Origin of the sequence: Sphingomonas sp. IC081 (assembly GCF_006874585.1) — a bacterium.
GTDB lineage: Bacteria > Pseudomonadota > Alphaproteobacteria > Sphingomonadales > Sphingomonadaceae > Novosphingobium.
The window spans coordinates 2394581-2452251 of the sequence record NZ_CP029761.1; the positions used below are offsets into that span (position 1 = coordinate 2394581).

The window sequence follows — 57671 nt, forward strand, 5'->3', positions numbered from 1 at the left end:
TCATCATCGGCCCGGTGATCGCGGCCCTGTTCATCTCGGTGTGGAACCTGATGCGCGAGATGCGCAGCAGCGACGGCCTGATCGAACCCGACGCCATCGATCTGGCCGACGAGGCGACCGAGCAGGACGACGCCCGGACAGAAGCCGTAGCCCACCCCTCCTGATCACAAGCCACGACAAAAAAGGCCCGCTTCCGCGATCTTTGCGGAAGCGGGCCTTTTTTTCATGCCGGAAGCCCGGTCAGGGACGTCGCGGCAGGACGCGCTACTTCTTGTCGAAGGGGTTCTTCGGCATGCGCAAGTTGAGGCGGATCGGCACGGCTTCGAAACCGAGTTCGCGGCGCATTCCGTTGATCAGATAGCGGCGATAGCTCTCGGGCAGCAAGTCGAGACGGGTGCCGAACAGCACGAAGCCCGGCGGACGGGTCTTGGCCTGGGTGATGTAGCGCAGCTTGATGCGCTTGCCGCCCGGTGCCGGCGGCGGATTGGCCGAAAGCGCATCGTCGAACCAGCGGTTGAGCGCGGCGGTCGGCACGCGCTTGCTCCAGGCTTCGCGGATCGAGAAGCCAGTGGCGATCAACTCGTCGATACCCTTGCCGGTACGGGCCGACACGGCGAGCAGCGGCACCCCGCGCACTTGCGCCAGACCATCGTCAAGCGCCCCGCGAATGCCGTTGAACAGGGCCGAGGCCCCTTCGGCCACGTCCCACTTGTTGATCGCGATGATCAGCGCACGGCCTTCTTCCAGCACCTTGGAGGCGATCGTGAGATCCTGATGCTCCAGCCCGCGCGTGGCGTCGAGCAGCAGCACGACCACTTCGGCAAAGTCGATGGCATGGCGCGCATCGGCCACGGCCAGGCGCTCCAGCTTCTCGGTCACGTTGGCGCGCTTGCGCATGCCGGCAGTGTCGATCAAGCTGACCTGCCGCACTTCCTGCGTCTTGGGATCGGTCCATTCCCAGTCGACCGTGATGGAATCGCGCGTAATGCCCGCTTCCGGCCCCGTCAGCAGGCGGTCTTCACCAAGGATGCGGTTGATGAGCGTAGACTTGCCCGCGTTCGGACGGCCGACGATGGCCAGCTTGAGCGGACGGCGCAGCAGGGCTTCGTCGTCCTCTTCCTCGGGGAACTCCGGCTCTTCGGGCTGGAGGGGCTCGAGATGCGGCAGCAGCGATTCGAACAGGTCGGCAATGCCCACGCCGTGCTCGGCCGAGAAGGTGATCGGCTCGCCAAGACCCAGCGAGTAGGCTTCCAGCACGCCGCTTTCGCCCGCACGGCCCTCGGCCTTGTTGGCAAGCACCACGACCGGCACCTGCGAGGCGCGCAGCCACTGGCCGATCTCTTCGTCGAGCGGGGTCAATCCCGCGCGCGCATCGACCACGAAGAGCGCGACGTCGGCTGTTTCCAGCGCCGCTTCGGTCTGCTTGCGCATGCGGCCGGGCAGCGTTTCGTCTTCGTCATCCTCCCAGCCGGCAGTGTCGACGATCTGGAACTTGAGCCCCAGCAGTTCGGCATCGCCGAAGCGACGGTCGCGCGTGACGCCCGGCTGATCGTCGACAAGCGCAAGCTTTTTGCCGACGAGCCGGTTGAACAACGTGGACTTGCCGACGTTGGGTCGGCCGATGATGATCACCTGGGGAAGCATAATAGAACTCGATAAAGGATTCGCGCCGATAGGGGAATTTGCCGCAAATGGAAATGACCCTGCAAAAAAGCACGGATTTCTGGGATTTCGGCCCGCAAATAGTTACCGCGCCGTTAACCACATAACTCAGGAAGCTCCTAACCCTGCTCCCCGAACATGGCAAACATGAAGGGTTACCGCAGATTCATCATGCTGGGCCTCGCTCTCGCAGCGGCCGCGCCAGCCATCGATCCGGCCGCGGCGAGCGGCGTCATCGACGATTCCATGGCCGGCGTCGATGGCGGCACCGATGCCGCCAAGGGCCCCGGCTATCTCGAATGCGTGCCTTATGCGCGCCAGACTTCGGGCATCCGCATCTTCGGCGATGCCCATACCTGGTGGCAGCAGGCGCGCGGACGCTACGCGACCGGCCGCACGCCGCGCGTCGGTGCGGTCATGGCCATGCAGCCTTACGCCAATTCCGAACTCGGCCATGTCGCGACGGTCAGCCGGGTGGTCGATTCGCGCACCATCCTCGTCAGCCACGCCAACTGGTCACCGATCAACGGGCGGCGCGGACAAGTCGAACGCAACGTCACCGTGCTCGACGTCTCGCCGGAAAACGACTGGAGCGAAGTGCGCGTCTGGTATGCGCCGATCCACAACCTGGGCACCACCCACTGGCCGGTTTCGGGCTTCATCTACAATGCCAAGCCGGGCACCGTGAAGGATCTCGGCGCGGCCCGGCTCGCGGCGACCTCGGCCTCGGCCTCGGCCTCGGCCTACCCCGAATCGCAGACCCCGCCGCTGCCCGCAAAGAAAAAGGGCCGCCATGGCGACCCCATCGGCGCCATCATCGCCGGTACGTATTGATCGGAAAGACGGGCCGCCTCGCAGCGGCCCGTCTTGCATTAAAGCTTCAGAGCTTGGCGACCGGCGCGTCTTCGCCAAGGTCCTCATACCAGGCCTCGACCGGCCCCATGAGCTTCACCGTCAGCGGATTGCCCTTGCGGTCCAGCGTCTTGCCGGCCTGCACGCGGACCCAGCCTTCGGAAATGCAATATTCCTCGACATTGGTACGCACGGTGCCCTTGAAGCGGATGCCAACGCCGCGCTTCAGCTTGTCCTCGTCGAAGAACGGGCTCTTCGGGTTGATGGCGAGGTGATCGGGGGGCACGTCAGCGCCGGTTTTGGTCTCTTCGGTCATGCCACGCGATTTAATTGCAGATGACCGCTTGTCAATTCGATCCGACTCATCTAGAGGCGCGCTTCCCCGACGGACACGGTCCTTTCGGCGGGCGCGTAGCTCAGTGGTAGAGCACACCCTTCACACGGGTGGGGTCGCAGGTTCAATCCCTGCCGCGCCCACCATTCCTCCTCAGGAATGGCCGAAGCAGGCGGACATTTTCCCCAAGAACACTGATCGACAACGGCTGAAACCGGCTGCCGCAATCTTGCGCGCCTTGGCCTGAGGCGGCATAGCCCGCGCCATGCATGACATCCGCCTGATCCGCGAGAATCCCGAAGGGTTCGACGCCGGCCTCGCCCGCCGTGGGGTTGCCCCCGTGGCCGCTGACATCCTCGCCCTCGACGAGCAGCGCCGCTCGGTCGCGACGCGCATGCAGGAAGGGCAAAATCGCCGCAACGAAGCCTCCAAGGCGATCGGCAAGGCCATGGGCCAGGGCGACACCGCCACGGCCGACGCGCTCAAGGCCGAAGTAGCACAGCTCAAGGACGTCCTCCCCACCCTCGAAGCCGAGGAAAAGGACCTCACCGCCCAGCTTCAGAGCGTGCTGGCCAGCCTGCCCAACATCCCCGTCGCCGAAGTGCCGGAAGGCGCGGACGAGACCGAGAACCTCGAAGTCGCCAAGTGGGGCACGCCCGGCACCTTCGCGTTCCAGCCCAGGGAACATGCCGACCTCGGCCCCGCGCTCGGCCTCGATTTCGAGACCGGCGCCAAGCTTTCCGGCGCGCGCTTCACGTTCCTCAAGGGCCAGATGGCCCGCCTGCACCGCGCCCTCGCGCAGTTCATGCTGGACACCCAGACCGCCACCAACGGCTACATGGAATGCAACGTCCCGCTGCTGGTGAAGGACGAGGCCGTGTTCGGCACCGGCCAGCTTCCCAAGTTCGCGGAAGACCTTTTCAAAACCACGGACGGCCGCTGGCTGATCCCGACCGCCGAAGTCTCGCTGACCAACGCCGTGCAGGACGAGATCGTCGACGCTCAAACCCTGCCGCTGCGCATGACCGCCCTCACCCCCTGCTTCCGCTCCGAAGCCGGCTCGGCAGGCCGTGACACGCGCGGGTTCATCCGCCAGCACCAGTTCGAGAAAGTCGAACTGGTCACCGTCTGCCAGCCCGACCAGTCGCAGGCCGAGCACGAGAAGATGGTCGCTGCCGCCGAGGGCATCCTGCAGGCGCTCGAACTGCCCTACCGCAAGGTGCTGCTGTGCTCGGGCGACATGGGCTTCACCGCCAACAAGACCTTCGACCTCGAAGTCTGGCTGCCGGGTCAGGGCGCCTACCGCGAGATCAGCTCGGTTTCCAACTGCGGCGACTTCCAGGCCCGCCGCATGAACGCGCGCTTCAAGCCGGAAGGCTCGAAGAAGACCGAGTTCCTGCACACCCTCAACGGCTCGGGCCTCGCGGTCGGCCGCACCCTCGTCGCCGTGCTGGAAAACTACCAGCAGGAGGACGGCTCGGTGCTGGTGCCCGAGGCGCTGAAGCCCTGGATGGGCGGGATCGAGAAGCTGGAACCCCGGTTCTGATCGCCTGCCGATTGCGTTCCGAGGGGGCTTCGACCGGCTCAGCCTGAGCTTGTCGACGGATAAGCGGGTCAACGCCCGGCCAAGTTAGAGAGACATCATGCGCATCCTGCTTACCAACGACGACGGCATCAACGCCCCCGGCCTCTACGTCCTCGAAAAGATCGCCGCGCAGCTTTCGGACGATATCTGGATCTGCGCGCCGAGCGAGGAACAGTCGGGCGCCGGCCACTCGCTGACGCTGACCCGCCCGGTGCGGATGCGCGAACATGCGCCCAAGCGCTTCTCGGTGACCGGCACGCCCACCGATTCGGTGACCATGGGCCTCAGGAAGGCCCTGCCCGGACCGCCGGACCTGATCCTCTCGGGCGTCAATCGCGGCGCCAATCTTGGCGATGACGTGACCTATTCGGGCACCGTGTCCGCCGCGATGGAGGGCGCACTGGCGGGCATCCGCTCGATCGCGCTGAGCCAGGTCTATGCCGGGGAAGGCCTTGGCAACAACGTCAGCTTCTCGGCCGCCGAGGAATGGGGCGCCAAAGTGCTCAGGCCCCTGCTCGACGCGCCCTTCGCGCCGCGCACGCTGATCAACGTGAACTTCCCGCCGCTCGCGGCTGCCGACGTGAAGGGCATTCGCGTGGTCCGCCAAGGCTTCCACGACTATGCGCGCGGCTCGGTGGTAGAAGGCATGGACCCGCGCGGTTTCCCCTACTTCTGGTTCGGCCTTCACGGCATCGAGCATACCCTCGGCCACAACACCGACCTCGAAGCGATTGCCGAGGGTTACATCGCGGTGACCCCGCTCCAGCTCGACCTCACCCACGACGCCTCGCTGGCGCAGATCGCGAGCCGTTACCAGGCATGATGCGCCGCGCGCTCCCCTCCTCGTTCCTGGTCCTTGCGGCACTGGTCCTGCCCGGCGCGCCCGTGCTGGCGTCGACGAAGGACGAAAGCGTCCATGTCGTCGAACAGGGGGAGACGCTGAACGGTATCGCCAACCGCGCGGGCGTGGCCGCCTCGGCCATCGTCAAGGCCAACGGACTCAAGGAACCCTACGTGGTGAAAGTCGGGCAGAAGCTGGCCATTCCCCGCGCAGCTGCCCCTGCCCCTGCGCCCACGGCAAAGCCGCGCCCGGCGCCAACAGCGACGAGCCGGACTGCCGCCAGCGCGCAGGCGGTTGCCAGCAAGGCCGCCGCCGTCAGCGCCGAAACCGAGGAAGTCCACGCGGTCGCCCCCGGCGAAACCCTCGGCGGCATCGCCCAGCGCGCCGGTGTCGCCCGCGTGCTCATCATCGAGGCGAACGGCCTGCAACCACCCTACGCCGTACGCACCGGCCAGAAGCTCAAGATCCCGCGCACGCGCCGCCACACCGTGAAGGCCGGTGACACCGGCTTTTCGATCTCGCTGAAATATGCCGTGCCGTGGGAACAGATCGCGCTTGCCAACGGGCTCGACGCCGCAGCGCCGGTCAAGGCGGGACAGTCGCTGCTGATCCCGACGCTGGTCGATGCCAGGGCTGGCCCCGCTCCCATCCCTGCGGCAGCGGCCCAGCCCGTGAAAACGGCCCAACCCGCCGCCGTGCGTTTCCTCTGGCCGGTGACCGGCGAAGTGCGCCGCAAGTTCGCCGCGAGCGGCAATCCCCATGACGGCATCGACATCAAGGCCCCGCAGGGCACCATGGTGCGCGCCGCCGCCGCCGGCATCGTGAAGTTTGCGGGCGCCGAGAAGGAGCAGTTCGGCAACCTCGTCGTACTGGATCACGGCAACGGCTGGTTCACCGCCTATGGTTTCCTCAGCCGCGTCACCGTAAAGGAAGGCGCCAAGGTCGCCGCCGGCGAGCGAGTCGGCCTCGTCGGCAGCACCGGTCTTGCCAAGGGTGACGAACTGCACTTCGAAGTGCGCCAGGACGGCAAACCCGTCGATCCGCTGGACGCCTTGCCCAAGGCCCCGTAAGTTCCTCGCCGCATGTCGAAACGGCGCCCTGCCTCCCCTTCGTTCAAGCCGCTGCGCCGGGCGCTCGCGGTGCCGGTCTGGGCCGACCTCGCGCTGCGGCTGGGCGGCGCGTTTTTCCTGATCTTCATCGTCATCATGGTCCACTGGACCGACCGCGCGGGCCTGAAGGACACGCATGACGGGGTGATCAGCTTCCTCGACGTCGTCTATTTCACGATGATCTCGATCACCACGACCGGCTTTGGCGACATCGCCCCGGTGAGCGACCGCGCCCGCCTGATCGAGGCGGTGCTGGTCACGCCGATCCGCCTTGCGGTGATCACCATTTTCGTGGGCACCGCCTACAATTTCATCATCAAGCGAAGCTGGGAGACCTGGCGGATGAAGCGCATCCAGGAACGGCTCGAAGGCCATATCGTCGTCCTCGGCTTCGGGGTCAGCGGCTCGGAAGCGGTCAAGGAGCTCATCGAGCGGGGCACCGAGGCATCGCGAATCGTTGTCGTCGACCCCGATCAGGCACGGCTTGCACGGGCCGAAGAACTCGGTTGCAACGTCCTGCAAGGCGACGCCTCGCGCGACGAGATCCAGAACGCGGTGCGTGTCGGCACGGCCCAGTCGGTGCTGGTTTCGGCCGGGCGCGACGATACGTCCGTGCTGATCGTGCTGACCGCGCGCCATCTGGCGCCGCGCGTGCCGATCACCGTCGTCATCCGCGCAGACGACAACGAACTGCTGGCCCGCCAGGCAGGCGCCAACAACGTCATCAACCCGGTGCGCTTCACCGGACTGCTGCTCGCGGGCTCAGCGGAAGGGCAGCACGTGGCCGAATACATGTCCGACCTCGCCTCGGTGGCCGGGCGCGTGCAACTGGTGGAGCGTGCGGTCGAACCGTCCGAAGTCGGCGGCACGCTGGACCAGCTCGTCACCGGCGGGCGCGGCCTGCGCATCTATCGCGGCGCGCGCACGATCGGCTTCTGGGAGGACGAGGCAAAGGTCCTACAGACCGGCGACGTGGTGGTGGAAATCGCCCCCACCCGGCCGTCGCAGGCAGACTCGTCCGGAACGGATCGTCAGGACAGCGCCCAGAACACCAGTCCCATGGCAAGGTAGGCCGTCAGCCAGAACAGGCAATCCATCACCCGCCGCAGCGGCTCCATGCGATTACGCACATGGGTCAGCCAGACCGCAGGGATGACAAAGGCGATGGCGACGCCGCCGGTCTGCATGAAATAGAGCCAGGGCTTCACTGCCAGCGTCTCCGCGCCGATCCGCGCGAAGTTGTGGCCGAGCATGATCGAGCTGATCAGGAACACGAAGCACACAAGCCCATAATTGCCCGCCAGTGTCGACTTGCCGGGCGAGAGGCGGCGTCCATCCTGGAACGGCGGGCCGTTCCAGACAAATCCCACCACGACAGCCAGCGCCGCCGCGAGGACCACAGCCAGCCAATTTACCGGACCCATTGCAATTCCCTTTCGTCCATCAGGCCGCTTCCGGCCAATCGAGCCGCGCGACAAAACCTTCGCCGCCATCGATCCAGTCGCAGGCGAACGCGGCAATGGCATCGCGCACCCGGCCCAGCGCATCCCGTTGCGCCGTGGTCTGCAATGACGGCGGTAACGGCACGAAGGAACTCTCGCAAGCGGTCCGCGCCATGGCCATCAGCGCCTCGTCATCGCAGCCGCCCGACCACAGGTCCGCCTCGAAACATTCGACCAGACGTTCGGCCTGAAGCAGCTCGACGATCTCCGCATCAGGCTCGCGCGCCCGCGCGGCGCTGGCGTGGCCGCCTGCCTTGGCGAGTTCGGCCAGTTCTTCGGGATGGCGCCCCTCGGCCACCAGTCCCCAGAAGCCGCGTGCGAATCCCAGTCCCTGCTCGACGAAGAAATGAACGGCGTCATGCGGCACCGGCCCCTTCTTCGGGAACGTGGTTTCGATGACCTCGCCCGAGACACGGCGGATCGCGATATGGTCGCCCGCAAGGCCCTTGGTGATCGTGATTTCCATGACTTGCGGGATAGGCGCATGGTCCGCGCGGAACAATCGCGGCGAGACCTGCAGGAACCGACTCGCCCGGATTCCATTCAATTCGTGACTCCGGCGCGCAATCGGAGTATCGGGCGCGCCATTCCTATGGCTATTGAAATCCCCTCCCCGCCCAAGGTCGGCATGGTCAGCCTCGGCTGCCCCAAGGCGCTTGTCGACTCCGAACGCATCCTCACCCGCCTGCGCGCCGATGGCTACACGATGAGCCCGGACTATGCCGGGGCCGACGTCGTGCTCGTCAACACCTGTGGTTTCCTCGATTCCGCGAAGGAAGAGAGCCTGGCCGCAATCGGTGAAGCCATTGCCGAAAACGGCCGCGTGATCGTCACCGGCTGCATGGGCAACGAGGCCGACGTGATCCGCGCCCGCTTCCCGGACGTGCTCGCCGTCACCGGCGCGCATCAGTACGAAGCGGTGGTCGAGGCCGTGCACGACGCCGCCCCGCCCGAGCTTTCGCCCTATGTCGACCTGATCCCGCAGGCCTATGACGAAGCCGGTGTGAAGCTGACCCCGCGCCACTACAGCTATCTGAAGATCTCGGAAGGCTGCAACCACGCGTGCTCGTTCTGCATCATCCCGTCGCTGCGCGGGAAGCTGGCGAGCCGCCGTATCGACGCGGTGCTGCGCGAGGCGGAAAAGCTGGTCCAGGCCGGAACCCGCGAACTGCTGGTGATCAGCCAGGACACCTCGGCCTATGGCGTCGATGTCCGCCATGAGCCCCGCACGTGGAAGGACCGCGAAGTCCGCACCCACATGACCGATCTCGCCCGTGAGCTCGGCCAGCTGAAGGATGCGCAGGGCCGCGCGCCTTGGGTGCGCCTGCACTACGTCTACCCCTATCCGCATGTCGACGCGGTGATCCCGCTGATGGCCGAAGGGCTGATCACGCCCTACCTCGACATTCCGTTCCAGCACGCCGCGCCTTCGGTGCTCAAGTCGATGAAGCGCCCGGCCAACGAGGCCAAGGTGCTCGACCGCCTGCACAAGTGGCGCGAGATCTGCCCGGATATCGCCATCCGCTCCAGCTTCGTGGTCGGCTTCCCCGGCGAGACCGAGGAAGACTTCCAGTATCTGCTGGACTGGCTGGACGAAGCCCAGCTCGACCGCGTCGGCGCCTTCCGTTTCGAACCCGTCGAGGGTGCGTCCGCCAACACCCTGCCCAATCCGGTCCCGGAAGAGGTGAAGGAAGAGCGTTACGCGCGGATCATGGAAAAGACCGCCGCGATCAGCGCCGCAAAGCTTCAGGCCAAGGTCGGCCGCGTGATCCCGGTGATCATCGACGAAGTGGGCGAACCGGACGAAGACGGCGAAATCGGTGCAACCGCCCGCTCGCAGGCCGATGCACCCGAGATCGACGGCAACGTCTTCCTGCGCAACGTGGGTGATGTGCAAGTCGGTGATATCATTGACGTTCTTGTCGAGGATGCTGACGAACACGACCTTTATGGAGCATTGACCCAGGGCTGACCCCTATCGGCTCCGCGGCTCATAATTGCGCATTTTGCAATTAATAGCGATTTTTTCGCGTTTGCGAAGAATCGCTCCGACACGCATATGGAGCGGGCCTTTCAGGCATCCTCTCCCAAAAACTTTCCAAAGGGGCTGGTCTTCGGACCGGCCCTTCTTTTTTTGCCTGTGGCGCGCGGCAACGAGCCTTTGCGCTACCCCTGTTGACGCGTCCGGTACTTTTCCGACCGGTTCGCCACCCCTGCCCTTACCCTCGAGACAGCGTCGCGCCGGTGACTGGCCAAGCCACTCCGGCGCCCGGATGAGCAAAAACCGCGATGGCAAAACCACGGTTCGACAAGGCATTACTCCGTCAAAAGACTTCGGAAATGCATTTCGGTCAAACACGCTTCACGCATTTCCGCGACTTCCCTCCGATCTTAATTGCATGAAACGCAATAACGCTCCCATTTTTCGCGTTTGCGGAGAATCGGCTGCACGAGCATATGGAGCGGGCCTTTCAGGCATCCTCTCCCAAAAACTTTCCAAGGGGCTGGTCTTCGGACCGGCCCTTCTTTTTTGTCCGCTGTCAACCGGCGCGCAAAACTGACCCCCTATCGGCGCCCAATATTGACCCCACCTTTCGGTAGTCTGGCGGTTATCCCGGTAGTCGATAGGAGGGGCCCACGGACGACGACGCGCACCGTCAGGTGTGCTGGCGGCGGCGTCCGTGGGAGGTCCCTGTTGACCCACCGGGTTAACCGCCGGGGATGGGGGTCCGGGGGAAGGGGTTTTCGGCTCAGTTCCGGTTTTTGAACCGCCAGCTGTCATTGCCCGTCTCGATGATGTCGCAGTGGTGCGTGATGCGATCGAGAAGAGCGGTGGTCATCTTGGGGTCGTGGAAGACGCTCGGCCATTCGCCGAAGGCGAGATTGGTCGTGATAATGACCGAGGTCTTTTCGTAGAGCTTGCTGATCAGGTGGAAGAGCATCTGGCCACCGGACCGGGCGAACGGCAGGTAGCCGAGCTCGTCAAGCACCACGAGATCAAGCCGCGAGAGTTGGGTGGCAAGGCTGCCGGCCTTGCCCAGGCGAGCCTCTTCCTCAAGCCGGTTCACCAGATCGACCGTATTGAAGTATCGGCCTCTGGCACCGGCGCGCACCACTGCGGCGGTGATGGCGAGAGCCAGATGAGTCTTGCCCGTGCCTGTTCCGCCGATCAGCACGATATTGCGCCGTTCCGGCAGGAACGAGCCCGTATGAAGCGAGCGGATCAGTCCTTCGTTGATCGGCGTGCCATCGAACATGAACCCATCCAGGTCCTTGATCGCCGGAAGCTTGGCTGCGGTCATGCGATAACGGATCGATGCCGCATCCCGGTGCGCCGTCTCCGCACGCAACAGGTCGCCCAACATCTCCATGACCGTTCTGTCTCGGCGGATGCCGTTGGTGACGGCATCATCGAAGGCCGCCACCATGCCCTTGAGCCCCAGCCCCTTGAGGGCGGCCATGATCTCATGCCGCTGCATCGAGGTCTCGCACGGTATCGTAGCGGCCGCAGTTCGCCTCTGGCGGATGCTTGAGCTTCAGGTTGACGACGACGTCCATAGCCTGGGCATCATGAGGCTCGCGGCGACGGGACAGGATGTTGAGGATGATCTCGTCGCTGATAGTACCGGCGCTGAGTGCCTCGCGCACTGCGGCCTCGACAGCCTCCAGGCCATCTTCGGGGACAGCGGCGAGGACGCGTACAAAGCGCCGGTCGGCATCGTCGCCCTTGCCCAACTTACGCCGCAATTGGGCCAGTGCAGGTGGGAGAGCCCAGTCCTGGAAGGGAGCACCATTGCGCAACGCACCGGGCTTGCGGGCGAGGATGGGCAGGTAGTGCCATGGATCGAAGATTGTCTGGTTCCGGCCGAAGACCCGTTCGTGTTCGGCCACGACAGCGCCGTCGCAGCGGATCACGATGCGCGTTGCATAGGCCCGCACCTGCACAGCCTGATGGGCCGCCTTTGCCATCACCGAGTACCGATTGCGATCGAAGCTCACGAGGCACGTCGAACTGGCTACGTGTTCGCTCTCGAAGAACCCGTCGAAGGGAACCGGTAGCGGTTGCAGCATCGGCCGCTCCACCTCCAGCGCCTGCGCGATCGTCATGCCTTCCTGGTCAGGATGCTGGTTGCGTTCCGCCCAGCGCCGGCACTCGGCTTCCAGCCAGATGTTCAGTTCCTCGAGGCTGGCAAAGCGCAGGCGCGGCTTGAACAGGCGCTCCCTACTGGTCTGAACCTGGTTCTCGACCTGACCCTTCTCCCACCCTGCGGCAGGACTACAGGCCACCGGCTCAACGCGATAGTGGTCCGTCATGATCAGAAACCGCCGGTTGAACAGGCGTTCCTTGCCGGTGAACACCGTCGTCACCGCCGTCTTCATATTGTCGTAGATGCCGCGCGTCGGAATCCCACCGAAGAAGGCAAAGGCGCGGGCATGTGCGTCGAACACCATCTCTTGCGTCTCGCGAGGATAGGCACGGACAAATGGTGCCCGTGACCAGCAAAACCGCATATGCGCGACCTTCACGCGCATTGGCTTGCCGGCGATCTCGACGTCCTCATGGCTCCAGTCGAACTGGTAAGCCTCGCCGGGCCGGTACATCAACGGGATGAACGCCTTGGTCATATCGCCGGCGTCAACGCGACGCTCACGCTTCCAGCGTGCAGCATAGCGCCGCACAGCGTCATAAGAGCCGCCAAACCCTTCGCGCTGAAGCAGATCATGGATCCGCGTCATGCGAAGCCGGTCACGCCGGGGCAGCCCTTCGTTCTCTTCAAGCAGTTCTTCCAGGCGAGTGCTGAAAGGGCCGGTCTGCGGCCGATGCTGTTCCTTGCGCTCGTAACTGGCATCCGCGTTCGGCGCCCGGATCGCCTTGCGCACCGTGTTGCGCGACAGCCGCAAATCCCGCGCTATCGCCTTGATCGGCTTACCGTCCCGGTGCTCCCGACGGATCCTCGTAATCGTCTCCACAACCAACATCCCTGTACCCGCCGTCCGGAACCGAAACGGCGGCGCTTCTCACAATGAGATGAAGGGGGTCAATTTTAGACGCCGATCACCCCGCTAAGGGGGTCAATTTTGCACGCCGCTCCACATTGTCCGCTGCGCATCGCGCCGGTAACTGGACAGGATTTGGCTCTCCCGCCCCTTCTGAAAGACCTCGGCGCGAACCGCGCCTGCCTACCCGACAGCAAGACGCCCTGCCTCTGCATGGCAGCGAAGCGACAAGCCAGTTCCGCGCGCCCGAAACCGCAGAAATCCGCCGGGAATGCAATTCCATCAAACCACAAGCACGCAATTTGGCCATTTCGCCCACGCGATCAGTTGCGCCATGCGCAATCATGCTCCATTTTTTCGCATTTGCAGCAAAGCCTGTCTGACCGCATAAGGATCAGGCCTTTCAGGCATCCTCTCCCAAACTTCTACGGGCTGGTCTTCGGATCGGCCCTTTCTTTTTGCCCGGCGTCCGCGCGGTAATCGCCGTGGAAATCGCAATTGAGTTTGGCCGCGCGGGCTGTAGCGTCACGCCATGAACCGCACCGCCCTTGCCCGCCTGCTCACTGCCGGCGCACTCATCCTCGCCCCGACCACTCTTGCCGCCGCTCCCCCGCCGCAACCCGTTGCCGCCGTGCCCTCGACCAGTGCCGCGCTCACGCCCGTGCAGGAAACGGCCATCGACGCAGCCGTGACCAAGGCTCTCGCCCACAGCGGCGTGCCCTCCGCGCAGGTCGCCATCGCGCGCGGCGGTCAGATCGTATTTGCCAGGGCCTGGGGCAAGGCGGGCGACAACATGCCCGCGCGGATCGACCAGCCCTACCAGATCGCCTCCAACTCCAAGCAGTTCCTCGGCGCGCTGATCCTCAAGCTGCGCGATCAGGGCAAGCTCTCGCTGGACGACACGGTTTCCAAGTACCTTGCCGGCGTATCCGGCGGGGAAGAGATCACCATCCGCCAGTTGCTCTCGCACACCTCGGGCCTGCGCGATTTCTGGCCGCAGGACTACGATTTTGTCGACATGCGCACCCCGGTGAAGCCGGAGGAGATCGTCAAGCGCTGGGGCACCGCGCCGCTGGACTACAAGCCCGGCACGCGCTGGCAATATTCGAACACCGGCTATGTCGTCGCCGGCCTGATCGCGGAGAAGGCAGGCGGCGCCCCGCTGTGGGAGCAGTTCGAGCGTGAGCTGTTCCAGCCCCTCGGCCTGCATCCGCTGAAGCTGGACGATACCAACAAGCCCGGTTTCCCGCAGGGCTATCACCGCTATGCGCTCGGCCCGGTGGTTGCGGCCACGCCGCCCGCCTCGGGCTGGCTCTGGGCTGCCGGCGAGATCTCGATGACCGCCTCCGATCTGGCGCGCTGGGACATCGCCCGCCTCCACCGCACCCTGCTTCCCGCCGCCGATTGGGAAGAGCAGGAGGCCCCGGTGATCCTCGCCGACGGCACCAACAGTTCCTACGGCCTCGGCGTCTTCACCCGCACGGCCGATGGCCGCCGGATCATCAACCACGGCGGCGAATCGACCGGCTTCCTCTCGCAGGCGACGATGTATCCCGACAGCGATGTCGCCATCGTCGTGCTCACCAATGCCGATTTCGGCGCGGTGACGGGCACCGTCACGTCCGCGATCGCCGACATCGTGATGCCGCGCGACTTGCCGCTCGACAGCGGCGAAACCGCCCGCACCGCCGACGCCCGCGCCGAACTGGAAGCGCTGGTGGCCGGCAAGTTCGAAGCCGCGCACTTCACCGCCCACGCGCAAGACTATTTCTCCGGCGCGGTGCGCAAGGACTATCGCGAAAGCCTGGCGCCGCTCGGCCCGCTCACCGCGTTCGAACCGGCGGGCAAGCCGAAGCTGCGCGGCGGTTTCGTCAACCGTACGTTCGTCGCCACCTTCGGCAAGCGCAAGCTGGCCGTCTCGACGTATGCCGATCCCGGCGCGCATGGTGCCTGGGAGCAGTTTATCGTCATGCCGTCCGACGATTGACGACGCCGACGGGTGGCGGTGTTCGTTCGGGTCGGCTAGCCAATGCGGCATGGTCGATTCGCCGCGTATCTACACCGCCGCCCTCGTCGTCATCGGCGACGAGATTCTCTCGGGCCGAACCCACGACAAGAACATCGCCCAGGTCGCCGCCTGGTTGCAGGTGCAAGGCATCCGCCTCAAGGAAGTGCGCGTGGTGGCGGACGATACCCCCGCCATCGTCGAAGCGGTGAACCTGCTGCGCGCGCGCAACGACTATCTCTTCACCACCGGCGGCATCGGCCCGACACACGACGACATCACCGTGGACGCCATTGCCGAAGCACTGGGCGTCCCCGTGATCGTCCACCCCGAAGCGCGGGCGATCCTGGAAACCTATTACGAGACGCGCGGCGGGCTGACCGAAGCGCGTCTGCGCATGGCGCGCACGCCCGAAGGCGCCAGCCTGATCCCCAACCGCTACACCGGCGCGCCAGGCATCCGCTACGACAACGTGTTCATCATGGCCGGCGTGCCCAGCATTACCGCGGGTATGCTCGACGCGCTGACCGGCACGCTGGACGGCGGCGCCCCGCTGCTTTCCGAAACGGTCGGCTGCTGGGTGGGCGAAAGCGAAGTGGCGGACCTGCTGCGCGACACGGAGAAAGCCTTCGAAGGCTGCCAGATCGGCTCCTACCCGTTCTGGGGCGAAGGCCGCACCGGCGCCAACTTCGTGATCCGCTCGGTCGATGCCGAAGAACTTGCCGCCTGCACCCGCACGCTGGTCGAAGGGCTGGCCGCGCTGGGCAAGGCGGCCGTGCCCGGTGGGATCTAGCCTCATCGCCCTCGCCCCGATCTTCCTTGCCGGTGCCGCGCCGCAAGAGGCCGAATTCGAACGTCTGCTCGCCCGCAATGACAGCGCTACGGCGGCGCTGGGCGAGTGGTGCATCGCGCATCGCAGCGCCGACGCACCGGTTGTCACCGCCATGCCGGTGAAAGGCGAGGACGCCGCCCTGCCCTCCGACGCCCGCGCACTGCTGGAAGTTCCCGGCGATCAGCCGCTGGGTTATCGCCATGTCCGGCTGACCTGCGACGGCGTGACATTGTCCGAAGCGCACAACTGGTTCGTGCCCGCCCGGCTGACCGATGCGATGAACAAGGCGCTGGCCGATACGGACACCCCGTTCGGCAAAGTCGTCGCCCCGCTGCACTTCACGCGAGAGCGGTTAGAATCGCGGCATGGCCGCCTTGAAGGCTGCCCGCCCGGTACGTTCCTCACGCACCGGGCGCTGCTGCGCCTGCCGGATGGCACGCCGATCAGCCTCGTCGTCGAATGCTACCAGCGCGAGGCGCTGGAGAAGTAAGTCAGGCGGCGACTGCCTCGGTCCCGGCGATTGAGGTGCGGTGCATCATGCGTCCGGTCGACTTGTCGTAAGGGATCGCGCGGTGCATCGCGCCGGTGTTGTCCCAGATCACGAAGTCGCCCTTGGTCCACTTGTGCCGTAGCGAGAACGCCGGCTGGGCCGCCCATTCCTGCAAGCGGATCAGCATCGCGCGGCCCGCCGGCACATCCATCCCGACAATGTGATCGGCGGTCGTACCGATCACCAGCGACTTGCGCCCGGACTCGTGCGTCCAGACCAGCGGATGCTCCTTGACCAGACCGATCCCCAGAATCCGCTCCCGGTGCTTTTCGGGAATGGCGTCGGCAATCGGCGAGAGGCTGGCGCGTACCGAGTGAACGGCCTTCATCCCATCAAGCTCGCCCTTTTCCTCATCCGACAGCCCTTCGTAGGCCGCGTAAGTGCTGGCGAACTCGGTCTCGCCCCCCTTGTCCGGGGCGATGCGGCAGGACAGCAGCGTCGCGAAGGGCGGCGGCATGTCCACGGTGATGCCGTCCATGTGCCAGAAGAACGTGCCCAGCACATATTCAGGCTGCGGATTGATCTTCTCGTCCAGCGTGACCTGATAGACGTCCTCATCGTTCGACTGGACATTGTTGCCGCGGTCAGGCGCACCTTCTCACCCATCAGGTTGGTGATTTCGAGTTGCTCGGCATCGGTCAGGTTCAGTTCGGGGAACACCACCACGGTGCGTTCCTCAACCTTGGCGCGGATCGCCCTGGCCGCCTCGGGGGTGAATACGTCGGCGCGGTCGTCCCAGACCACGCGTGAGCCGATGTGGTCCTTGATGTCTTCAAAGCGGATAGCCATCTGGCCGCCTCTCCCGTTTCTTTATGCTGAACACATGTACAGCGCAAAAACGGCCTTGGCAATCGCCGCCCGGACAAACCGCCGCTGCGCCATGCCCTTCGTCGAAACCGGTATGTCGCTCGTCGGGTGAATGTGCCGCCGGGTCGCATGCTTCCTAAGAGTGGCGCCCATAACAGGGAGCCTCTCACATCATGCCCAGAACTGCGCTTATTCGCGTGGCGCCTGCCCTTGCGGCCATGGCTATCGCGCTGACCAGCCCCGTCCACGCATCGGCCCAGTCGGCAACCGCCGCCACGACCCGCGCGCCTTCCAAGCCCACCTGGGTGGTGAAGAGCGACGCCGAGACGCAGAAGCTGCTTCAACTTGAAGCGGCGTTCATGCCCGAGAACGCATCCTCGATGGGCCTGACCGAGTTCGACGGCAAAATCGCCGATCTCTCGCTCGATGCCGACAGCCGCCTGCTGGCCGCCTATCAGGGCCGCCTGACCGACATCAGGAGCCGCATCTCTGCCGAGCAGCAGGGCGAGGTGCGACAGGACCTCGAAATCCTCGCCGCTTATCTCCAGCGCCAGATCGATTCGATCCAGACCCGCAAGCGCCTGCTGATGGACTGGATCGACCTGCCGCAGATGATCGCTTCCGGCTTCAACGACCTGCTGTCCGAGCAGACCCCACCCGAACGCCGCGCCAAGGCAGTAGAACGCCTGCGCCGCTATGTCGGCAGCGAGCCCGGAACAAAGCCAGCGGCCGAACTGGCCAAGGCCCAGTTCCTCGCCAGTCGCGAAGGCCACCTCGGCCCTTATCGCCGGGACGTCGAGCAAGCGATCGGCAATACCGCCACTTACATCCAGGGCGTCCGCGCGCTCTTCACCAAGTTCGGCATCAAGGGCGCCGATGGCGACCTAGCCAAGCTTGACAAGCAGCTGACCGAGTACGCCAGGTGGGAACAGAGCACCGTCCTGCCGGCCGCCCGCGCCGACTACCGCCTGCCCGAGCAGGTCTACGCGCTCAATCTCCAGCAGGTCGGTATCGATATCGACCCGCGCCAGCTGATCGACCGCGCCGCGCGTGGCTACTACGTCACCCGCGCACAGATGCAGGCGCTGGCCCCGGTGGTCGCGGCCAAGTTCGGCTTCAAGGCCACCGACTATCCCTCGGTGATCCGCGAGCTGAAGAAGAACGTTATTCCCGCCGATCAGGTCGAGGCGCGCTACCGCAAGGTCAACAGCCAGCTGGAGGACATCGTCCGCCGCGAAGGCATCCTCACGCTGCCGGCGACGCAGCTGCGCATGCGGATTGCCACCCCGGCCGAAGCCGCCGCCGTCCCTGCCCCGCACATGAGCCCGCCGCGCCTCATCGGCAATACGGGCGAGCAGGGCGAATTCATCCTCACCACCGGCAATTCGCAGAAGGCCGAGGATGCTTATGACGACTTCGGCTACGACGCCGCCACCTGGACGCTGAGCGCGCACGAGGCGCGACCCGGCCACGAACTCCAGTTTGCCGCCATGGTCGATCGCGGCGTCTCGCTGGCCCGCGCGCTCTATGCCTTCAACAGCGTGAATGCCGAAGGCTGGGCACTCTATGCCGAAGGCGAGATGCTGCCCTACGAGCCGGTCGAAGGCCAACTCATCGCCTTGCAGGGCCGCCTCCAGCGACAGGCGCGCGCGATGCTCGACCCGATGCTGAACCTGGGCCTGATCGACGTCGACAGCGCCCGCCGCGTGCTGCGCGATGAGGTGGTGCTGTCCAAGGGCATGGCCGATCAGGAAATCGACCGTTACACCTTCCGCATGCCGGGTCAGGCCGGTTCCTATTACTACGGCTTTGAACAGCTCGCGCAGCTGCGCGTAAAGACCGAGAAGGCACTGGGCCCGGCGTTCGACCGCAAGGCCTATCACGACTTCCTGCTGTCGCAGGGCCTGCTGCCGCTCTCGATCCTGGCCACTACGGTCGAGCGCGATTTCATCCCTGCTCAGAAAGCCGCCGCGGCCACCAGATAAGGCTGCGCGGCTTCCCTCGTCCTTGCGCGGGCCTGACGGCCTGCGGCCTCTCCGGGGCAAATGCGAACCGCCCCGGAAAAGCCGCCCCTTCGGGGGCGCAAGGACGCTGGTTTCAACGTCCTTCGCGGGCGCGCCAGTCCACCGCAGGCTCCTCGATCGCCAGCCTGCGCGCGGTCCGCGCGGTCTGCAGCACAAAGAAGACGATCAGCAGCAAGCCGATCGTGCCGACGAACAGATCGAAATAGGTCAGCACACCGAAGAGCACCGGCTGCGCCCCCGCCCAGATCATCGCCAGCGTCAGGCCGATCAGCAGGAACCGCAGTTCCGTCGGCCCTGCATAGACATAAGACAGCTTCAGCTCCCCCAGCACGCGCACCGAAAGGAAGGCGTGGATGGACAGCAGCAGATAGCCCGCCAGCGCGATCAGCGCGACTTCCAGCAGGACATAGCCGCTCAGTCCGATGCCGACGACCACCAGCGTGGTTGCCAGACCGTCGCAGCTGTGATCGAGGAAATAGCCGTAGCGCGGGCGTTCGATCTTGCGGAAACGGGCAAGGCTGCCGTCGAGCGAGTCCCCGAACCACTGAACGACATATCCGGTGATGGAGACCCACAGCCAGCCATCCCCCAGATTGCTGGCGACGTAGCCGCCGAAAACCATGAGCGCGCCCAGCATGCCGATGGTCGTCAGGATATCGGGAGTGACCCATGCCGGCATCCGCGCACAAAGCCAGTTGAGGACTTTCCTCTCCGAACTGGCCAGCAGGTTCTGCTGAATCCGGTCAATGCGCTTCGGCTGCGCGCCGTCGCTTGTTGTCACGTCTATCCTTCCTTGATGTCCGCATCGCTGCTGCAGGCCGATGCCCGTCCGCGACCGGAGCGGCGCTTATCCGGGCTCTATGCGCGAATGTCCACGCCGCTGCGTGACGCCCTGCGCCTGCGCCGCCCACATTGCAAAGAAAAAGGGCCGGAGGTCTCCCCCCGGCCCTTCTATCCGTTTCGCGCGGTCTGAAAGATCAGACGCCGGCGATCTCGGTGGTGTCGATCTTGAGGCCCGGGCCCATCGACGACGACAGCGAGATCTTGCGAACGTACTTGCCCTTCGAGCCCGAGGGCTTGGCCTTGACGATCGCATCGACGAACGCGCTGAAGTTGGTCAGCAGGTCGGCGTCCGAGAACGACATCTTGCCGATGCCGGCGTGGATAATGCCCTGCTTTTCGACGCGGAACTCGATCTGGCCGCCCTTGGCGTCCTTCACGGCCTGCGTGACGTTCGGGGTCACGGTGCCGAGCTTCGGGTTCGGCATCAGGCCCTTGGGACCCAGCAGCTTACCGAGACGGCCAACGACGCCCATCATGTCCGGGGTGGCGATGACGCGGTCGTAGTTGAGGTTGCCGGCCTGCATGTCTTCCATGAGGTCTTCCGCACCAACCTTGTCGGCGCCAGCGGCGAGAGCTTCGGCAGCCTTGTCGCCCTTGGCGAACACGGCGACGCGAACGGTCTTGCCGGTGCCGGCCGGAAGCGAAACCATGCCGCGAACCATCTGGTCGGCGTGACGCGGGTCAACGCCCAGGTTCATCGCGACTTCGACGGTTTCGTCGAACTTGGTGGTCTTCAGGTCGCGCAGGGTCTGCAGCGCGTCAGCGACGGGGTAGAGCTTCATGTTGTCGCCGAGCTTTTCGGTCAGCGACTTCTGCTTCTTGGTCACCTTGGCCATGAAATCAGCCCTCCACCACTTCGAGGCCCATCGCGCGGGCCGAACCTTCGATGATCTTGGTGGCGGCTTCAATGTCGTTGGCATTGAGGTCGGCCATCTTGACCTGGGCGATCTCGGCAAGCTGCGAACGCTTGACGGTACCGGCGCTGATCTTGCCCGGCTCCTTCGAGCCCGACTTCAGGTTCACGGCCTTCTTGATGAGGAAGGTTGCCGGGGGAGTCTTGGTGACGAACGTGAAGCTGCGATCCGCGTAGACCGTGATGATGGTCGGGATCGGCATGCCCTTTTCGAGCTCCTGCGTGGCGGCATTGAACGCCTTGCAGAATTCCATGATGTTCACGCCGCGCTGACCCAGCGCAGGGCCGATCGGCGGGGACGGCGTGGCGCTGCCGGCCTTGACCTGCAGCTTGATGTAACCTTCGATCTTCTTGGCCATGTGGCCACTCCTTTCACACTTTCGCACCTGCCGGGCAGATGCTCATGTTTAGCGGTCTTACGGACGCCGGGGCATCCTCCCGCAGGGAATCGGGGGGCACGAGGCCGCTCCGAAGGGCGCGCCCCTAAACGATATCGGGATAAAAGGAAAGAGCCCAAACGCGGACGATCGCCGGCCCTGCCATGATAACGCAATCAGACGGCGATTCGCGCGCCCTGCCCTGCTTTCGCCCGCCGCTGCCAGGCCGCGCGAATGGCCTTGCGCGCAGGGGTTTCGAGCCAGCGATAGGACAAGTCGGCGATGACCAGCACCGCCAGCGCATAGACCGCCGTGACCACCAGCCAGGTCGTGAAGTCGCCTGATACATGCCCGAGCCGCTGCTCGCCCAGCTTCAGCACCGGCCAGTGGACAAGGTAGATCGCATAAGAACGATCGCCCAGCCAGCGCATCGGTGCCGAGCCCATGAACTTCAGCCGCAGCGCCAGCAGCAGCGCCGAAGGCCAGGCCAGCAGGCTCATCGGCGGCACCGAACTCGCGTGCCCCATGTCAAGCGAAAGGCCGATCGCCATCAGGCAGACCAGCAACATGCTGGGCGCATGACGCAGCCTTGCGCGTGCCTGCCACAGCATCTGGCCGAGGAAGAAGCCAAGGAGCCCGCGCGGCAGACCGTCGCCCACCCATGGCCCGCCCGCCCTGCCCTGCAGCGCGAAATGCAGCAGCGCGCCCAGGATCGCCAGCACGCTCACCCGCTGGAGCGTACGCCGCCCGCCCACCGCGCCGAGCGCAAAGAGAATGTAGCAGGCGCATTCCACCGAGATCGACCAGCTCGGCCCGTCGAAGCTCAGCCCCACCATGCCGACAAAACCCTGCAACATGAGCAGGTGCGCGATAAACGCGATCGGGGTATTGCCCTGCGCCCCCAGGAACAGCACCGCGCAGACCAGCAGCATGACCAGGTGCAGCGGATAGAGCCGCGCCACCCGTGCCACAGCGAAACCGCCCAGCGTCTCGCGCCGCAAGGCGAATCCCTGCCCCGGCGTGCGCTCGACCAGGTAGACGTGCGCAAAGATGTAGCCGGAAATCAGGAAAAACAGGTCCACGAGCGTCCAGCCGCTGTGCTGGAACCAGTGCAGCACACCGGGCAGCGTCGCATTGGTCTGCGGCGCGAACAGCGACTGCGGATGATAGAGCAGCGCCACGCCGCAGGCCGCCAGACCGCGCAGGCCGTCAAGCCGCGTCAGCCGCCCGCCGGGCCCGGTTGCCTCCCCCTGGAGGCCGCGCTTCATGCTTGCGAATATCCCCATGGCCAAGGGCGTTACCATGAACAGGGTTAAGAGGCGGATAATTACGCCTTCACGCCGCGACGAGGGCTCGCCATAGAACCGGGCCATGGACAATGCAGAACTCGACCGCCTTCTCTGGACCGCGCTGACCGGCGAGCAAGCCCGCTTCGCGCTCGGCGCCGACATCGGCACCGGCAGTGCCCGCCGCTTCCATCCCGGGATCGGCCCGCTCGCCGCCGTTCGCGACCTTTCGCCTGCAAGCCTCGCCGATTTCGCCGCCCTCACCCGCGCCCACGGCCCACTGGCCCTGATGCAACCGGGTGAGCCGGTCGAGATCCCGGGGATCGAAGGCGTGAAGTCTGCGCTGGGCGTGCAAATGATCTTATCGGGCGACGCCCCCGCGCTGGACGCCATGGCCCAGGCCGCACAAGACCCACGCGTCATCCCGCTGGGCCCACAGGACCACCCCGAGATGCTCGACCTGGCAACGCTGACGCAGCCGGGTCCGTTCGGCACGCGAACCGGCGAACTCGGCGATTTCTGGGGCGTGAAGGAGGATGGACGCCTCCTTGCGATGGCCGGCCAGCGCACCCGCACCGGCAATTTCATCGAGATCAGTGCCGTCTGCGCACATCCCGACGCGAGGGGACGCGGACTTGCAGCACTGCTTTCACGCCGCGTCGCAGCCGCCGTTCTGGGCCAAGGCCGCACGCCGATCCTGCATTCCTACGCCGACAATGCAGCGGCACTCTCGCTCTACCACAAGCTGGGTTTTGTCGAGCGGGCCAAGGTCAGCCTGACCATCTACGCACCCGGCACCTGACCCACGAGCGCACCCGGAATGCAAAAAGGGCGCCTTCCGCACGGGAAGACGCCCTTTTTCGTAGCCACCGGCCGAAACGGCCGGGCGGTTACTTGCTGAGTTCGACGTGCTCGAAATCGAGTTCGACCGGCGTGGCGCGGCCGAAGATCGAGACCGCGACCTTGACGCGGTTCTTGTCGAAATCGAGTTCCTCGACGAGGCCGTTGAAGCTCGCGAACGGACCGTCGAGCACCTTGACCGAATCGCCGATCTCGTAATCGATGCTGACGTGCTTGCGCGGAGCGGCAGCGGCAGCTTCGGCAGCGCCGAAGTAACGTGCGGCCTCGCTCTCGCTGATCGCCTGCGGCTTGCCGTTGTTGCCCAGGAAGCCGGTGACCTTCGGGGTGTTCTTGACGAGGTGGTAGACGTCGTCGTTCAGGGTCAGCTTGGCCAGCACGTAACCGGGCATGGTCTTGCGCTCGACCTGGACCTTCTTGCCGCGCTTGACCTCGGTGATGGTCTCATGCGGGACCTGCACGTCCTCGACAAGCTGCGAGAGGCCGATACGCTCGGCTTCGGCGAGGATCGATTCCTTCACCTTGTTCTCGAAGCCGGAATAGGCGTGGATGATATACCAGCGGGCCATGGTTCTCTCTTCGTTGTCTGGTTTTAGCCGATCAGCGACAGGAGCGAGCTGACGATCCAGCCGAACAGTGCGTCGATGCCGAGGAAGAACACTGCGAGAAGCAGCGTCATCAGGCCGACGAAGATCGCGGTCGTCACCGTTTCCTGGCGCGAGGGCCAGTAAATCTTGGAGGCTTCGCTGCGCACCTGGCGGAAGAATTCGCCCGGAGTGGTCTTGGCCATGTCAGTCTTACTCGCGTCTCTGCCTGGTGCCCGAAAGGCGCTCCGGGCGGGAAAAAGTCTCTTGTCTTCCGGCTAGGGCTCATCGCCGCCCCGGCCTAGGCCGGGAGGGGCAGATAAGATCCGTATGTCGGAAGGAAAGCGCGACTTAGCCCTCGTCGCTCTAATTTGCAAGGTCTGCCGGATCGGCAAGGCGCGCAAGGAACGAGTTCGAGCTGGAATAGAGAATGCGTGCACCGTCCGGCAGCGCGACCGGCTTTACCGTGCCGATGTACCACAGGTAATCGGCGTGGCGCGCGGGCGGGAACGTACGCAGGTCGATATGCTGCTGCGGTGAATAGAGAATGCGCTGGGTGGGATCGGCGAAACGATACGAAAGGTCACGCATCGACAGCATATGCACGTCGGGCAGCGCGAAGTTGGAGTTTTCCATCGCACTGCGGCGCACCACGGCATAGGAGCCGAAATGCTCGAACGGGCCGAAGCGCCACTGGCTGCGCGGAATCGCCACGGCGGTGGCCACGCGCGCGCCCTCGGGCACCTGGTCGAGCGCGACGATCAGTTCGCGCGCCACTTGCGCATCCTGGTACCAGACCACCGTCGTCACCAGCGTGCGCAATGCGAAGAGACCCGCCGCCACCATGGTTGCCCAACGCGGCAGGGTCCAGTCGATCGCGAGACAGGCGATCATCAGCGCCATCGTGCTGAGGCGATAGTCGGCATAATCGCCGCCGAAGATCTGCCGCGGCACGATCAGCGTGAGCACCAGCAGGATCAGCGCCGCCCAGCCGAGCCGCCCGTCGATTCGCCGCACCAGCATCGCGCCCGCCAGCACGCCGAGCACCAGCCAGAGGCTGGCGATGTCAAAGGTGTAGTCGAAGCTGCGCATCGACTTGTAAAGGATGCCCCACTTGTAATCGAGCACGTAGCGCCCGTAGGAGACCTTGGAATTGGCGCCCACCCCGATCAGCATCGGGAACAGCGGGAAGATCAGCGGCCAGGGCTTCAGGAACGGCCGCCAGTCAAGCCACGACCGGCGATGCGCCCATTCGTAGCCGAAAATCAGCACGCCCATCACGCCCCATCCGGAAACGTGGCAGAGCCAGACCACGAAACTGGCCGGGATCATCGCGATCCAGCGCCAGGGCTTGCCCTCCAGCCCTACCCAGGCAGCAAAGACAAACAGCGCCATCGCCACCGACAGCGACCAGTTGACAAAGCCCATCAGCAGCGAAGGCGACCAGATCATCGACAGCGACAGCAGCGGCCCCACGCCCATCGGGCGCTTCAACGCGCGGCACAGCGCATAGACCGAAAGCACCGAGAGGAAGGGAATCATCGCAACGATGATCCGCCCGGCCTGCTCCAGACCGAAGACCGGCGCCATCGGCACCATCAGCAGCTCGACGCCGAGATTGCCCGTCCACTCCCAGTTGAAGCGGAAATAGCGCGTGAGATAAGGATCCTGCCCGTGATCGAGCGCCACCTTGTAGCCCGCCAGATGCGAGGGGTAGTCGGTCATCTGCGGCGCCCAGGCCAGAAGTACGGGCAAAGCCGCGAGCACCGCCAGCGCCAGCGCGAACAGCAGCCCGCGATCGAGAGCGGGCCAGCGAGCCCGGATCATGTCCTGAGTTTGCAGTTGCGCAATGCCGTGCATGTACGAGCTATTCTTTCCCGACCTGAAACAGCCTGGGACCCTGCGGCGACGAAGCGGTTGACCCTTGGCCGAAAGCTTCGCGAATGCCCGAATCACCAGACGACGCCCCTCCGGAGCGCGCCTAACCGCAATTGCGGGATTGGCAAGCGCCTGACCCTATCGTGGCTTGCACCTCATCGCAAATGCGAAGCCGATGCCGCAAGCGCGAATCGCCTTGCCCCTTGCCGGAAACGCCACAGGCCCCGGAAATTTCCGGGGCCTGGCGTTCCAACGGTACGAAGGAAATGCTGGCAGGAGTGGAGGGACTCGAACCCACGGCCCTCGGTTTTGGAGACCGATGCTCTACCAACTGAGCTACACTCCTGCGGGCGAGGTGGCCTCTAGAGCGGGTTCGATCGGATGACAAGAGGATTACGGCAAATAGACGTCAACTTAATCCACAGGCACGTGATGCCGCCTGCAATCCCGCCTGCAAGCTGCTAGGCTGCACCGGCCATGCACACCGCATTCGCATCACTCTTTCGCCGCCCATCCCCAGCCTCCCATGCGATCAGGCAATTCACGTGCACGCCCCTACCCCCTCTCGGATGATCGAGCCCGAACTCCTGATGCTCGCCTATCGCAGCGGGATCTTCCCGATGTCGGACGCGCGCGAAGATCCCGAGATCTTCTGGATCGAACCGCGCCTGCGCGCGATTCTCCCGCTGGACGGCTTTCATCTTTCGCACTCCCTGGCACGCACGCTGCGCCGAGGGCGCTTCGCGGTGACCTGCAACACCGCGTTTTCGGAAGTCATGGATGCCTGCGCCGCCCCCCGCCGGGTCCGCCCGGAAAGTGACGACGAATCGGGCAGCTGGATCAGCCACCGTATCCAGGCCAGCTACGAGAACCTGCATTACCTGGGGCAGGCCCACTCGATCGAGGTCTGGCAAATGGACGACAGCGGCGAACGTACACTGGTCGGCGGACTCTACGGGGTGGGGTTCGACCGCGTGTTCTGCGGCGAGAGCATGTTCTCGCGCGTCGCCGATGCTTCGAAAGTGGCGCTGGCCTGGCTGATCGCGGCGATGCGCCTTGGCGGAGGGGAACTGCTCGATTGCCAGTTCATGACGCCGCACCTCGCCTCGATGGGCGCAGTGGAGATGCCGCAGAAGCGCTACCTGTCACTCCTGCGGCAGGCCCAGTCTTCAAGCCAACAATCTTCGAGCGAGCAGTCTTCCGGTCACTCGTCCGCGGCAGGCTGCGAGGGCGTGGAAACGGCCGCGGGCGCAGCGCTCGGCACCGAAACGGGTTCAGCGGGAGCCGCTTCGGCCGCCGCCGTGCTGGCGCTGCCCGAAGCCTTCGCCGGACTGCTGGAACGCGCGGTCGATTCGGGAATGGCTTCCTCGCCGGGGAAGTTCATCGCACAGTTCTTGACCCAGACGTCATAGACGGGGTGCTGAACGACGTTGAGCGCAGGCGAATTCTTGAACAGCCAGCCGGAGAAGACCTTGTGCCAGGCCAGCTTCTCGTTGGCGGTGGCGCGCTCCTCGACAAAGACCTGAACGAAAGCGCCTTCTTCCTGCGGCCGCTCCCAGGGGAGCGACTTTTCGCAAGTGGCGACCTTGACGACGAGGTTGCCGATGCGCTTCGCCTCGCCCGGCTTCATGACCAGGTCCTGCGAGAGGTTATTGCGCTTGTTGAGAACGCCCAGCGTGACCACGCGGTCCTTGTTGGGGGTTCCGATCTGCTGGCCCTTGGCCGCCTGCGCGGGCCCGGCCTGCATTCCCGCAATCGCATCGGGAATCGAGGTATCCTGCGCCTCGGGCGCAGGCTCGCCCTTGCCGCAGGCGGCGAGCGCCAGCGGCAAGGCGAAAATCGATGCGTGAGCGAAGACCCGCTTCACAGGCCCGAAACTCAGGCTTCCGGCGACAATTTCAGATTGTCGCCATCCGGCGACCAGGCTTCGTAATCGCCCGTTGCAGGCGCCCGCACCCCGCCACGCTCAAGCGCGCCCTGCGGGCGATAGGCCGAAGCGGTGCCGGTGGCATTCGGGGTGAAGTCCGCTTCCCAGATTCGGGGCGCGGGAAGATGGCTTTCCGGGACGCCGTCATAGCTGTGATGCAGCCAGCCGTGCCATTCGGCGGGGACGTTGCTGGCGTCGTTGGCGCCTGCGTAGATCACCCAGCGGCGATCCCATCCCTCGGTCGTCCGCACTTTGGCGGACTTCGAGCGATAGTACTTGTTGCCCTGCGCGTCGGTGCCGACGTGCTCGCCATTGCGCGAGCTCCAGAGCGAGGTGCCGATGGTGGCGCCGTCCCACCAGGTGAAGATCTTGGACAGGATTCCCATGGGCTGCGCGTTAGCGCCGTTCGCGGCCGATGCCAAGCGTGTTCCAGACCGAAAGCGACAGGCCCCCGGCGTTTCCACAACGCTCCCCTCCGTTTCGGAGGCTTTCGCGAAGGCACCGTCCACACGGATAACGATTGCACAGTGGACAAGGCGGATCGCCTCGATCACGCTGCAATGCGGGAGAGACGCCCGAAGGCGCTTGGTTTGGCTTCGGCCCTGGGGAGGGTTTCGTATGCGTAAACTGGCTTTTGTGCGACTTGCATTTGCCGCCTTGATCCCGCTGGCTTTTTCAATCGCCTCTCCGCTTTATGGAGCCAAGGCGGCAGGCAAAAGTGCGCCAAGACTCGCAAAGCTGCCCGCACTCGGCGTGGATGCGAATCACGTGACAGTCTCCGGACTGTCATCCGGCGGCTTCATGGCCGCCCAATTCGCGGTGATCCATTCCTCCACCGTCACCGGCGTCGGTGTCGTCGCCGGCGGCCCTTACGGGTGCGGGCTCGGCGGCGCGATGGTCACCCCCGCCTGCATGACCGGCACCCCGTCGGGCCAAGGGGCAAGGCTGGTGGCCGAAATGAACGAGATGACCGGCCTCATCGACCCGCTCGCCCACGTCAAGGGCCAGCGGGTATACTTGTTTCGCGGTGCGGCCGACACCGTGGTCGGCCAAGGCGCGCTCGATGCCCTGCGCGATTTCTACAAGGGCGTCGGGGTGCCCGAGGCCAACCTCCAGGTGCTGGGGGCATTCTCCGCGCAGCACGCTTTCCTTTCGCTCACCGCCGCGTCAGACTGCGGCTATCTCGGCGCGCCCTTCGTCAATCACTGCGGCGCCGACGGCACGACCGGCGGCCTGCCCCGCTACGACCAGCCCGGCGCGATTCTCTCCAAGGTCCTGGGCACTCCGCTTTCCGCGCCGGTAGATAGCCTGTCGAGCGCGCCGCAGGGCTTCGCCCAGGCCCCCTATCTCTCACCGCTCAGTGAAATGGCGAGCACCGGCTATCTCTACGTGCCCGAACCCTGCCGCACCGCAGGGGCGAATTGCCGCATCCACGTGGTCTTCCATGGATGCGGCCAAGCCAGCGCCTATGTCCGCGACGCGGTTTACGGGAAACTGGGCTACAACGGCTGGGCAGACAGCAACCGGATCGTCGTGCTCTATCCGCAGGTCGAGAAGAACGCGCTTGCCGGCAACCCCTTGGGCTGCTGGGACTGGTGGGGCTATACCGGGCCATTCGCCACGCGTTACGGCCCGCAGACCCGTTCGGTGCAGGCAATGATAGACCGGCTGGCCCAGTCCGGCAGTTGAGGCGCAACGGCACGCCCCGCCGTTATAAGCCCGCCTCTTCACGCGGCCACGGTTCAACCGCGTCGCTCAGTCATCTCCCGCTTCCTCCACCCAGGCCTCGGCGTCCTCCGCGCTTGCCGCATCGATGATCGCACGCGCCACATCGAGCCGGTGCCCGGCCCGCAGCATCGCGGCGATATGCTTCTCCCGCAGCGCCCTGTCCGTCTCGCGAACACTGAACGGCCCAAGCCGCCGCCGCCGCGCCAGCACCAGCGCCGCCTGCCGTTCCGCCGCTTCGCCCGGCCGCACATCGGCGCGCAGGTCCTCGTCGAGCCCGGCGTGGCCTAGCGCCTCGCCCACTCGTCTCGCGCCATAACCGCGCCGCAGCAGGCTGCCTGCCTTCATCCGCGCCCAACTCGCGTCGTTGACGTAGCCAAGCTCGCAATACCTGGCGATGAGTGCGTCCAGATCCGGCACATCCCCGTCGCCGCCCCCCTCATCCCACCCCCTCTCGCGCAGCTTGCGCTGCAAATAATCGCGCAGCTTCCCTTGCGTCGTCGCGAAACGCGCGACATAGGCGAGCGCCAATTCCTCCAGGCGGGTCTGGTTGAGCGGTTGCGGATTGTGACGCTTGACGGACATCTTGCCCTATTCGTGCCACAGTCGGCTCAGAATGGGGAGTGCGCACGGAACCATGCAGGTGGGACAGCTATCTCCGGTTCAGCTTGAGCCGGCTATCGCAGTCGGGTTCCGACGAGAATTAAACGGTATAACAACAACGGGTTATAACGAAATGACCGACACCATCAGCATGGTGCCGCAAGCGAGTGAAGCACTTGTCGCAACCCCCAACGGGGATGCGCTTGCCCGCCGTTTTGCCGACTTTGACACTTTCTGCGATGCCCTCGACTATGCAGCGACGGGCCAGCGCGGCTTCAATTTCCACGATCCGCGCGGCGTTCTGAAACGCGTCTATCCGTTCTCGGAACTGCGCGGGGACTCGATCAAGGTCGCCCATGCGCTGATCGCGCGCGGCGTGAAGCCGAATGACCGCATCGCCCTCATCGCCGAAACCGGCACCGATTTCGCAGCACTGTTCTGCGGCGTCGTCTATGCCGGCGCCTGGCCGGTGCCGCTGCCCCTGCCCACCAGCTTCGGCGGCAAGGACAACTACATCGAACAACTCGCGGTCCAGCTTTCCAGTTCGGACCCGGTACTGCTGGTCGGGCCGGACGAAATCGCCGAGATGACCGCGCAGGCCGCCGAGCGTCAGGGCTGCGACCACGCGACCTGGGCCGATTTCGCGGCCAAGGATGCGCCCGAAGTCGCCCTGCCCAAGGCGAGCCCGGACGACATCTGCTATCTGCAGTATTCCAGCGGCTCCACCCGCTTCCCCCACGGCGTCGCCGTCACCCACCGTTCGCTGATGTCGAACCTGGCTGCGCACAGCCACGGCATGGAACTGATCGACAGTGACCGCTGCATCTCGTGGCTGCCCTGGTACCACGACATGGGCCTGGTCGGCTGCTTCCTCTCGCTGATCGCCAACCAGGTCTCGGGCGACTACCTCAAGACCGAGGACTTCGCCCGCCGCCCGCTGGCGTGGCTGGACATGATCACCCGCAACGAGGGCACCTCGATCTCGTATTCGCCGACCTTCGGCTATGACATCTGCGCGCGCCGCATCTCCAGCCAGAGCCATGTCGACGATCGCTTCGACCTGTCGCGCTGGCGCCTTGCCGGCAACGGCGCCGACATGATCCGCCCCGACGTGATGCAGAGCTTCGTCAACGCCTTCGCGCAGGCCGGCTTCAAGGCGACCGCCTTCCTGCCCAGCTACGGCCTGGCCGAAGCGACGCTGGCCGTCACCATCATGCCGCCCGGCGAAGGCATCCGCGTCGAACTGGTCGAGGAAGAACGCCTCTCCGGTACCCCGCGCGACCTCAGCCGCCCGGCCCGCTACCGCGCCATCGTCAACTGCGGCAAGCCCGTGCTCGACATGGAAGTGGTGATCCGCGGCGAGAACGGCGACAGCCTTTCCGACCACAAGATCGGCAAGGTCTGGTGCCGCGGCACCAGTGTCATGCACTCCTACTTCCGCGACCCCGAGGCGACCGAGGCCTGCATGGTCGATGGCTGGCTCGACACCGGCGACATGGGCTACATGGCCGATGGCTACCTGTTCATCGTCGGCCGCGCGAAGGACATGATCATCATCAACGGCAAGAATCACTGGCCCCAGGACATCGAATGGGCCGTGGAACAGCTGCCCGGCTTCAACCACGGCGACATCGCCGCCTTCTCGGTGGAAACCGACAATGGCGAGGAAGCCCCCGCCGTTCTGGTCCACTGCCGCGTCTCCGATCCGGCCAAGCGCATCGAACTGCGCGACCTGATCCGCGACAAGGTGCGCTCGATCACCGGCATGAACTGCGTGGTCGAACTGGTGCCGCCCAAGAGCCTGCCGCGCACCAGCTCGGGCAAGCTCAGCCGCGCCAAGGCGAAGAAGCTGTACCTTTCGGGCGAAATCGAACCGTTCAAGCTCGCCGCCTGATTCTGTCAGGTTCCGACATTGCAAACGAGCCGGAAAGCATTGCGCTTTCCGGCTCGTTTTCTTTTGACGAACAGAAGACAAGCAGCGCAGCCCCTGCGGGCGAGCGCACACATTGGAGCGGGAGGACACACTTATGCAGGGTAGAGCGACGCCCCTCCTCTTTCTGCCCATTTCGGATAGGCAGGCAACCTCACCAGCAACACTCCGCTGATGATACAACCGGCAACCCCCGCCCACAGGAACGGCCCATAGCCGCCGAACGTGTCGTAGACCACGCCGGCCAGCCACGGCCCCAACCCCGAGGCGAAGGCAACTATCGCCGCCATCACCCCATAGATGGCACCGAAATGCCGCATTCCGGCGTAACCGGCCGTGAGGAAGGCGCAGATCTGCATCTTGGTACCGGCCGCATAGCCGTTCACCAGCAGGCCGAAGATCACCGCCGCCGTCGAATCGATCCACCAGATCAGCACGATGAACGTCACCGCCGTAACGCCCATGGTCACGCCGCCAATCCAGTTCGGCTTGTAGCGATCCATCAGTGCGCCGGTGACCAGCTTGCCGACGATACCCGCAACGCCGGTCAAGGCTGTCAGCCATGCTGCGTTGGCGCGGGTGACGCCCGCTTCGGTGAGGATCGGGAAGAGGTGGATGCCAAGGCCGACAGTCAGCGCCATGACGAGGAAAGTCGACGCCGCCAGTTGCCAGATCGCCCGGCTGCGCAGCGCCGCGCGCGGGGTCAGACCTGGAAGGTGCAGAGCAACGTGCGCGGGCGCCGCTTCACCAGCCGCTTGTGCCGCGCTGCGGGCCCGGTCGCGAACGTCATAAAGGAACAATGCGCAGAGCAGCAGCGTCAGCCCGCCCCAGCCCAGGCCGAACCAGACAAAAGCCCCCCGCCATCCCGCATGCTCGATCAGGAAGTTGCCGAGCGGCGGCACAATGGCCTGCGCCACCGCCGTTCCGGCCACGGTCACACCAAGGGCGAGCCCCCTGCCCTCGTCGAACATCCCGGCGACGGCGGTGGTCCAGACGGTGGACTTGATCGTCGTGAGCAAGACCCCGAAGATCACCCAGAGCGCGATCCATTGCACCGGCGAACCGTTCGCCAGGGCGAATGAACTCATCGAGGCCATGACCAGCACGATCCCCGGCAGCGCCAGACGGCGCGATCCCACGCGGTCAATCAGCGCACCGTAGAACGGCGAAAGCAGCGCGGTGACGAGCGTCGCGATACCCGGCCCTGCGGAAAGCAGCGAGCGGTTCCAGCCAAATTCCTTGCCCAGTGGCCCGAAAAACAGCCCGGTGCCTGCCAGCAAGACCGAGAAGAACGAGAAGCCGACGGCCGAGGCCAGCACCAGTTTCCAGCCCCGTCGCCATTCCTCTCGCTGGCCGGTACGATCCGGCACGGCTCTACCCGGTGCATGCATCTGTTCTCTCCCTTGGGAGAGAACCTAGGCGATGTGCGAAAAACGCCAATCGCCCGCACGATACCGGGTTAAATGGTCCGATGCAGTTCCAGATAATCGCGCGGTATGCTGAGGGCCTCCTTGGCCACTTGCGTCTCGCGCAGGAACAGCACCAGCGCCGCCAGCAGCAACACGATCGAGGCCAGGAAGATCAGCGCGGCGATGCCGTGCATGTCGAACCCGGCCAGCCCCTGCAGGAACAGCACCGCCACCGTCGTGCCGATGCACAGCGCCGAGAGCACCATGAGGCGGATGGCGTTGGTGATGATCTGGATGCGCTTGTCGACCAGCCGGATTTCCAGAACCACCATGTCGTGGGCGGGGCCTTCGGTCTCGTTATGACGTTCCTGGAGAGTACGGGCGCGGTCCACCACCCGGCCCAGGCGGGTCGAAAGGATGTTCAGGATATTGCCGATGGCGACCAGTACGAAGACCGGCGTCAAGGCCAATTGGATGGTCTGGACGATCGTCGAATCGCTGATGGTGAACACGGATCAGCCTTCGCAGGCCCGTGCCAGCAGGCAGACTCCGTTTTCGGCGAAAGTGACCTCGGCCAGCGATTGCGCAAGGGCGCAGCCACCCGGCGCGATGAGGTCGCCGCCGACCTTCACCGCTTGCTCGCGCGGGATAACCAGCAGTGCGCCGGGATAACGCGCGGCAATTTCCGCCGTGGGCGCACCCGCCACCTGATCGAGCAGGAACAGCGGACCATCGACCAGCACCTGCGTCGCGCCCGAAGGGATGCGCTTGTGCCAGCGCGCCAGATCGTAGACCTCGCCCTTCGACACCGCCATGCCCTCGTCCAGATGCAACTCGCGCGGACGGCCGTAGTCGTAGAGACGATAGGTGATGTCGCTGTTCTGCTGCACTTCGATCAGACTGACACCCGCACCGATGGCGTGGACGGTATTGGCCGGGATGTAGAAGAAATCGCCCGGCTGGACTTCGTGCCATGTCATCAGCGCTTCGATACTGCCGTCCAGCGAGGCGGCGCGCATGGCCTCCTGCGCGATCGGCGCGTCGAAACCGATGCCGAGCGTGGCACCCGGCTCGGCGGCAACGATCAGCCAGCACTCCTCCTTGCCCTGCCTGCCGATGCCCTTGGCCAGTGTCTGCGCATCGCTGGGATGGACCTGCACGGACAGCTTTTCGCTGGTGAAGATGTATTTCACCAGCAGGTCGGGCAACGCAGCTGGCGGCTCGAACCACACCTCGCCAATACGCTCACCGGCGGGTGCGACGAAAGGCGCGGGCAGGACATCCTTGCCCCAGGGCTTCTCGACTTCGCGGATCGCGAGTGCGGCAGTCATTGCAAGATCCTCTATTGATGCCCTTATTGGTTAAGGGCCCCGTTCAGCTTTCCGACCTTCTGCACGCCTTCGGCCGTGGTGACCAGCACCTCGTTGCCGTCCACCACGACAATGACGTTGTCGAGCCCGATCACCGAGACGCGCGGCCCGTCGCTGTCGACCAGCATATTGCGGCAATCGACCAGTTCCGCCTCGCCGCTGCCGCGCACCGAATTGCCGCTCTCGTCGCGTTCGAGCGCATCGTGCAGCGCCTGCCAGTTGCCGATGTCGGACCAGTCCATGTCGGCCGGCACCATCGCCGCGCGGCTGGTGTTTTCCATCACCGCATAGTCCACCGAATCGCTCGGCACTGCGGCAAAAGTCGCCGCATCGGGGTGGAAGCGATGGCCGTCGGCCACCCCCTTCTCGACCGCCTCGCGCACCTTGGCGGCAATTTCGGGGCGATGGGATGAAAGCTCGGCCATGAAGTCGCCCACGCGGAAGGCAAAGATGCCGCCGTTCCAGGCATAACCGCCATCGGCGAGGAAGGCCTTCGCCCGCTCAAGGTCCGGCTTCTCGACGAACTGGGCGGTGCGATAGCCGGGCGTGCCGGCGATGGCCTCGCCGCGCTTGAGATAGCCGAAGCCGGTCTCGGGCGCAGTCGCCTCGATGCCGAAGGACACCAGCCAGCCCTCGCTCGCCAGCGCCGCGGCAGCGCCGGCAGCCTCGGCAAAAACGTCGGGGCGGCCGATGTGGTGGTCGCTCGGGCAGACCAGCATCACCGCATCGTCCGGCAGGCGGCAGGCGGCCAGCGCAATGGCGGCGGCCGTGTTGCGCGCGGCCGGTTCGACGATCACCGTGGCGCCGGGGGCACCCGAAAGCTGCGCCTCGACGTGATCGAGATGCCTGGTCCCCGTCACCACCACCGGTGCCGAAAAACCAAGGTCCGCCGGGCAGCGCGCAAGGCTCGCCTCGAACAGCGTGGTGTCGCCAACCAGTGGCAGGAACGGCTTGGGCATGGCCGCACGGCTGCGCGGCCAGAGCCGCGTGCCACTGCCGCCACAGAGAATGACCGGGATTATCTGAGGCATGGAAGGCGAACGATCGCTGGAATGGGATTGCATGCGAATCGCCATAACCGCCCTTCAAGGCAATGCAACGGCGAGGTCATTCCTGTCCTGTGAGGAACCATCGCTGACGCCAGCCATAGTCGCCCTCCACTGGGTTGCCCGCCCCATCCCGTGCCGGGCGGAAACGGAAGCGTTCGCCCGCGAGACGGCACGTGATGCGATCCGCCTCCGCATCGGGGCTCGGCTTCGCAACCCGGCAGGACTTCACCCTGCCATCGATGCCGACCCGGACGATAACAACCACCTCGTGCCCGAGCCGCAAGTCACGACTGGCGCGCGGATAATCGCGGGCGGAATTGATGTCCCCGGCAGTCTTGACCGGCTTGCTCGCACCGCCGCCTCCGCCGGTTCCCGCTCCGCTCGCTCCTGCCCCCAGACCCATGCCTTGGCCGGACGCTCCAGTTCCCGTGCCCATGTCGGCCGCTCCGGCGGCATTTTCCAGTCCGGTTCCGGCAACCGGCGGTGCCTCGGTGGGCTTCACCGCGAACGGCGCCTTGGGCACGGCGACGTCGCGCGGGGCGGCCTTGCGCCCGGGCGTACCGGCTGCGCCTTTCTCGCGCGGCATGGCAGGCTTGCGCCGCTGTTCAGGCGCTGGCTGTTCAGGCGTGGGCGGTACGGGCCTCGGCGGATCGAGCGGAACGTCGAAGGCAGTCGTGATCGAACCGACGATGGTCGCGGCGATCCTGGGCGTGAAAGCCTGCACCAGCGCCATAATCGCCAAGAGATGCAGCACGGCGACCAGCGCGACGACGCCCCACCTGGACCGGCGGGGAAGGCCAGGTTCAGCTCTCCCGATCACCATGCCCTGGTCAATCCGTCACCTGTGCCATTCGTTCCCGATGCCATGATCGGTGCGGCACTGACAAGTGCATCGGTCAGGGCCGGCAACCGGCTCTCTGCCTGCCGTGCTGATGTTCCGGCGCGACATGGCAAAGCGCTGCGCCGCGAACTCGACGAACCCGATCCCGACCACTCAGGCAACGCCCCCGGGAATTACCTATGACCGGACGGCACATCGTATTGCCTGGAAAGGAACAATGATGCCGCTCGAACAGACAATCGGCAAGTGACACCGCCAGACATGCGTCCCGGCCGCCACAGTCACCAAAAAGACGATCAAGGGCTTTCCTTCGAATAATTGCACAGCTTCGAGGCCGGATATATCCTGCAAGCCACGCGCAGGACTCATGGAACACAACAAGCAGCTTAGAAAAAGACACAAGATTGCGCGGATAAGGGAGTGGGCCAGAAGATGCCGGTCATCGGCACGCGGCTCTATTTGGGAGATCGGTAGCAAGGGAACGCGTGAACCGCAGCCCGGCCCGGTAAACGGCCGCCATGCGGCCGCCGTTCCCGGAATTTGTCGACAGTCGGACCGTCCTTGCCCGCGATCCCGGCATCAACCGGCCCGCGCGCCTTCTCGGATCCGACGTGAGAACAAGGTTTCCGGAGGAGAGGACAGACATGTTTGCAAGGATTTTCAAGACTTCGCTCATGCTCGGCGTCGGGTGCGCAGCCGTTTACGCGGCGCCCGCAATGGCCCAGGATGCCACACCGTCGGCCCCGGAAAAGCCGCAGACCGGCAGGCGCGAAAGCCCGGTGGTCAATCCCGGCGACATCATCGTCACCGCCCGGCGCACTGAGGAACGCCTTCAGGACGTGCCGATCTCCATCACCGTGTTCAATCAGGAACAGCTGACCAACCGCAACGTGGTGAGCGCGGCAGACCTTGCCACCAGCACGCCGTCGCTTTCGGCCAACACCAATTTCGGCTCGCAGAACTCGTCCTTCGCGATCCGCGGCTTCGTGCAGGATCTGGGAACGGCGCCTTCGGTCGGCGTCTACTTCGCCGACGTGGTGGCCCCGCGCGGCGCCTCCAACGGCCTGCCTTCGGGTGACGGTGCGGGCCCCGGCGCCTATTTCGACCTTCAGAACGTGCAAGTGCTGAAAGGCCCGCAAGGCACGCTGTTCGGCCGCAACACCACCGGCGGCGCCGTGCTGCTGGTGCCGCAAAGGCCCACCGACCTGTTCGAGGGTTATGTGCAGGGATCGATCGGCAACTACGACATGCGCCGCGTTCAGGCCGTGCTCAACGTGCCGCTGGCCGATACCTTCAAGGTCCGCCTCGGCGTCGATCGCATGAAGCGCGACGGCTACCTCCACAACACCAGCGGCGTCGGCCCCAAGGACTTCAACGATGTCGACTATCTCTCGGCGCGCCTCAGCGTGGTTGCCGAACTGACGCCCGATCTTGAGAACTACACGATCGCCACGTATTCGCGCTCGGACACGCACGGCGATGCGCAAAAGATGATTGCTGCCGACCCGATCTACAACCTCGGCCGCTTCGCGGCTGAACAGCTCGATCCCGACAGTGCCAATTACCAGGGCTCGGGCTTCTACGACTTCGCGCAGGACCTGCCCAATGCGCGCTCGCTGCTCAATGTCTGGCAGATCATCAACACCACGACCTGGCGCGCCAGCGACACGCTGACGTTCAAGAATATCGTCAGCTACGGCGAGCTGAAAAACACCTTCAACAACCCGATCTTCGGCACCGCCTTCATGAGCCCGGCGATCGCCGCGATCGGCCTGCCCAGCTACCGCTTCGGCTTTGCCAGCAGCCAGCCATTGCCCGGCCACCGCACGGCCGACGAATCCACCTTCACCGAAGAGTTCCAGGTCCAGGGCCGGACCAGCGACGACAGGCTGAACTGGCAGATCGGCGGCTATCTGGAATCGGTTCGCCCGCTCGACGTGGTCGGATCGAAATCGCCGGTGATCCAGTCCTGCGCTGGCCCCGAAGCGGTGGCGGCCAGCCAGTGCTACGACATTCTGGGCTATCTGGCGGCGGTCACGCCGGTCTTCTTCGGCGGCGCCTTCGACCCGACCGAACATGCCGGCGCCATCAACACCACCGCCGGGCGCACCTCGTTCCATGACGTCGGCCTCTATGCGCAGGCGACCTACAAGATCTCCGACCAGTTCAAGGTCACGGGGGGCTTCCGCTACACCTGGGACCGCGAGCGCAACACCAGCGTCCAGACGACGACGATCACCGGCTATCCGCTGAGCTATCCGACCTTCCAGCCGATCCCGGCCGGGCCGCTCTTCACGTTCTGCACCTATCCCGACGCTGCCGTGCAGAACCCGAACGCAGTCAACGGCTGCCGCCGCGACCTGAAGCAGAAGTCCTCCGCCCCCACCTGGCTGATCGATTTCGATTATACGCCGACGGACGATATCCTCGTCTACGCCAAATACGCGCGCGGCTACCGTGCCGGCGGCATCGCCCCGAACGTGACTTCGGCTTTCGCAATCTTCGATCCGGAAAAGGTCGATGCCTTCGAACTCGGCGCCAAGACCAGCTGGCACGGATCGATGCCGGGCAACTTCAACATTGCCAGCTTCTACAACAAGTTCAGCAACCAGCAGTTGCAACTGGGCTTCAACGCCAACCCTTGCCAGTCCACCGATCAGGACGGCAACTGCGTCGCCGCGACGGTCTCCCCCACGGCGGCCCCGGTCAACGCCGGCAAGTCGCGTATCTGGGGCATCGAGGTGGAAGGCTCGATCAGCCCGTTCGAGGGACTGATGCTCCAGGTGGGCTACACCTACCTCAACACCAGGCTGACTTCGGTGAAGACTTTCGCACTCGAACCCGGCTCGCCCTACGTGCTTTCAGGCACCTACCTGGTCGGCGATCCACTGGCGCTGACGCCGAAGAACAAGGTGACGGTCTCGGGCAACTACACGCTGCCGCTCTCCGACAGTATCGGCAAGATCACCTTCGGGGCCACGTTCACGCATACCGACAGGATGCTCGCGAACACCGGCAACCGTTTTTACTACGGCTGCAACGGTACGGCAGGAGCCAACCTGCCCAGTTGCCAGGCAGGAGCGATCACCGATCCTGACACGGCGGCCTATATCCAGAGCCTGTCCTACCTGCAGCCGACGGACCTGCTGAATCTCAACGTCAGCTGGGAGAATATCGCCGGATTGCCCATCGACGCCGCGTTCTTTGCCACCAACGTGACCAAGGAAAAGTACTATTCCTACATCTCCGGCCTCGCCACCGGCACCGGCTTCCAGACCGCTGCCGTAGGCGCGCCGCGCATGTATGGGCTCAGCCTGAAGTACCGCTTCGGAAGCTGATCCGCCCAGCGGTTCCGCAGGGAGGACCGTCCGCCTTGCGGGCGGTCCTTTTTACGTTCAGGCGGCCGGCAAAAGCCTCGATGCTCGGCGGATCAACACGGCGAGTGATCGCCCAGCCGCCACGCTGGAACCGTCGCCGGCCGAATTGCGAATTTATTCTCGACTATTCGGTAAATCGACCAGCAAGGGCGATCGAGCGAACGTCGCCGCGGGTGATGACAGAATTTGATGTTCGAAATTCAGTTTCGGCTGCCCGAGCCGCTAATGGACAAGGACTGTCCCTCCGCCAGGCGCTCCGCGACGATCCGCGCGATTTCGCGGCGGGCGACCTTGTTGGAATGCAGGAGCGGCACTTCGTCGCGGGTAAGCTCGACCCACGCGCGCGGCACTTTGTAAGACGAAAGACTGGCCTTCATCCGCGTCTCGATGGCAGGCAGGTCGAGCATCGCCCCGTCGCGCGGAACAAGTGCCGCCACCAGCAGCGCCCCCCGCTCGCGATCCGGCAGGCCGACGACATAGGCGCTGTGCACGCCATCCAACGCTTGCAGTTCCATCTCCACCTCAGCAGGCGCGACGTTCGATCCGGACACCTTGATCATATCCCCGCCCCGGCCGACAAAATGGACGCGGCGCCCATCGGCACCGTCCTCGTCGCGCTCTTCGACAAGGCAAAGGTCGCCGGTGCGCAAATAGCCATCCGGCGTGTAATGCTCGGCCGGGTCGATCTTGTGGAGAGCCGGGGCAACGGCAGCGCCACGCACCTGCATTTCCCCCACTTCGCCGTTGGCCACCGGCCGGCCGCGCTCATCGACGATGCGGATCTCGTACCCCGGAGCAAAGTGGTCCATCGGCGCGCAGACCGGACGGCCCGGCGCGCGGAAAACGTCCCCCCAACCGTAAGGCCCCAGGGTCTCGCTCATGCCGAGCCCCCACCAGGGCTGCGCGCCCCGGATCCTTTCGAGGTCTTCCTCGGCCAGTACCGATCCCATCGCGAAGCGGCTGTTGCTGAGTGTCCGCTCGCGGCAAACCGTGGTCGCGCCGCGCACCCAGCCGGGCAGCAGCGCCAGCATCAACCCGCCCACCCAGAACATCGGCAATGGCGCCGGGCGCTGCTGCCCCGCTTGCACACCCAGCATCCCTGCAAGCCAGTGACTGCGCGCCATCACCGCACCGTGAACATGACGCACGCCCTTGGGCAACGCCGTCGAGCCGGATGTGTAGATCTCGATCATCTGGTCCGTCGGATGCACTTCGGCTTCGACCTCGCGCAGGACTTGCGCGCCCGCATCGACTTGGGTGAGCCAGGCAATCGGTGCCACGGCAAGGGGCAAGCCTGCGCCGCTGGAGACGATCCAGCGCAAGTACGGCACACGCGGCAGACGCAATGCACCCCAAAGTTGACCATCCAGCTCCGGCAACGCATCGACAAGCCGCGCCACAAGATCGTTGCCGAGAACAGTCCGTTGGACAATCAGTCCCTGCACATCGCTCTGGCGTAATACGCGCACCAGTTCGCCGGCACGCAGCATCGTGCTGATCGGCACCGCAACCGCGCCGATGCGAGCGATGGCGGCCATCACCACGGCAAAACCGGGACCATTGCCGAAGATGAACCCGACACGCGTGCCCTTCCCGGCGCCCCGCGCCAGCAAACCGCGCGCGAGTTCTGCAGACCGGCGATCCAGTTCCCCGAACGTGGCGCTTTCGCTGCCCGTTTCCGTCTCCAGCGTGATCGCCAGCGCATCGCCATACACGGCAGCGGCGGAGCGGATCAGTTCGGGGAATGTCCGGGCTGAACCCGGCGCGCCGTCGCTGCCCAATGCCTTCACCCTCTTGCCCGAGCACGATCCTGAAGCCCCGATGCTGCGCCGAGCGCAGCATCCTCGCAAGCATGCGCAGCGTGCCATCGCCCGGACGAACTTGCCGCATGCGCGTTTGGAAATTCGAAACTGAGAATTTCAGCTTTCAGCAAACGTGTAAGGCTGCGCGGCGCGGCGATAGTCGTCAGCGAGCACGTCGCGCCCGATCGGCGGCACCGAACGGGCGGCGCAATCGGCGCGCTGACACAGGCGGCAGGTAACGCCGATCGGCGTGACGCTCGCTTCACCGCCCGCCGCATAGACAAGCTTGCCCGCCTCCTCCGCCGCGCAGGCCAGCGCCACGGCCCGCGTGACCTTCATCCGCCCATGCCGCCCCTCCCCCGAAACGACGGTGCGAGCGACCGAGAAAAAGCGCTGACCGTCCGGCAGTTCCAGCCACTGCGTATGCACCTCGCCCGGCCAGCGGAACACCTGATGCACCGACCACAAGGGGCAACCACCACCATGCGCGGCGAAAGGAAAACCCGCGCCGTCCAGCCGCTTCGAGACGTTGCCGGCCTCGTCCACGCGCAGGAAAAAGAACGGCACCCGCTCCTCCCCCGGACGGTGCAGGGTGGTGAGGCGATGGGCGACCTGCTCGAAGCTGGTGCCGAACAGTCCGCAGAGAGCCTCGACATCGTAGCGCCGTGCCTCCGCTGCGCGGGCAAACCTTGCATAAGGCATGAGGATCGCCGCTGCCGCATAGCCCGCCAGTGCCCGGCGCACCAAGGTCGCCGTGGTGGTTTGTGCGAAGGCGGCCGCGCGCACCACCGCCACGATATCGCTGCGCATCGCCGTATGCGCGATGTGCGTGGCGATCTGGAATGCCCTGCTCGAAGCGCCAAGCGTATCGTCGATCAGGAGTTGCTGGTTATGCCGGTCGAACCGCCTCAGCGAATCGACCATGACGTCGGGCGGCAGGAAACGCACGCGCACGCCCTTGGCGGCAAGCCATGCCGTGGCGCCGCCGGCCTGCTCGATTTCACCGGCCAGTTCTTCCGCCCGCACGTCGATGCCGTGGAAATAGTTGCGCGAAGCCCCAAGGAACCGCTGTGCCTCGCGCACCGGCTCGTTTTCCTCTGCGACCGGGCCAGACGCGCGCTGTTCGGCCAGGGCCTGGCTTTCGCGGGTATAGGCCCCATGAAGCCGCAGGAGCGCCTCGGAGATGCCCGGGAAGCTCATCGCCAGATCGGCCACTTCCAGCGAAGGCAAGTCGATGTCCGCAAACAAGGGATCACGCAGGATATCTGCAACGCGGCGGGCATAGTCTTCACCATCGTCCCCGGCGATGTCGGCGATATCCAGCCGATAGGTCCGCGCCAGCCGCAGCAGCATGTCCGCCGTGACCGGTCGCTGGTTGCGTTCCAGCAAGGCAACGTAGCTGGGCGAGATCTCCAGATCGTCCGCCATCGCCTGCTGTGTAAGCCCCAGTTCGCGGCGCAGGCGCCGCAAGCGCGGGCCCAGATAAAGAGGTCGTGTTTCCGCCATCGTCGGCACACTTTGTCACGACCACACATCTTTACAAGGAATATCTGTAAAGTTTTACAACCGGACTTCGGAGCACATTCCGGCACGAAAAACTTTCGACTACCTGCAGGTCATAGCCCAGCAACATTCTTCCAACGGGGAATTGGCAAAGTGACCTATCAGAGCAAGATCATCGAAGCCGGAAAGACCATCGGAACCGAGCCGAACTGGAACGGGATCGAGGCCGAATCGGTCGCCCGCATGCGCCACCAGAACCGCTTCAGGACCGGCCTCGACATCGCCCGCTACACCGCGCGCATCATGCGCCAGGACATGGCTGCCTACGATCTCGACCCGGCCAACTACACGCAGTCGCTGGGCTGCTGGCACGGCTTCATCGGCCAGCAGAAGATGATTTCCATCAAGAAGCACTTCGGCACCACCAAGGGCCGCTACCTCTACCTCTCGGGCTGGATGGTCGCGGCGCTGCGCAGCGAGTTCGGGCCACTTCCCGACCAGTCGATGCACGAGAAAACCTCGGTGCCCGCGCTGATCGAGGAGCTCTACACCTTCCTGCGCCAGGCCGACGCGCGCGAGCTGGGCATGATGTTCCGCGATCTCGACAAGGCCCGCGAGGCCGGCGACGAGGTCGAGGCCAAGCGCCTCGAACATGCCATCGATAACCACGAAACGCACGTCGTGCCGATCGTCGCCGACATCGACGCAGGCTTCGGCAACGCGGAGGCAACGTACCTCCTCGCCAAGAAGTTCATCGAGGCAGGTGCCTGCTGCATCCAGATCGAGAACCAGGTCTCGGACGAGAAGCAGTGCGGCCACCAGGACGGCAAGGTCACCGTCCCGCACGAGGACTTCATCGCGAAGATCCGCGCGGTCCGCTACGCCTTCATGGAACTGGGGGTCGACGAAGGGCTGATCGTGGCGCGCACCGATTCGCTCGGCGCCGGGCTCACCAAGCAGATCGCCTATACCCGCGAGGCCGGCGACATCGGCGACCAGTACAATGCCTTCCTCGACTGCGACCAGGTCGAAGCGGGGAACCTCGGCCACGGCGACGTGCTGATCAGCCGCGACGGCAAGCTGATGCGCCCCAAGCGCCTGCCCAGCAACCTCTTCCAGTTCCGTTCGGGAACCGGCGAGGACCGCTGCGTGCTCGACTGCATCCATGCCCTTCAGAACGGCGCGGACCTGCTCTGGATCGAGACCGAGAAGCCCCACATCGGCCAGATCGGCGGCATGGTCAGCCGCATCCGCGAGGTGATCCCGAACGCCAAGCTGGTCTACAACAACTCGCCCAGCTTCAACTGGACGCTCAATTTCCGCCAGCAGGTCTTCGACAAGTGGGCCGAGGAAGGACGCGACATGAGCCAGTACGACCGGGCAAGGCTGATGAGCGTGGACTACGACGCCACCGACCTGGCGGCAGAGGCCGACGAGCGCATCCGCACCTTCCAGAAGGACGCGGCGCGCGAGGCGGGCATCTTCCACCACCTCATCACGCTGCCGACCTACCACACCGCCGCGCTCTCGACCGACAATCTGGCGAGGGAATACTTCGGCGAAGCGGGCATGCTCGGCTACGTCAAGGGCGTCCAGCGCCAGGAGATCCGCCAGGGCATCGCCTGCGTGAAGCACCAGAACATGGCCGGCTCCGACATCGGCGACGACCACAAGGAATACTTCGCCAAGGAAGCCGCACTCAAGGCGGGCGGCGCCCACAACACGATGAACCAGTTTGCTGCCTGAGGCAGCGAAGGCAGCCGATTTGCCGCCGGACAGGGCGGGGAAACGAACTTCGAAGAACGCCCGGGGACAGTCCCCGGGCGGCGGGGGAAAGCCCCAGTGAAGCAAGGAAAGGAAGGTACAATGACCACCATGACCACCGAACCGGCCCGCGCCCGCGCGGTGCTTTCGAACCAGGATTTCAAGCTGCTGCAGGAAGCCGTGCTTTTCTACATGCGCGCCCACGAGGATGACCCGATCTCCTCGCAATACTCGAACCTCTACCACAGGCTCGGCAGCGCCACACGGCGCTGATCACAAGAAGCCTGATCAAGAAGACTGCCGGCAAGCGGGAGTGACGCCCGATTGCCGAAACCCCGCTCGCCCCAAGGCTGGACGGGGCCACTCAAGACCTTTCCTGGGGAGGAAAGTCCGCCCGCCGCACCCTGTGTGCGGCGGGCTTTTTCATGGCGCCCCGGAGAAGCCCTCATGGCCGGTTTAGCCGCCCTGCAAGTAGCCATCGCTCAGGACTTCCAGGATGGAACCCCTGCCTTTTGCCGGGATCGGCGACATCTTCCTGTGCCTGCGCGATCAGCACCGTCCCGGCGCACTGCTGCTGGCCGCGCTGGTCTGCACGATGGCGGCGGCGACCGGCGTCATGCTCATGCGCCAGGCCCGCTGCGAGAACGGCGCAACGCGGCACAACTGGGCAACATTGGCCGGCGTCGCTTTCGGCTTTGGCACCTGGGCGACCCATTTCGTGGCCCTGCTCGCCTATACCGGCATGCAAGCACTCGCGTTCCGGCTCGACCTGACCCTGCTGTCGCTGGTCGTCGCACTCGCAACCACGCCGCTGGCCATGCGGCTGTCTCTAGCCAGCCACCGGACGTTGCACGGGTTCGCCGCAGCCTTGGTGCTGGGCGGCGGAATCGCGGCCATGCATTACATCGGTACGGCCGCGCTCGAAATCCCCGCCCGAATCGTCTGGCGCCCCGACATGGTGGCACTATCCATCCTCCTGCCCACATTGCTATGGTTTCCCGGCCTGCGACTTGCCGTTCACGGGAAAGGGATCTGGGCTCCGGTTGGCGCCGCCCTCTGCCTCGTCGCTGGCGTGCTGCTGCTTCATTTCACGGCGATGGCCGCCATCACCCTGATCCCGGCGCGTCCACGCGCCTCAGGCATCGCCATCAGCCCCACCGTTCTGACCGCATGGATCAGCATGCTGATCCTGGGCATCTTCGCGCTCGGCATGACCACCCAAAGCGTCAATCGTATCGCCCGTAACGCCTTGGATGAAAGCGAGCGTCGCTTCTCGCAGTTGGTCAAGACGATTTCCGACTATGCGATCTGCATGCTCGACCACGACGGTCGCATCTCGCAATGGAATCTCGGGGCCAAGCGACTGACCGGATACAACGCGCAGGAAATGATCGGCCTGCCGATCGCGCGCCTGTTCACCGAAGAGGATCGGACTGCGGGCCTGCCCGATTTCCTGCTTGCCCAGGCCCGCGAAAACGGCCTTCATTCTGGCACGGGTGAATGCCTGAGACAGGACGGCTCGCGCTTCTGGGCCCATGGCACGGTGGAAAAGCTGCTTGCACCATCGGGCGAGGAACTGGGCTTTTCCTTCGTGATGCACAACATCACCCCGTTCCGCGAAGCCCAGGCACTGATCGCGGAAACCTCGCGCCATCTCGACACTGCGCTCGAAAACATGCTCCAGGGGCTGTGCCTCTTCGACGCAGACCAGCGCGTCGTCCTGTGCAACCGTCGTTTCCGGGAGATCTGGTCACTCGAAGAAGACGATTGCCGCAACGGCACCGATTTAACCGCGCTGATCGCCAGCGGCTTCATGAACCTGGGAGGCGAGCAGGCCGGTTCACAGGTCCTCCAGAACATGAAGGACATCCTCGAGGAAACCCTGGCCGATACCGGAAGCCCCCCTATAATCGCGGACTTCGGAGAGAACCATGTGATCTCGGTGGCCAACCGCGCCTTGCCCGAAGGCGGCTGGGTCACGACCTGCGACGACATCACCGAACAGCGCAAATCGGAGGCCAAGATCGCGCACATGGCCTTGCACGATCCGCTGACCGGCCTGCCGAACCGTACGCGCTTTGCCATGCTATTGGATGAACTTCTGGCGGTAGCGGCACCGCAGAAAAAGCAGCTCGCCGTCATTGGCGTGGACCTGGACCGCTTCAAGGAAATCAACGATTCGCAGGGCCACGCGGCGGGCGATCTCGTGCTCCAGTCGATAGCCCAGCGGCTTGGCGAAATGCTTGGCGAAGGAGAAGCGGTCGCTCGCCTCGGTGGTGACGAGTTCGCTGCTTGCAAGATGTTCGCCAACCGCAGCGAACTGAACGACTTCCTCGCGCGTCTGCGCAATGCCATCATCGCGCCGATAGGTGACAGCGAACACCATTTTGTGGTGGACGGCAGCATCGGCATCGCGATCTACCCGAACGACGGGACCGATCGCGAGACCCTTCTCAACAACGCCGATCTTGCCATGTACCGGGCCAAGGCAACACTCGGCGAAAGCGTCTGTTTCTTCGAGCACGGCATGGACGAAACCGCCCGCCAGCGCCGGCAATTGGCCGCCGACTTGCGCCATGCGGTGGACCGCGGCGAACTCTCGCTATTGTACCAACCGCAACGCTCGCTCCACACCGGCCAATTGAGCGCCTACGAAGCGCTACTGCGTTGGCATCACCCCGCCCATGGCCTGGTGCCCCCCGATGATTTCATTCCGATCGCCGAGGAAAACGGCGAGATCATCCGCATCGGCGAATGGGTGCTTCGCGAGGCCTGCCGCGAAGCCCGCAAATGGCCGAGTGCAATCAAGATCGCGGTCAACCTGTCCCCGGTGCAATTCCTCCAGCCCGGGCTGGTCGAGACACTGCGCGAGATTCTGGTCGAAACGGGTCTTTCCCCCAGCCGGCTGGAACTGGAGATCACCGAAACCGCGATCATCTCCGACAAGCTGCGCGCCCTGCACTGCCTGCGCCAGATCAAGAGCATGGGCGTAAGCGTCGCCATTGACGACTTCGGCACCGGCTATTCCTCGCTCGACACCCTGCACTCCTTCCCCTTCGACAAGATCAAGATCGACAAATCCTTCATGTCGCGCGCCGAACACAGCAATCAGGCCCGCGCCATCATCCGCGCCGTACTGGCGCTCGGCCGCAGCCTGCAGATCCCGGTTCTGGCCGAAGGGGTCGAAACCGAAAAGCAGCTGGCCGTGCTGCGCGATGAAGGCTGCGACGAGGCTCAGGGCTACCTGTTCGGACGGCCGGCCGCTCCGCCGCGCGAATGCGAAGACGCCTCGGAACCAGCACGAACGGCAAGCGCAACCAGCAACTGAGTGCCCGCGGCACGAGGGCCTCAGCCTGTCGCATGTAACATTGACAAGAAAATTAACGCCTTGCCTAGTATCCCCCGGTTGCCAGCTTTGGGGGCACCATCTTGATTCTTGGGGACGATTTCGAACGGGAAGCAAGGAAACCGGCGGATGATCCGTCGGTAGCGCTCACGCACGAATCGCTCGCAGCGGCTCTTTCCGCCGCTTCACGCGCCGAAAGACTGCTGCGCGACGCGATCGAAGCCATGCCCCAGGGTATCGTCATCCTCGATGAGGAAGACCGCTACATTCTCTGGAATCGCCGCTATGCGGAAATCTACTGCCGCTCGGCCGATCTGCTGCAACCCGGCGCAAAGCTGGGCGACACCCTGCGGATCGGCGTGGCCCGCGGCGATTATCCCGAAGCGATCGGGCAGGAAGAGGAATGGCTGGCCCGCCGCATCGAGATGTTGCGCCAGTCCGACTGCCGCCACGAACAGCGCCTTTCCAATGGCCGTTGCATCCTGATCGAAGAGCGCAAGACCGAAAGCGGCGGCACGATCGGCATCCGCGTCGACATCACCGACATCCGCCGGCGCGAGGAAGCCTTTCGCCTGCTGTTCGAGCAGAACCCGCTGGCAATGCTGGTCTACGACGCCGCGACTGGGCTTATCCGTTCCGCCAATGAGGCGGCGTGCCGCTTGTTCCGCTACGGCGCCGACGAGATGGCCGGCCTGGACGCCGAATGCCTGTTCTCCCGCGCCGACCGCGACAGCGCCATGGCCCTCTTGGCCAGCGATTGCCCCGAAGGGGATTCATGCTGGCCACTGAGACGCCGTGACGGCACGAACGTCGAAGCCATGGTATCGACGCGCCTTTCGCACATGGAAGACGAACCCGTCACCATCGTCTCGATCGTCGACGTCACCGAACGCCGCCGCATCGAACAGCGCATGGCGCACATGGCGCGTCACGACGAACTGACCGGCCTCGCCAACCGCCCGCACTGCCGCGAATACCTGAGCGCCGTGCTCGAAGAAGCGTCACCGGCCAACACGGTCACCCTTGCGCTGGTAGACCTCGATCACTTCAAGGCGGTGAACGACACATACGGCCATCACTTCGGCGACATGCTGCTGACCGACGCGGCCCGCCGCATGCGCGAACTGATCCCGCCAGGCGCCCTGCTGTGCCGCATCGGCGGTGATGAATTCGCGATCATCTTCCGCCGCGCCAGCCAGACCCAGGCCGAACTCGTCGCCAAGTCCATTATCACCGCCCTCAGCGAACCGTTCTTCATCCACGGCAACATGCTGCACATCGGCGCGACCATCGGCTTCTCGGTAGCGCCTTACGACAGTTCCGATTCACAAACCCTGATGCGCTACGCAGACCTTGCGCTCTATGCGGCCAAGGCCGAACGACGCGGTACCTGCCGCAGTTTCGAACTGCGCATGGACGAGGCGGCTCAGGCCAAGAGCCGGCTCGAGAAGGACTTGCGCAAGGCCGTGCAGGACGGCGACCTGGAAGTCCACTACCAGCCACTCGTGAATCTCGAGACCGGGCAGATCGAATGCTGCGAGGCCCTGCTGCGCTGGCACCACGCCGAACGCGGGCATGTATCGCCCGAAGTTTTCATCCCGCTTGCGGAAGAACTGGGGCTGATCGATCAGGTCGGCCGCTTCGTACTCAATTCCGCCTGCCGCGAGGCGATGTCCTGGCCGCAGCATGTCCGGCTTTCGGTCAATGTCTCGCCCCTGCAGTTCCGCAACGGCAATCTGCTCAGCACCGTGATCAATGCGCTCTCCTCCTCGGGCCTTGTCGCCGAGCGGCTCGAACTGGAAATCACCGAGGCCGTGCTGATGGAGCGCGGCCCCCGCCCGGCTGCGATCATCCGCAACTTGCGGGCCTTCGGCATCGGCATCTCGCTCGACGATTTCGGTACCGGCTATTCGTCGCTCAGCTATCTGCTCAACTACCCCTTCACCAAGATCAAGATCGACAAGTCGTTCATCCTGAACCTCCAGCGCGAGGCCAATTCGCGCGCGGTGATCCGCGCGGTCATCGGACTTGGCCGCAGTCTGGGCGTGACCGTGGTGGCCGAAGGTATCGAGCGCGAGATGGAGCGCGAATACTTGCGCAGCGAAGGCTGCACCCAGGGCCAGGGCTTCCTGTTCGGCAAGCCGGGCCCGGCAGCGATGGTTGATTTCCAGAGCCTGCTTCCCCGCGCCTGCAACGCCGCTTGACCCGACAAGCCTCCGACCGCACAGCTTGACGGCTGTCGCCAATGACGGGCATGTTTTCCGTCACTTAGGTCGTAAACTCATAAACGCCCCCTCTTGGAGCCGCCCGATGAAAAGCATCGCCACGCTAACCATGAACCCGACGATCGACGTCTCCTACAACGTCGGCAAAGTCCGCCACACGCACAAGATGCGCACCGACAACGAACACTACGCACCTGGGGGCGGCGGCATCAATGTCGCGCGGGTCTTCGTACGACTCGGCGGCAACGCGCGATGCTATTACCTGTCCGGTGGTGCCACCGGCCCCGCGCTCGACGGCCTGATCGACCTGCATCAACTGGTCCGCACACGCATCACGATCGAGGGCCCGACGCGTATCGCCGCCGACATTCTCGAACACGACACCGGCAAGGAATTCCGCTTCACTCCCGCCGGCCCCCATGTCAGCGAGGCCGAGTGGGGCCGCTGCCTGGACCTGCTCGCCGAAGCAGATTGCGACGTCATGGTCATGAGCGGTTCCCTCCCCCCCGGCGTACCGACAGACTTCTACGCCCGGGTCACCCGCCTGCTCGCGCCGCGGGGCATCGAGATGGTGCTCGACACCTCGGGCGAGGCGCTGGCAGCAGGCATCGCGCAAGGTGACTTGGCGCTGGTCAAGCCCAGCATCGGTGAACTGGCGCAGTACACAGGTCGTACGCTCGACAACCTCGAAGAAATCGGAACCGCGGCGATGGATATCGTGTCCACCGGCAAGGTCCGGCTCGTTGCCGTCACCATGGGCCATGAAGGCGCACTGCTCGCCAATGCCGGGGGCACCACCTATCTTCCCGCGCTCAAGATCGACGCTGCCAGTGCCGTCGGCGCCGGTGACAGCTTTGTTGCCGCGATGGTCCACGCCCTGTGCCGGGGCGACGATGACCTCACTGCCTTTCGGATCGGCCTTGCCGCCGGGTCGGCGGCGGTCCTGCGCGCAGGCACGGACCTGGCCCGTCCCGCGGACATCGAGCGCCTGCTCCGGATGGTCGAGCCGGCCTGAAGTCGTCTTACGCCGCAATCGCCCGCAAACAGAACGACCAGATCGCTTGCGCAAGTGCCTCGCGCTCGGCTCGATCGGGCGCCCGGCCTTCCTCTTCGAGCAAGAGCGTGTGCACCGTCGTCGAAACGAGGTTGTAGATAAGCCGCGCCTGCAACTGCGGATCGGCCTGCCGGAAGACCCCAGCGGCCATCCCCTTGCCGATATGCCCCGCCATTAAATCCAGCAAGGGCTGAAGCGCGGCCTTCAATTCAGCGGGACGCTGCTGCGCCAACCGCAAATGCTCCCGGCTGAGCGCCGCACTGCGCAAGTGAGCTCCGCCAACCGGCATGCCTTGCGCCGCAACTGAAGACCGGTCCTGCGACTTGCCCTGAAACTGCGCCTGGCCAACGACAATGCCACGGACGATTCCCTCAAGCGCCTGCGCCGACCCCACTTCCGGCTTGGTCATCGCTTCGAATGCCCGCGCGGCCGAACGCAACGTGGTATCGAAAACCGCGAGAACAAGATCGTCCTTGCTTTGGAAACGCTCATAGAAGGCTCTGCGCGCAAGCCCCGTGCGTGCCAGCACCGCGCGGATCGTCAGGCCTTCCAGTCCTGCTTCGTCAAGCAATTCGTGTGCCGCCGCGATGAGCTTCTGGGAGCGATCTTCATCGCCTTCATCAGATGCAGCGGACAAGGCGAGATTGGATTTCGTCGTAGCCATCGATCAATCGCGTATCGCGTCTCCCATCACGGGTCCAGCCCGTCCTGCGATGCCTTGGCTCGTCCGCTCCCGTATCGATTGACTCGATCACCACCCTCACGCTAAAAATGTCGAGAACAGCGTTCTCATAAAGGCGCGAAGACAGGAAATCAGGAGAGTTCCGATGCCCAAGGTCACTTATGTCGACCATACCGGCCACGCGACGACCGTAGAGGTCGATGCCGGCGAAAACGTCATGCGCGGCGCACTTTACAACGGGGTCGAAGGGATCACCGGCGAATGCGGCGGCGGCCTGTCTTGCGCCACCTGTCACTGCTATGTCGACGCGGACTGGACCGCGGCGGTTGGCGGCCCCTCCTCGCAGGCCGAGGAGGAACTGCTCGAATCCGCAGCCAGCGAAGTAAAACCCTCCAGCCGCCTGTCCTGCCAGATGGTCGTCACCGAGGCGCTCGACGGGCTTGTCGTCCACCTTCCCGAACACCAGTTCTAAGCGGGAGAGAGCCGATGCCTATCGACGCCGCCAATCCGGTTCCGCCCAGCTTTCCGCGCCACGTCGGCATGGATCAGGTGCCCGATCATGTCCCCGCCGACCTGGTTCGCCAGGTAGGCCTTACCTTCGGACCGGAATTTCTCGCCGCTCCGCACGATTTCATGGCCGCGCTGCATGATAAGCAGCCGCCGATCTATTACGACGTCAGCCCGATGGGCAACATGTGGCATTTCACCCGCCACGAAGATGCCCTGTTCGGCCTGCGCCATCCGGAAATCTTCTCGAACGAGGGGGCCACGCCGTTTCCGCGTGATCCAAACGACTATTTCTACTTCATCCCGATCGAGATCGATCCGCCGCACCACCGCAAGTATCGCAACATCGTCGACCCGGTATTCAGCCCCCAGGGCGTGCTCAAGCTGGAGGAGCAAATCCGCCAGCGCGCCAACGACCTGATCGACGAGATCGAGGCCAAGGTCGCAGCCGGAGGAACATGCGAGTTCACCGAAGATTTCGGCCGACCGCTACCGGTTTCGGTATTCCTCGACATCATGGGTCTGCCGCAGGACATGCGCGACACGTTCGTGTCCTGGGCGATGGATCTGCTCCACTCGAACGACCGCGCGATCATGGGCCAGGCAATGCAGAACATCACTGCCTATCTCAAGGAAGCCATCGCCGAGAAGAAGGCGCACCCCGATCAAGGCGTGGTAAGCCTGATTGCCCATGCAGAACCGGGCGGCGTGCCGCTATCCGAAAAGGAGATCTTCGGCTTCGTCTGCTTCCTGTTCATCGGCGGGCTGGACACCGTGTTCGCAACGCTCAACAACGTCTGGGCATGGCTTGCGCAGAACCCGGAAAAGCGCCAGGAAATCATCGATCGCCCGCAGGACATCGACAAGGTGGTAGAAGAACTGTTGCGGCGATGGTCCGTCACATTCTCGGGCCGCGTCCTTGATCAGGACTATGAAATGCGCGGCGTGCAGCTCAAGAAGGGCGACCGCGTGACCTTCATCCTGCCCGCATGCAACTTCGACCCCGATGTCTTCCCCGATCCTCTGACGGTAGACTTCGACCGCCCGCGCAAGACAACCCTCGCCTTCACGGTTGGCGTGCACAGCTGCATGGGCGGACACCTGGCCCGCCTGGAAGTGAAGATCGCGCTTCAGGAATGGCTGAGGCGCATTCCCGACTTCGGCCTCAAGCCCGGCACCCAAATAGAGTACCGACCAGGCGGCGTAATCGGGCCAGAAGAAGTGCCGTTGGTCTGGTAATTCGACACGACGCTCGGGGATTGGATCGCACAAGGTCCAGTCCCTGCCCCGTAGAGCGCTCAGAGGGATAGAGATCGATCCATCTCCGACCAACGGAAACTGAATAGCCCTGAGCAGCCTCTAGGAATAGGGTCGTTGGCCAGCTGACAGGCGAGTCGGCTGATCCCGCGAAATTGGTTTTTACAAGTTTCCAGCAGTCCCTTGACGCGACCTGTCATGGCCACTTTCCACGGGGATGAAGATAATTACGCGATTTCCGGGGCACCAGCCACGCAACGATGCCTAAGGGACACACCACAGACAAACATCACAAGAAGTTGCACCTCCAGAACAAATTCGCGCTTTTCGAATGGCAAAAGATGTTGCAAGGTAGTCAGCGAAAGGCCTTTTCGGCCTTGCCGGTGTTGGGAGAGAGCGCGCCGGGGGGATTAAAATCCTTTCCGGCGCGCCGAATCTTCGCAAGTGCAACATTTGCTCCGATAGACGCAATGTAAAGTTCGATTTGCGCCTCCAGTCCGTTAAGTTCGTGGTTTACGCGAATTTTCCGACTGGAGGCGCAAGTGTTTTTTGCGTCTAAGGCCTAAGTAACCTTACGCAGCCGCAGCATAAAACGTATAAATCTTGTGCATTAGCGAACCCCGCCGGTGATTCGCGGCCACATGGCCACGATTGACCATCCGTGATTCGCCCCGCGGCCTTGTGCCGTGGCGGCCCGACTGGACCGAAGCACATGCCCGACATCGAGTGCGACGTTCTAATCGTGGGAAGCGGGATCGGTGGCCTAACCTCCGCCATTGCCGCCCGCATGGCTGGCCTGGAAGCTCTCGTGGTCGAACAGGACTTGCTGATCGGCGGGCCCTCCTCCGCCTCCAACGGCATGCTCTGGCTGCCAAACAGCCCGCTTATGTTGCGCGAAAAAGTGCCCGATTCGCGCCGGGCCGCACTCGATTATCTTGCCAACTTCGTGGATGATGGCGATCCCTCGTCCTGCCCCGAACGGCGCGCGGCCTTTGTCGACGGCGTCGCACCGCTCGTAGCGCTCTATGAATCCCGCAACATTCCGCTGCACCTGTGCGAAGGCTACCCCGACCATTACGATACGCTCCCAGGCGGCCATGCCACCGGACGAGCCGTTGAAACCGAAGTGATCGACGCCGAAAAGCTCGGAACCTGGAAACGTCGCATTCGACCGCAAAGTTACCCGATCCCCGCCCGTGCATCGGAATGGGCGCGGCTCGGTCGCACCGAATCCACATGGGACGGACGCATCGGGGCTGCCAGACTGCGTTGGCGCAGTCTGGCAGCCCGAGTTCGGGCGCAGAAACTGCTGTCTGCCGGAGCCGCCTTGCAGGCACGGCTTTTGCTTGCTGCACTCCAACTTGGCGCCAGAATCAGTACGCGCACCGCGCTGCTGTCACTGGAATATAACAACGGCCGTGTCTGCGGCGCGATGATCGATTGCGACAGTTGGCATCGCCGGGTCCATGTACGTCATGGTGTAGTGATCGCCACTGGACGCATTCCCCAACCCTCGCCGTTACCGAGCGCCGACGGCGACGCCGTTACAGGGATGCTCGGCCTCGGCGCGGGCACGGGCTGGATGAACGAGGACTGGCGCTTCCTCAGGCTTGCTTCCGAACAGGCGCGCCCCGCAACCACCGTGCTGACTGCTCTGGGCAAGCCTCATTTAATCATTGTCGGACGTGACGGACGTCGTTTCGTCGACGAGGCCGCCCCTCCGATGGAAGTAGGCAGCGCGAGCCTCGCTCTGGAAAAAGCCTCGGACGCCTCTCCCGCGGCATGGGCGATCTTCGATGCTCGCCACCGCTCTCGCTATCGCTTCGGACCGATCGCACCGGGGCGCATTCCCCGGCAACGCCTGCAAGACGGCAGCCTCGTCCGCGCAGCAACGCTCGATGCGCTCGCCCGCGAATGCGGGATCGATCCTACCGGACTGGAGGCCACGATCAACCGCTGGAACGTCATGGCGGGCCGCGGCATTGACGACGATTTCGGGAAAGGCGCATCATCCTACGACCGCTATCACGGAGACCCCGCTCATGCCCCCAACCCCTGCATGGGACCGATTTCACGAGGACCGTTCTATGCCGTGCCGCTCAGGGCAGAAAGTCTAGGAACATGCGGCGGCGTTACCGTTGATCCTTTCGCACGCGTGACAAGGATCGATGGAACACCGATTTCAGGTCTATATGCCATCGGTGGCTGCACCGCGCCGCTCTCTGGTCCCCACGACGTCGCCCCTGGCTTCGCGGCTGGCGTAGCCGCCGTGTTCGGGATGATTGCGATACGCAACATGGTCAGTTAGGCGGACTGACGAAAGCCAATCACCAGACACCGGGTTCCCCGCTTGCGTAGTCCTTCCTTCAATTCGGCATCGCAGACCCGCCTCTTATGGTCGATAGCCTTGCCCGCGATGCTCACCAACGTGGCAACGGCGCTGTTCGGGCTAGCAGACATGTGGGCGATTGGACGCCTTGGCGACGCTCCCGCGCAAGGTGCTGTAGAACTGGGCGCCAAGTTCATGATGGCACTGCTCAACGTGTTCAACTTCCTGCGCACGAGCACCGTTGCGCTAACCGCGCAAGGTGCTGGCCGGGGTACCACGCATGCACAAGCAGAAACCCTTGCCCGCGCTCTTGCAGTCGCACTCGGCATCGGCACCGTCCTGCTGCTCGCGATGCCGCTCGCGATCCCTTTTGGCCTTGACCTGCTAGGCGCCAAAGAGTCCCTTCGCGAAAGCGCGCGGCACTACATCGCCATCCGCTACTGGGCCGCCCCCTTATGGCTGGGCAATTGCGCGTTGGTTGGATGGCTGATCGGCCAACGCCTGGTGCGTCACGTGCTGGTCGTCGAAGTGGCCGCCAACCTGGTGCATATCGCACTCGACATGCTGCTGGTTCTGCTTGCCCACTGGGGAGTAGCCGGGGTTGCTATTGCCACGCTCACTTCCGAATGCTTCAAGTTTATAGTGCTCGGCATTCTGGTGCTGCGCCGTTCGGACGGGCGAGGCGTACTCACATCGTTCGCGGCGCGAACGACATGGCGCCGCCGCGAACTGGCAGCCCTGTTCGCCCTCAATCGCGACCTGTTCCTGCGGACGCTGCTCCTGACCGCCGCAATGCTGCTGTTTGCACGGAGTGGCGCTCAGGATGGGCCAGTGACATTGGCGGCCAACGGCATCCTGTTCCAACTCTTCATGCTGGCCGCACTGATCCTTGATGGCTTCGAGAGCGCAGCACAAGTCCTCTGCGGCGAAGCACTCGGAGCCCGCGAGCGCACACGCTTCGACAAAGCCGTCCGCTCATCGATGCTGTGGGCCGGCGCTGCCGCATTGGCCATGACTCTTGCTTACGCGGCAGGAGGTGAAGTTCTTGCCGCGCGCTTCACCACCGACCCTGCAGTCGCGGCTCGAAGTGCGACTTATGTACCATGGCTCGCCGTCTTGCCGCTGGCCAGC

At 64.6% G+C, this 57671-nt stretch carries 49 protein-coding genes, 2 tRNA genes and 1 pseudogene (2 of these 52 running past the window's edge); 26 read left to right on the forward strand and 26 right to left on the reverse strand.

Annotated features, from left to right (window positions below; genetic code table 11):
* On the forward strand, positions 1–164 hold the end of the coding sequence (locus DM450_RS11460) for an AI-2E family transporter (protein ID WP_142634929.1). The gene continues 994 nt to the left of window position 1, outside the view; 164 of the gene's 1158 nt are visible here — the last part of the coding sequence; the start codon falls outside the window, past its left edge; the stop codon is at positions 162–164.
* 100 nt (positions 165–264) lie between these two features.
* Here the strand turns inward: DM450_RS11460 and der are convergent, their stop codons facing one another.
* A complete protein-coding gene (gene der, locus DM450_RS11465) occupies positions 265–1644 on the reverse strand; it encodes a ribosome biogenesis GTPase Der (protein ID WP_142634931.1) in 1380 nt (459 codons plus the stop codon).
* A 189-nt stretch (positions 1645–1833) separates the two neighbouring features.
* On the opposite strand from der, the gene DM450_RS11470 reads away from it, so the two are divergent.
* Positions 1834–2496, forward strand: coding sequence for a CHAP domain-containing protein (locus DM450_RS11470; protein WP_260609806.1), 663 nt, complete (start codon positions 1834–1836; stop codon positions 2494–2496).
* A gap of 46 nt (positions 2497–2542) precedes the next feature.
* Here DM450_RS11470 and DM450_RS11475 read toward each other — a convergent pair whose 3' ends face one another.
* Positions 2543–2830, reverse strand: a complete 288-nt coding sequence (locus tag DM450_RS11475) for a DUF3297 family protein (RefSeq protein WP_142634934.1) — start codon at positions 2828–2830, stop codon at positions 2543–2545.
* An 89-nt stretch (positions 2831–2919) separates the two neighbouring features.
* On the opposite strand from DM450_RS11475, the gene DM450_RS11480 reads away from it, so the two are divergent.
* From DM450_RS11480 to DM450_RS11500, 5 genes are all read left to right on the forward strand, one after another.
* A tRNA-Val gene (locus DM450_RS11480) sits at positions 2920–2994 on the forward strand.
* Between the two features lie 119 nt (positions 2995–3113).
* Positions 3114–4394, forward strand: coding sequence for a serine--tRNA ligase (serS, locus tag DM450_RS11485; RefSeq protein WP_142634936.1), 1281 nt, complete (start codon positions 3114–3116; stop codon positions 4392–4394).
* A gap of 97 nt (positions 4395–4491) precedes the next feature.
* Entirely contained in the window at positions 4492–5256 is a 765-nt protein-coding gene (gene surE, locus DM450_RS11490) for a 5'/3'-nucleotidase SurE (RefSeq protein ID WP_142634938.1), read from the forward strand.
* Positions 5253–6344, forward strand: coding sequence for a LysM peptidoglycan-binding domain-containing M23 family metallopeptidase (locus DM450_RS11495; protein WP_260609807.1), 1092 nt, complete (start codon positions 5253–5255; stop codon positions 6342–6344). Before surE ends, DM450_RS11495 begins: the two co-directional genes overlap by 4 nt.
* 12 nt (positions 6345–6356) lie before the next feature.
* The gene (locus DM450_RS11500) at positions 6357–7454 is read left to right on the forward strand and encodes a potassium channel family protein (protein WP_142634940.1); all 1098 of its coding nucleotides are present in this window, start codon (positions 6357–6359) and stop codon (positions 7452–7454) included.
* Here DM450_RS11500 and DM450_RS11505 read toward each other — a convergent pair.
* Together DM450_RS11505 and DM450_RS11510 are read right to left on the reverse strand one after the other, a co-directional pair.
* A complete protein-coding gene (locus tag DM450_RS11505) occupies positions 7415–7807 on the reverse strand; it encodes a DUF1761 domain-containing protein (RefSeq protein ID WP_142634942.1) in 393 nt (130 codons plus the stop codon). The two genes, DM450_RS11500 and DM450_RS11505, sit on opposite strands and share 40 nt — an antisense overlap.
* Before the next feature lie 19 nt (positions 7808–7826).
* On the reverse strand, positions 7827–8351 hold the full coding sequence (locus DM450_RS11510; protein ID WP_142634945.1) for a hypothetical protein: 525 nt from the start codon (positions 8349–8351) through the stop codon (positions 7827–7829).
* 126 nt (positions 8352–8477) lie between these two features.
* Here DM450_RS11510 and rimO point away from each other — a divergent pair, with 126 nt between their 5' ends.
* A complete protein-coding gene (gene rimO, locus DM450_RS11515) occupies positions 8478–9857 on the forward strand; it encodes a 30S ribosomal protein S12 methylthiotransferase RimO (RefSeq protein WP_142634947.1) in 1380 nt (459 codons plus the stop codon).
* Between the two features lie 778 nt (positions 9858–10635).
* Here the strand turns inward: rimO and istB are convergent.
* Both istB and istA read right to left on the reverse strand, forming a co-directional pair.
* The gene (gene istB, locus DM450_RS11520) at positions 10636–11364 is read right to left on the reverse strand and encodes an IS21-like element ISSsp4 family helper ATPase IstB (RefSeq protein ID WP_013831348.1); all 729 of its coding nucleotides are present in this window, start codon (positions 11362–11364) and stop codon (positions 10636–10638) included.
* Positions 11351–12865 (reverse strand): IS21 family transposase, encoded by a 1515-nt coding sequence (gene istA, locus DM450_RS11525; protein ID WP_142632652.1) that lies wholly within the window; start codon positions 12863–12865, stop codon positions 11351–11353. Before istA ends, istB begins: the two co-directional genes overlap by 14 nt.
* A gap of 550 nt (positions 12866–13415) precedes the next feature.
* Between istA and DM450_RS11530 the strand changes: the two genes are divergently transcribed.
* From DM450_RS11530 to DM450_RS11540, 3 genes are read left to right on the forward strand one after another with little or no spacing between them, the layout of a single operon-like run.
* Positions 13416–14870: a serine hydrolase gene (locus DM450_RS11530; RefSeq protein WP_142634948.1), complete on the forward strand. Its 1455-nt coding sequence runs from the start codon at positions 13416–13418 to the stop codon at positions 14868–14870.
* Between the two features lie 49 nt (positions 14871–14919).
* Entirely contained in the window at positions 14920–15681 is a 762-nt protein-coding gene (locus tag DM450_RS11535) for a competence/damage-inducible protein A (RefSeq protein ID WP_142634950.1), read from the forward strand.
* A complete protein-coding gene (locus DM450_RS11540) occupies positions 15671–16210 on the forward strand; it encodes a chorismate--pyruvate lyase family protein (protein ID WP_142634952.1) in 540 nt (179 codons plus the stop codon). Before DM450_RS11535 ends, DM450_RS11540 begins: the two co-directional genes overlap by 11 nt.
* A gap of 1 nt (position 16211) precedes the next feature.
* Here the strand turns inward: DM450_RS11540 and DM450_RS11545 are convergent, their stop codons facing one another.
* Entirely contained in the window at positions 16212–16772 is a 561-nt protein-coding gene (locus DM450_RS11545) for a TauD/TfdA dioxygenase family protein (protein ID WP_260609808.1), read from the reverse strand.
* Positions 16773–17250: 478 nt separating this feature from the next.
* Here DM450_RS11545 and DM450_RS11550 point away from each other — a divergent pair, with 478 nt between their 5' ends.
* Entirely contained in the window at positions 17251–19062 is a 1812-nt protein-coding gene (locus DM450_RS11550) for a DUF885 domain-containing protein (RefSeq protein WP_221889436.1), read from the forward strand.
* A gap of 112 nt (positions 19063–19174) precedes the next feature.
* Here DM450_RS11550 and DM450_RS11555 read toward each other — a convergent pair whose 3' ends face one another.
* The 4 genes from DM450_RS11555 to DM450_RS11570 all read right to left on the reverse strand — a co-directional run bounded on the left by DM450_RS11555 (position 19175) and on the right by DM450_RS11570 (position 22502).
* A complete protein-coding gene (locus DM450_RS11555; protein WP_242526068.1) occupies positions 19175–19882 on the reverse strand; it encodes a CDP-alcohol phosphatidyltransferase family protein in 708 nt (235 codons plus the stop codon).
* Between the two features lie 196 nt (positions 19883–20078).
* Positions 20079–20780, reverse strand: coding sequence for a 50S ribosomal protein L1 (gene rplA / locus DM450_RS11560; RefSeq protein ID WP_142634954.1), 702 nt, complete (start codon positions 20778–20780; stop codon positions 20079–20081).
* Between the two features lie 4 nt (positions 20781–20784).
* A complete protein-coding gene (rplK, locus tag DM450_RS11565) occupies positions 20785–21216 on the reverse strand; it encodes a 50S ribosomal protein L11 (RefSeq protein WP_132386687.1) in 432 nt (143 codons plus the stop codon).
* Positions 21217–21410: 194 nt separating this feature from the next.
* Positions 21411–22502 carry an acyltransferase family protein gene (locus tag DM450_RS11570; RefSeq protein ID WP_142634956.1) on the reverse strand — a complete coding sequence of 364 codons (1092 nt, stop codon included), beginning with the start codon at positions 22500–22502 and terminating at the stop codon, positions 21411–21413.
* A 103-nt stretch (positions 22503–22605) separates the two neighbouring features.
* On the opposite strand from DM450_RS11570, the gene DM450_RS11575 reads away from it, so the two are divergent.
* Positions 22606–23322, forward strand: a complete 717-nt coding sequence (locus DM450_RS11575; protein ID WP_142634958.1) for a GNAT family N-acetyltransferase — start codon at positions 22606–22608, stop codon at positions 23320–23322.
* A gap of 88 nt (positions 23323–23410) precedes the next feature.
* On the opposite strand, the gene nusG is transcribed toward DM450_RS11575, so the two are convergent.
* The 4 genes from nusG to DM450_RS11595 all read right to left on the reverse strand — a co-directional run bounded on the left by nusG (position 23411) and on the right by DM450_RS11595 (position 26186).
* A complete protein-coding gene (gene nusG, locus DM450_RS11580) occupies positions 23411–23947 on the reverse strand; it encodes a transcription termination/antitermination protein NusG (protein ID WP_142634961.1) in 537 nt (178 codons plus the stop codon).
* A 23-nt stretch (positions 23948–23970) separates the two neighbouring features.
* The gene (gene secE, locus DM450_RS11585; protein ID WP_142634963.1) at positions 23971–24168 is read right to left on the reverse strand and encodes a preprotein translocase subunit SecE; all 198 of its coding nucleotides are present in this window, start codon (positions 24166–24168) and stop codon (positions 23971–23973) included.
* 160 nt (positions 24169–24328) lie between these two features.
* Positions 24329–25789 carry a hypothetical protein gene (locus DM450_RS11590; RefSeq protein WP_260609811.1) on the reverse strand — a complete coding sequence of 487 codons (1461 nt, stop codon included), beginning with the start codon at positions 25787–25789 and terminating at the stop codon, positions 24329–24331.
* A gap of 321 nt (positions 25790–26110) precedes the next feature.
* A tRNA-Trp gene (locus DM450_RS11595) sits at positions 26111–26186 on the reverse strand.
* A gap of 223 nt (positions 26187–26409) precedes the next feature.
* On the opposite strand from DM450_RS11595, the gene aat reads away from it, so the two are divergent.
* Entirely contained in the window at positions 26410–27252 is an 843-nt protein-coding gene (gene aat / locus DM450_RS11600) for a leucyl/phenylalanyl-tRNA--protein transferase (protein ID WP_142637804.1), read from the forward strand.
* A 35-nt stretch (positions 27253–27287) separates the two neighbouring features.
* On the opposite strand, the pseudogene DM450_RS26470 reads toward aat, so the two are convergent.
* Together DM450_RS26470 and DM450_RS11610 are read right to left on the reverse strand one after the other, a co-directional pair.
* Positions 27288–27587: pseudogene (locus tag DM450_RS26470) on the reverse strand (DUF2155 domain-containing protein); the annotation flags it as partial.
* A 131-nt stretch (positions 27588–27718) separates the two neighbouring features.
* Entirely contained in the window at positions 27719–28153 is a 435-nt protein-coding gene (locus tag DM450_RS11610) for an NADH:ubiquinone oxidoreductase subunit NDUFA12 (RefSeq protein WP_142634965.1), read from the reverse strand.
* A 382-nt stretch (positions 28154–28535) separates the two neighbouring features.
* Here DM450_RS11610 and DM450_RS11615 point away from each other — a divergent pair, with 382 nt between their 5' ends.
* Complete coding sequence (locus tag DM450_RS11615; RefSeq protein ID WP_185928594.1) at positions 28536–29456, forward strand: depolymerase; 921 nt, start codon at positions 28536–28538, stop codon at positions 29454–29456.
* 66 nt (positions 29457–29522) lie between these two features.
* On the opposite strand, the gene DM450_RS11620 is transcribed toward DM450_RS11615, so the two are convergent.
* Entirely contained in the window at positions 29523–30077 is a 555-nt protein-coding gene (locus DM450_RS11620) for a regulatory protein RecX (RefSeq protein ID WP_142634968.1), read from the reverse strand.
* 151 nt (positions 30078–30228) lie between these two features.
* Here DM450_RS11620 and DM450_RS11625 point away from each other — a divergent pair, with 151 nt between their 5' ends.
* Positions 30229–31989 (forward strand): fatty acyl-AMP ligase, encoded by a 1761-nt coding sequence (locus DM450_RS11625; RefSeq protein WP_142634970.1) that lies wholly within the window; start codon positions 30229–30231, stop codon positions 31987–31989.
* Positions 31990–32120: 131 nt separating this feature from the next.
* On the opposite strand, the gene DM450_RS11630 is transcribed toward DM450_RS11625, so the two are convergent.
* The 5 genes from DM450_RS11630 to DM450_RS11650 all read right to left on the reverse strand — a co-directional run bounded on the left by DM450_RS11630 (position 32121) and on the right by DM450_RS11650 (position 36676).
* Complete coding sequence (locus tag DM450_RS11630) at positions 32121–33395, reverse strand: MFS transporter (RefSeq protein ID WP_260609813.1); 1275 nt, start codon at positions 33393–33395, stop codon at positions 32121–32123.
* 89 nt (positions 33396–33484) lie between these two features.
* The gene (locus tag DM450_RS11635) at positions 33485–33946 is read right to left on the reverse strand and encodes a DUF2721 domain-containing protein (protein WP_242526065.1); all 462 of its coding nucleotides are present in this window, start codon (positions 33944–33946) and stop codon (positions 33485–33487) included.
* A 3-nt stretch (positions 33947–33949) separates the two neighbouring features.
* Positions 33950–34765 (reverse strand): class I mannose-6-phosphate isomerase, encoded by an 816-nt coding sequence (locus tag DM450_RS11640; RefSeq protein ID WP_142634974.1) that lies wholly within the window; start codon positions 34763–34765, stop codon positions 33950–33952.
* Positions 34766–34788: 23 nt separating this feature from the next.
* A complete protein-coding gene (locus DM450_RS11645) occupies positions 34789–35835 on the reverse strand; it encodes a mannose-1-phosphate guanylyltransferase (RefSeq protein ID WP_142634976.1) in 1047 nt (348 codons plus the stop codon).
* 76 nt (positions 35836–35911) lie between these two features.
* Positions 35912–36676: a TonB family protein gene (locus tag DM450_RS11650; protein ID WP_142634978.1), complete on the reverse strand. Its 765-nt coding sequence runs from the start codon at positions 36674–36676 to the stop codon at positions 35912–35914.
* A 662-nt stretch (positions 36677–37338) separates the two neighbouring features.
* Between DM450_RS11650 and DM450_RS11655 the strand changes: the two genes are divergently transcribed.
* Positions 37339–40032: a TonB-dependent receptor gene (locus tag DM450_RS11655; protein ID WP_142634980.1), complete on the forward strand. Its 2694-nt coding sequence runs from the start codon at positions 37339–37341 to the stop codon at positions 40030–40032.
* 239 nt (positions 40033–40271) lie between these two features.
* Here DM450_RS11655 and DM450_RS11660 read toward each other — a convergent pair whose 3' ends face one another.
* Positions 40272–41861 carry a class I adenylate-forming enzyme family protein gene (locus tag DM450_RS11660; protein ID WP_185928595.1) on the reverse strand — a complete coding sequence of 530 codons (1590 nt, stop codon included), beginning with the start codon at positions 41859–41861 and terminating at the stop codon, positions 40272–40274.
* A gap of 129 nt (positions 41862–41990) precedes the next feature.
* Positions 41991–43379, reverse strand: a complete 1389-nt coding sequence (locus DM450_RS11665; RefSeq protein WP_142634984.1) for a short-chain fatty acyl-CoA regulator family protein — start codon at positions 43377–43379, stop codon at positions 41991–41993.
* Positions 43380–43529: 150 nt separating this feature from the next.
* On the opposite strand from DM450_RS11665, the gene DM450_RS11670 reads away from it, so the two are divergent.
* The 5 genes from DM450_RS11670 to DM450_RS11685 all read left to right on the forward strand — a co-directional run bounded on the left by DM450_RS11670 (position 43530) and on the right by DM450_RS11685 (position 51726).
* Complete coding sequence (locus tag DM450_RS11670; protein WP_142634985.1) at positions 43530–45122, forward strand: isocitrate lyase; 1593 nt, start codon at positions 43530–43532, stop codon at positions 45120–45122.
* A 120-nt stretch (positions 45123–45242) separates the two neighbouring features.
* A complete protein-coding gene (locus DM450_RS25835; RefSeq protein ID WP_185928596.1) occupies positions 45243–45413 on the forward strand; it encodes a hypothetical protein in 171 nt (56 codons plus the stop codon).
* Between the two features lie 223 nt (positions 45414–45636).
* A complete protein-coding gene (locus tag DM450_RS11675) occupies positions 45637–48468 on the forward strand; it encodes an EAL domain-containing protein (protein WP_260609816.1) in 2832 nt (943 codons plus the stop codon).
* A gap of 101 nt (positions 48469–48569) precedes the next feature.
* Complete coding sequence (locus DM450_RS11680; RefSeq protein ID WP_242526063.1) at positions 48570–50690, forward strand: putative bifunctional diguanylate cyclase/phosphodiesterase; 2121 nt, start codon at positions 48570–48572, stop codon at positions 50688–50690.
* Between the two features lie 106 nt (positions 50691–50796).
* Positions 50797–51726, forward strand: a complete 930-nt coding sequence (locus tag DM450_RS11685) for a 1-phosphofructokinase family hexose kinase (protein ID WP_142634987.1) — start codon at positions 50797–50799, stop codon at positions 51724–51726.
* A gap of 7 nt (positions 51727–51733) precedes the next feature.
* Here the strand turns inward: DM450_RS11685 and DM450_RS11690 are convergent, their stop codons facing one another.
* Positions 51734–52429, reverse strand: a complete 696-nt coding sequence (locus DM450_RS11690; RefSeq protein ID WP_142634989.1) for a TetR/AcrR family transcriptional regulator — start codon at positions 52427–52429, stop codon at positions 51734–51736.
* A 163-nt stretch (positions 52430–52592) separates the two neighbouring features.
* Here DM450_RS11690 and DM450_RS11695 point away from each other — a divergent pair, with 163 nt between their 5' ends.
* The 4 genes from DM450_RS11695 to DM450_RS11710 all read left to right on the forward strand — a co-directional run.
* A complete protein-coding gene (locus tag DM450_RS11695; protein ID WP_142634992.1) occupies positions 52593–52919 on the forward strand; it encodes a 2Fe-2S iron-sulfur cluster-binding protein in 327 nt (108 codons plus the stop codon).
* A gap of 14 nt (positions 52920–52933) precedes the next feature.
* Positions 52934–54193 carry a cytochrome P450 gene (locus DM450_RS11700; protein WP_142634994.1) on the forward strand — a complete coding sequence of 420 codons (1260 nt, stop codon included), beginning with the start codon at positions 52934–52936 and terminating at the stop codon, positions 54191–54193.
* A gap of 730 nt (positions 54194–54923) precedes the next feature.
* Entirely contained in the window at positions 54924–56519 is a 1596-nt protein-coding gene (locus DM450_RS11705; protein WP_142634996.1) for an FAD-dependent oxidoreductase, read from the forward strand.
* Positions 56520–56627: 108 nt separating this feature from the next.
* Positions 56628–57671, forward strand: partial view of an MATE family efflux transporter gene (locus DM450_RS11710; protein ID WP_142637812.1) — the 5' portion only. The gene runs 228 nt beyond the window's last position; 1044 of the gene's 1272 nt are visible here — the first part of the coding sequence; it begins with the start codon at positions 56628–56630; its stop codon lies off the right edge, out of view.

What these genes read in the sequence shown, in the direction of transcription:
- der (WP_142634931.1), bottom strand. Translation starts at nt 1,644, where the DNA reads ATGCTTCCCCAGGTGATCATCATCGGCCGACCCAACGTCGGCAAGTCC.
- DM450_RS11470 (WP_260609806.1), top strand. Translation starts at nt 1,834, where the DNA reads ATGCTGGGCCTCGCTCTCGCAGCGGCCGCGCCAGCCATCGATCCGGCC.
- DM450_RS11475 (WP_142634934.1), bottom strand. Translation starts at nt 2,830, where the DNA reads ATGACCGAAGAGACCAAAACCGGCGCTGACGTGCCCCCCGATCACCTC.
- serS (WP_142634936.1), top strand. Translation starts at nt 3,114, where the DNA reads ATGCATGACATCCGCCTGATCCGCGAGAATCCCGAAGGGTTCGACGCC.
- surE (WP_142634938.1), top strand. Translation starts at nt 4,492, where the DNA reads ATGCGCATCCTGCTTACCAACGACGACGGCATCAACGCCCCCGGCCTC.
- DM450_RS11495 (WP_260609807.1), top strand. Translation starts at nt 5,253, where the DNA reads ATGATGCGCCGCGCGCTCCCCTCCTCGTTCCTGGTCCTTGCGGCACTG.
- DM450_RS11500 (WP_142634940.1), top strand. Translation starts at nt 6,357, where the DNA reads ATGTCGAAACGGCGCCCTGCCTCCCCTTCGTTCAAGCCGCTGCGCCGG.
- DM450_RS11505 (WP_142634942.1), bottom strand. Translation starts at nt 7,807, where the DNA reads ATGGGTCCGGTAAATTGGCTGGCTGTGGTCCTCGCGGCGGCGCTGGCT.
- DM450_RS11510 (WP_142634945.1), bottom strand. Translation starts at nt 8,351, where the DNA reads ATGGAAATCACGATCACCAAGGGCCTTGCGGGCGACCATATCGCGATC.
- rimO (WP_142634947.1), top strand. Translation starts at nt 8,478, where the DNA reads ATGGCTATTGAAATCCCCTCCCCGCCCAAGGTCGGCATGGTCAGCCTC.
- istB (WP_013831348.1), bottom strand. Translation starts at nt 11,364, where the DNA reads ATGCAGCGGCATGAGATCATGGCCGCCCTCAAGGGGCTGGGGCTCAAG.
- istA (WP_142632652.1), bottom strand. Translation starts at nt 12,865, where the DNA reads ATGTTGGTTGTGGAGACGATTACGAGGATCCGTCGGGAGCACCGGGAC.
- DM450_RS11530 (WP_142634948.1), top strand. Translation starts at nt 13,416, where the DNA reads ATGAACCGCACCGCCCTTGCCCGCCTGCTCACTGCCGGCGCACTCATC.
- DM450_RS11535 (WP_142634950.1), top strand. Translation starts at nt 14,920, where the DNA reads ATGGTCGATTCGCCGCGTATCTACACCGCCGCCCTCGTCGTCATCGGC.
- DM450_RS11550 (WP_221889436.1), top strand. Translation starts at nt 17,251, where the DNA reads ATGCCCAGAACTGCGCTTATTCGCGTGGCGCCTGCCCTTGCGGCCATG.
- rplA (WP_142634954.1), bottom strand. Translation starts at nt 20,780, where the DNA reads ATGGCCAAGGTGACCAAGAAGCAGAAGTCGCTGACCGAAAAGCTCGGC.
- rplK (WP_132386687.1), bottom strand. Translation starts at nt 21,216, where the DNA reads ATGGCCAAGAAGATCGAAGGTTACATCAAGCTGCAGGTCAAGGCCGGC.
- DM450_RS11570 (WP_142634956.1), bottom strand. Translation starts at nt 22,502, where the DNA reads ATGAAGCGCGGCCTCCAGGGGGAGGCAACCGGGCCCGGCGGGCGGCTG.
- DM450_RS11575 (WP_142634958.1), top strand. Translation starts at nt 22,606, where the DNA reads ATGGACAATGCAGAACTCGACCGCCTTCTCTGGACCGCGCTGACCGGC.
- nusG (WP_142634961.1), bottom strand. Translation starts at nt 23,947, where the DNA reads ATGGCCCGCTGGTATATCATCCACGCCTATTCCGGCTTCGAGAACAAG.
- secE (WP_142634963.1), bottom strand. Translation starts at nt 24,168, where the DNA reads ATGGCCAAGACCACTCCGGGCGAATTCTTCCGCCAGGTGCGCAGCGAA.
- DM450_RS11590 (WP_260609811.1), bottom strand. Translation starts at nt 25,789, where the DNA reads ATGATCCGGGCTCGCTGGCCCGCTCTCGATCGCGGGCTGCTGTTCGCG.
- aat (WP_142637804.1), top strand. Translation starts at nt 26,410, where the DNA reads ATGATCGAGCCCGAACTCCTGATGCTCGCCTATCGCAGCGGGATCTTC.
- DM450_RS11610 (WP_142634965.1), bottom strand. Translation starts at nt 28,153, where the DNA reads ATGGGAATCCTGTCCAAGATCTTCACCTGGTGGGACGGCGCCACCATC.
- DM450_RS11620 (WP_142634968.1), bottom strand. Translation starts at nt 30,077, where the DNA reads ATGTCCGTCAAGCGTCACAATCCGCAACCGCTCAACCAGACCCGCCTG.
- DM450_RS11625 (WP_142634970.1), top strand. Translation starts at nt 30,229, where the DNA reads ATGACCGACACCATCAGCATGGTGCCGCAAGCGAGTGAAGCACTTGTC.
- DM450_RS11640 (WP_142634974.1), bottom strand. Translation starts at nt 34,765, where the DNA reads ATGACTGCCGCACTCGCGATCCGCGAAGTCGAGAAGCCCTGGGGCAAG.
- DM450_RS11645 (WP_142634976.1), bottom strand. Translation starts at nt 35,835, where the DNA reads ATGCCTCAGATAATCCCGGTCATTCTCTGTGGCGGCAGTGGCACGCGG.
- DM450_RS11650 (WP_142634978.1), bottom strand. Translation starts at nt 36,676, where the DNA reads ATGGTGATCGGGAGAGCTGAACCTGGCCTTCCCCGCCGGTCCAGGTGG.
- DM450_RS11655 (WP_142634980.1), top strand. Translation starts at nt 37,339, where the DNA reads ATGTTTGCAAGGATTTTCAAGACTTCGCTCATGCTCGGCGTCGGGTGC.
- DM450_RS11665 (WP_142634984.1), bottom strand. Translation starts at nt 43,379, where the DNA reads ATGGCGGAAACACGACCTCTTTATCTGGGCCCGCGCTTGCGGCGCCTG.
- DM450_RS25835 (WP_185928596.1), top strand. Translation starts at nt 45,243, where the DNA reads ATGACCACCATGACCACCGAACCGGCCCGCGCCCGCGCGGTGCTTTCG.
- DM450_RS11675 (WP_260609816.1), top strand. Translation starts at nt 45,637, where the DNA reads ATGGAACCCCTGCCTTTTGCCGGGATCGGCGACATCTTCCTGTGCCTG.
- DM450_RS11685 (WP_142634987.1), top strand. Translation starts at nt 50,797, where the DNA reads ATGAAAAGCATCGCCACGCTAACCATGAACCCGACGATCGACGTCTCC.
- DM450_RS11690 (WP_142634989.1), bottom strand. Translation starts at nt 52,429, where the DNA reads ATGGCTACGACGAAATCCAATCTCGCCTTGTCCGCTGCATCTGATGAA.
- DM450_RS11695 (WP_142634992.1), top strand. Translation starts at nt 52,593, where the DNA reads ATGCCCAAGGTCACTTATGTCGACCATACCGGCCACGCGACGACCGTA.
- DM450_RS11700 (WP_142634994.1), top strand. Translation starts at nt 52,934, where the DNA reads ATGCCTATCGACGCCGCCAATCCGGTTCCGCCCAGCTTTCCGCGCCAC.
- DM450_RS11705 (WP_142634996.1), top strand. Translation starts at nt 54,924, where the DNA reads ATGCCCGACATCGAGTGCGACGTTCTAATCGTGGGAAGCGGGATCGGT.